This window comes from Acrocarpospora macrocephala, from assembly GCF_009687865.1.
Taxonomy (GTDB): Bacteria; Actinomycetota; Actinomycetes; order Streptosporangiales; family Streptosporangiaceae; genus Acrocarpospora; species Acrocarpospora macrocephala.
Genome location: NZ_BLAE01000005.1, coordinates 78,299 through 134,875, shown reverse-complemented (window position 1 = coordinate 134,875; position 56,577 = coordinate 78,299). Strand labels below are relative to the sequence as shown.

Annotated in this window: 54 protein-coding genes and 1 pseudogene (1 of these 55 running past the window's edge); 36 read left to right on the top strand and 19 right to left on the bottom strand. The window is 69.7% G+C overall.

Going from position 1 to position 56,577, the window contains the following annotated elements; all coding sequences use genetic code 11:
- Positions 1-144: the final stretch of a hypothetical protein gene (locus tag Amac_RS03600; RefSeq protein ID WP_155352849.1), read on the top strand. Its footprint begins 387 nt before the window's first position; 144 of the gene's 531 nt are visible here — the last part of the coding sequence; its start codon lies off the left edge, out of view; its stop codon occupies positions 142-144.
- 245 nt (positions 145-389) lie between these two features.
- Here Amac_RS03600 and Amac_RS03595 read toward each other — a convergent pair whose 3' ends face one another.
- The gene (locus Amac_RS03595; protein ID WP_155352848.1) at positions 390-1,502 is read right to left on the bottom strand and encodes an AAA family ATPase; all 1,113 of its coding nucleotides are present in this window, start codon (positions 1,500-1,502) and stop codon (positions 390-392) included.
- Between the two features lie 206 nt (positions 1,503-1,708).
- Between Amac_RS03595 and Amac_RS03590 the strand changes: the two genes are divergently transcribed.
- Entirely contained in the window at positions 1,709-2,908 is a 1,200-nt protein-coding gene (locus tag Amac_RS03590) for a TetR/AcrR family transcriptional regulator (protein WP_155352847.1), read from the top strand.
- 62 nt (positions 2,909-2,970) lie between these two features.
- Here the strand turns inward: Amac_RS03590 and Amac_RS03585 are convergent, their stop codons facing one another.
- Genes Amac_RS03585 through Amac_RS03560 form a run of 6 tightly spaced genes read right to left on the bottom strand, consistent with a single transcriptional unit; the run spans position 2,971 to position 9,723 of the window.
- Complete coding sequence (locus Amac_RS03585) at positions 2,971-3,483, bottom strand: ester cyclase (protein WP_155352846.1); 513 nt, start codon at positions 3,481-3,483, stop codon at positions 2,971-2,973.
- Positions 3,484-3,489: 6 nt separating this feature from the next.
- Complete coding sequence (locus Amac_RS03580) at positions 3,490-4,284, bottom strand: enoyl-CoA hydratase/isomerase family protein (RefSeq protein ID WP_155352845.1); 795 nt, start codon at positions 4,282-4,284, stop codon at positions 3,490-3,492.
- 8 nt (positions 4,285-4,292) lie between these two features.
- Positions 4,293-5,447 (bottom strand): acyl-CoA dehydrogenase family protein, encoded by a 1,155-nt coding sequence (locus Amac_RS03575; protein WP_155352844.1) that lies wholly within the window; start codon positions 5,445-5,447, stop codon positions 4,293-4,295.
- Positions 5,440-6,303 (bottom strand): SDR family oxidoreductase, encoded by an 864-nt coding sequence (locus tag Amac_RS03570; protein ID WP_155352843.1) that lies wholly within the window; start codon positions 6,301-6,303, stop codon positions 5,440-5,442. The genes Amac_RS03575 and Amac_RS03570 overlap by 8 nt, the downstream gene beginning before the upstream one ends.
- Positions 6,300-8,465 carry a 3-hydroxyacyl-CoA dehydrogenase NAD-binding domain-containing protein gene (locus tag Amac_RS03565; RefSeq protein ID WP_155352842.1) on the bottom strand — a complete coding sequence of 722 codons (2,166 nt, stop codon included), beginning with the start codon at positions 8,463-8,465 and terminating at the stop codon, positions 6,300-6,302. The genes Amac_RS03570 and Amac_RS03565 overlap by 4 nt, the downstream gene beginning before the upstream one ends.
- 31 nt (positions 8,466-8,496) lie before the next feature.
- Entirely contained in the window at positions 8,497-9,723 is a 1,227-nt protein-coding gene (locus tag Amac_RS03560; RefSeq protein ID WP_155352841.1) for an acetyl-CoA C-acetyltransferase, read from the bottom strand.
- 127 nt (positions 9,724-9,850) lie between these two features.
- On the opposite strand from Amac_RS03560, the gene Amac_RS03555 reads away from it, so the two are divergent.
- The 5 genes from Amac_RS03555 (at position 9,851) to Amac_RS03535 (ending at position 15,371) form a co-directional block, all read left to right on the top strand.
- On the top strand, positions 9,851-11,065 hold the full coding sequence (locus Amac_RS03555; protein ID WP_155352840.1) for a TetR/AcrR family transcriptional regulator: 1,215 nt from the start codon (positions 9,851-9,853) through the stop codon (positions 11,063-11,065).
- Positions 11,066-11,125: 60 nt separating this feature from the next.
- The gene (locus Amac_RS03550) at positions 11,126-11,923 is read left to right on the top strand and encodes an enoyl-CoA hydratase/isomerase family protein (protein ID WP_155352839.1); all 798 of its coding nucleotides are present in this window, start codon (positions 11,126-11,128) and stop codon (positions 11,921-11,923) included.
- Between the two features lie 131 nt (positions 11,924-12,054).
- Positions 12,055-13,668, top strand: a complete 1,614-nt coding sequence (locus tag Amac_RS03545) for a class I adenylate-forming enzyme family protein (RefSeq protein WP_155352838.1) — start codon at positions 12,055-12,057, stop codon at positions 13,666-13,668.
- A 32-nt stretch (positions 13,669-13,700) separates the two neighbouring features.
- A complete protein-coding gene (locus Amac_RS03540) occupies positions 13,701-14,462 on the top strand; it encodes an enoyl-CoA hydratase/isomerase family protein (protein ID WP_155352837.1) in 762 nt (253 codons plus the stop codon).
- Between the two features lie 207 nt (positions 14,463-14,669).
- On the top strand, positions 14,670-15,371 hold the full coding sequence (locus Amac_RS03535) for a PaaI family thioesterase (protein ID WP_170322290.1): 702 nt from the start codon (positions 14,670-14,672) through the stop codon (positions 15,369-15,371).
- A gap of 147 nt (positions 15,372-15,518) precedes the next feature.
- Here Amac_RS03535 and Amac_RS03530 read toward each other — a convergent pair whose 3' ends face one another.
- From Amac_RS03530 to Amac_RS03520, 3 genes are all read right to left on the bottom strand, one after another.
- Positions 15,519-17,342, bottom strand: a complete 1,824-nt coding sequence (locus Amac_RS03530) for an ABC transporter ATP-binding protein (RefSeq protein ID WP_155352835.1) — start codon at positions 17,340-17,342, stop codon at positions 15,519-15,521.
- 87 nt (positions 17,343-17,429) lie between these two features.
- A complete protein-coding gene (locus Amac_RS03525; RefSeq protein ID WP_218040863.1) occupies positions 17,430-19,109 on the bottom strand; it encodes an alkaline phosphatase D family protein in 1,680 nt (559 codons plus the stop codon).
- A gap of 51 nt (positions 19,110-19,160) precedes the next feature.
- The gene (locus tag Amac_RS03520) at positions 19,161-19,532 is read right to left on the bottom strand and encodes a DUF488 domain-containing protein (RefSeq protein ID WP_155352834.1); all 372 of its coding nucleotides are present in this window, start codon (positions 19,530-19,532) and stop codon (positions 19,161-19,163) included.
- 102 nt (positions 19,533-19,634) lie between these two features.
- Between Amac_RS03520 and Amac_RS03515 the strand changes: the two genes are divergently transcribed.
- From Amac_RS03515 to Amac_RS03485, 7 genes are all read left to right on the top strand, one after another.
- Positions 19,635-20,990, top strand: coding sequence for a PQQ-dependent sugar dehydrogenase (locus tag Amac_RS03515; RefSeq protein WP_218040862.1), 1,356 nt, complete (start codon positions 19,635-19,637; stop codon positions 20,988-20,990).
- A 70-nt stretch (positions 20,991-21,060) separates the two neighbouring features.
- Positions 21,061-21,699, top strand: coding sequence for a nicotinamide riboside transporter PnuC (gene pnuC / locus Amac_RS03510; protein ID WP_246268062.1), 639 nt, complete (start codon positions 21,061-21,063; stop codon positions 21,697-21,699).
- Positions 21,696-22,805 (top strand): AAA family ATPase, encoded by a 1,110-nt coding sequence (locus Amac_RS03505; RefSeq protein WP_155352832.1) that lies wholly within the window; start codon positions 21,696-21,698, stop codon positions 22,803-22,805. The genes pnuC and Amac_RS03505 overlap by 4 nt, the downstream gene beginning before the upstream one ends.
- A 31-nt stretch (positions 22,806-22,836) precedes the next feature.
- Positions 22,837-23,310, top strand: a complete 474-nt coding sequence (locus tag Amac_RS03500; protein ID WP_246268061.1) for a low molecular weight protein-tyrosine-phosphatase — start codon at positions 22,837-22,839, stop codon at positions 23,308-23,310.
- 541 nt (positions 23,311-23,851) lie between these two features.
- Positions 23,852-23,989: a hypothetical protein gene (locus Amac_RS03495; protein WP_155352830.1), complete on the top strand. Its 138-nt coding sequence runs from the start codon at positions 23,852-23,854 to the stop codon at positions 23,987-23,989.
- 155 nt (positions 23,990-24,144) lie between these two features.
- Complete coding sequence (locus Amac_RS03490; protein ID WP_155352829.1) at positions 24,145-24,561, top strand: hypothetical protein; 417 nt, start codon at positions 24,145-24,147, stop codon at positions 24,559-24,561.
- A gap of 287 nt (positions 24,562-24,848) precedes the next feature.
- Positions 24,849-26,057, top strand: a complete 1,209-nt coding sequence (locus tag Amac_RS03485) for an MFS transporter (protein ID WP_155352828.1) — start codon at positions 24,849-24,851, stop codon at positions 26,055-26,057.
- A gap of 106 nt (positions 26,058-26,163) precedes the next feature.
- Here the strand turns inward: Amac_RS03485 and Amac_RS03480 are convergent, their stop codons facing one another.
- On the bottom strand, positions 26,164-26,751 hold the full coding sequence (locus tag Amac_RS03480; protein ID WP_170322289.1) for a TetR/AcrR family transcriptional regulator: 588 nt from the start codon (positions 26,749-26,751) through the stop codon (positions 26,164-26,166).
- Between the two features lie 98 nt (positions 26,752-26,849).
- On the opposite strand from Amac_RS03480, the gene Amac_RS03475 reads away from it, so the two are divergent.
- Positions 26,850-27,947 (top strand): alpha/beta hydrolase, encoded by a 1,098-nt coding sequence (locus Amac_RS03475; RefSeq protein ID WP_155352826.1) that lies wholly within the window; start codon positions 26,850-26,852, stop codon positions 27,945-27,947.
- A gap of 1 nt (position 27,948) precedes the next feature.
- Here the strand turns inward: Amac_RS03475 and Amac_RS03470 are convergent, their stop codons facing one another.
- The 3 genes from Amac_RS03470 to Amac_RS03460 form a co-directional block, all read right to left on the bottom strand.
- Positions 27,949-28,788 (bottom strand): hypothetical protein, encoded by an 840-nt coding sequence (locus Amac_RS03470; RefSeq protein ID WP_155352825.1) that lies wholly within the window; start codon positions 28,786-28,788, stop codon positions 27,949-27,951.
- 71 nt (positions 28,789-28,859) lie between these two features.
- Positions 28,860-29,168: a hypothetical protein gene (locus Amac_RS57825; RefSeq protein ID WP_218040861.1), complete on the bottom strand. Its 309-nt coding sequence runs from the start codon at positions 29,166-29,168 to the stop codon at positions 28,860-28,862.
- Positions 29,169-29,250: 82 nt separating this feature from the next.
- Positions 29,251-30,210 carry a sporulation protein gene (locus tag Amac_RS03460; RefSeq protein WP_174900138.1) on the bottom strand — a complete coding sequence of 320 codons (960 nt, stop codon included), beginning with the start codon at positions 30,208-30,210 and terminating at the stop codon, positions 29,251-29,253.
- A 321-nt stretch (positions 30,211-30,531) separates the two neighbouring features.
- Between Amac_RS03460 and Amac_RS03455 the strand changes: the two genes are divergently transcribed.
- From Amac_RS03455 to Amac_RS03440, 4 genes are all read left to right on the top strand, one after another.
- Positions 30,532-31,881: a hemolysin family protein gene (locus tag Amac_RS03455; RefSeq protein WP_155352824.1), complete on the top strand. Its 1,350-nt coding sequence runs from the start codon at positions 30,532-30,534 to the stop codon at positions 31,879-31,881.
- A complete protein-coding gene (locus tag Amac_RS03450) occupies positions 31,878-32,894 on the top strand; it encodes a hemolysin family protein (RefSeq protein WP_155352823.1) in 1,017 nt (338 codons plus the stop codon). The genes Amac_RS03455 and Amac_RS03450 overlap by 4 nt, the downstream gene beginning before the upstream one ends.
- 295 nt (positions 32,895-33,189) lie before the next feature.
- The gene (locus Amac_RS03445; protein ID WP_155352822.1) at positions 33,190-33,522 is read left to right on the top strand and encodes an SH3 domain-containing protein; all 333 of its coding nucleotides are present in this window, start codon (positions 33,190-33,192) and stop codon (positions 33,520-33,522) included.
- Between the two features lie 266 nt (positions 33,523-33,788).
- Positions 33,789-34,565, top strand: coding sequence for an HNH endonuclease family protein (locus Amac_RS03440; RefSeq protein ID WP_246268059.1), 777 nt, complete (start codon positions 33,789-33,791; stop codon positions 34,563-34,565).
- A 42-nt stretch (positions 34,566-34,607) separates the two neighbouring features.
- Here the strand turns inward: Amac_RS03440 and Amac_RS03435 are convergent, their stop codons facing one another.
- Positions 34,608-35,273: an MFS transporter gene (locus tag Amac_RS03435; RefSeq protein ID WP_218040860.1), complete on the bottom strand. Its 666-nt coding sequence runs from the start codon at positions 35,271-35,273 to the stop codon at positions 34,608-34,610.
- A 30-nt stretch (positions 35,274-35,303) separates the two neighbouring features.
- Here Amac_RS03435 and Amac_RS03430 point away from each other — a divergent pair, with 30 nt between their 5' ends.
- Positions 35,304-35,882 carry a TetR/AcrR family transcriptional regulator gene (locus Amac_RS03430; RefSeq protein ID WP_170322288.1) on the top strand — a complete coding sequence of 193 codons (579 nt, stop codon included), beginning with the start codon at positions 35,304-35,306 and terminating at the stop codon, positions 35,880-35,882.
- Positions 35,883-35,998: 116 nt separating this feature from the next.
- On the opposite strand, the gene Amac_RS03425 is transcribed toward Amac_RS03430, so the two are convergent.
- The 3 genes from Amac_RS03425 to Amac_RS03415 all read right to left on the bottom strand — a co-directional run bounded on the left by Amac_RS03425 (position 35,999) and on the right by Amac_RS03415 (position 39,415).
- On the bottom strand, positions 35,999-36,910 hold the full coding sequence (locus Amac_RS03425) for an aminoglycoside phosphotransferase family protein (RefSeq protein ID WP_246268057.1): 912 nt from the start codon (positions 36,908-36,910) through the stop codon (positions 35,999-36,001).
- A 200-nt stretch (positions 36,911-37,110) separates the two neighbouring features.
- Entirely contained in the window at positions 37,111-38,256 is a 1,146-nt protein-coding gene (locus tag Amac_RS03420) for an MFS transporter (RefSeq protein ID WP_170322287.1), read from the bottom strand.
- 145 nt (positions 38,257-38,401) lie between these two features.
- The gene (locus Amac_RS03415; protein WP_155352817.1) at positions 38,402-39,415 is read right to left on the bottom strand and encodes a helix-turn-helix transcriptional regulator; all 1,014 of its coding nucleotides are present in this window, start codon (positions 39,413-39,415) and stop codon (positions 38,402-38,404) included.
- Between the two features lie 61 nt (positions 39,416-39,476).
- On the opposite strand from Amac_RS03415, the gene Amac_RS03410 reads away from it, so the two are divergent.
- From Amac_RS03410 to Amac_RS03400, 3 genes are all read left to right on the top strand, one after another.
- Entirely contained in the window at positions 39,477-40,064 is a 588-nt protein-coding gene (locus Amac_RS03410; protein ID WP_155352816.1) for a DinB family protein, read from the top strand.
- Positions 40,061-40,522 carry a VOC family protein gene (locus tag Amac_RS03405; RefSeq protein WP_155352815.1) on the top strand — a complete coding sequence of 154 codons (462 nt, stop codon included), beginning with the start codon at positions 40,061-40,063 and terminating at the stop codon, positions 40,520-40,522. Before Amac_RS03410 ends, Amac_RS03405 begins: the two co-directional genes overlap by 4 nt.
- A 238-nt stretch (positions 40,523-40,760) precedes the next feature.
- Positions 40,761-41,666 carry a hypothetical protein gene (locus Amac_RS03400; RefSeq protein WP_155352814.1) on the top strand — a complete coding sequence of 302 codons (906 nt, stop codon included), beginning with the start codon at positions 40,761-40,763 and terminating at the stop codon, positions 41,664-41,666.
- A 133-nt stretch (positions 41,667-41,799) separates the two neighbouring features.
- Here Amac_RS03400 and Amac_RS03395 read toward each other — a convergent pair whose 3' ends face one another.
- Entirely contained in the window at positions 41,800-42,927 is a 1,128-nt protein-coding gene (locus tag Amac_RS03395) for a serine hydrolase domain-containing protein (protein ID WP_155352813.1), read from the bottom strand.
- 150 nt (positions 42,928-43,077) lie between these two features.
- Here Amac_RS03395 and Amac_RS03390 point away from each other — a divergent pair, with 150 nt between their 5' ends.
- From Amac_RS03390 to Amac_RS53485, 13 genes and pseudogenes are all read left to right on the top strand, one after another.
- Positions 43,078-43,548, top strand: coding sequence for a DUF6917 domain-containing protein (locus tag Amac_RS03390; protein ID WP_155352812.1), 471 nt, complete (start codon positions 43,078-43,080; stop codon positions 43,546-43,548).
- Entirely contained in the window at positions 43,545-44,243 is a 699-nt protein-coding gene (locus tag Amac_RS03385) for a GntR family transcriptional regulator (RefSeq protein ID WP_155352811.1), read from the top strand. Before Amac_RS03390 ends, Amac_RS03385 begins: the two co-directional genes overlap by 4 nt.
- Positions 44,244-44,344: 101 nt before the next feature.
- A complete protein-coding gene (locus Amac_RS03380; protein ID WP_155352810.1) occupies positions 44,345-46,078 on the top strand; it encodes a thiamine pyrophosphate-binding protein in 1,734 nt (577 codons plus the stop codon).
- Between the two features lie 35 nt (positions 46,079-46,113).
- On the top strand, positions 46,114-46,959 hold the full coding sequence (locus Amac_RS03375) for a sulfurtransferase (protein WP_155352991.1): 846 nt from the start codon (positions 46,114-46,116) through the stop codon (positions 46,957-46,959).
- Positions 46,960-47,038: 79 nt separating this feature from the next.
- On the top strand, positions 47,039-48,496 hold the full coding sequence (locus Amac_RS03370; protein WP_155352809.1) for an ABC transporter substrate-binding protein: 1,458 nt from the start codon (positions 47,039-47,041) through the stop codon (positions 48,494-48,496).
- Positions 48,493-49,434: a carbohydrate ABC transporter permease gene (locus Amac_RS03365; protein WP_155352808.1), complete on the top strand. Its 942-nt coding sequence runs from the start codon at positions 48,493-48,495 to the stop codon at positions 49,432-49,434. Before Amac_RS03370 ends, Amac_RS03365 begins: the two co-directional genes overlap by 4 nt.
- Positions 49,434-50,351 carry a carbohydrate ABC transporter permease gene (locus tag Amac_RS03360; protein ID WP_155352807.1) on the top strand — a complete coding sequence of 306 codons (918 nt, stop codon included), beginning with the start codon at positions 49,434-49,436 and terminating at the stop codon, positions 50,349-50,351. The genes Amac_RS03365 and Amac_RS03360 overlap by 1 nt, the downstream gene beginning before the upstream one ends.
- Positions 50,352-50,385: 34 nt before the next feature.
- Complete coding sequence (locus tag Amac_RS03355; RefSeq protein WP_155352806.1) at positions 50,386-51,732, top strand: NtaA/DmoA family FMN-dependent monooxygenase; 1,347 nt, start codon at positions 50,386-50,388, stop codon at positions 51,730-51,732.
- A 25-nt stretch (positions 51,733-51,757) separates the two neighbouring features.
- Positions 51,758-53,038, top strand: a complete 1,281-nt coding sequence (locus tag Amac_RS03350; protein ID WP_155352805.1) for an MFS transporter — start codon at positions 51,758-51,760, stop codon at positions 53,036-53,038.
- Complete coding sequence (locus Amac_RS03345) at positions 53,028-55,328, top strand: molybdopterin-dependent oxidoreductase (protein WP_155352804.1); 2,301 nt, start codon at positions 53,028-53,030, stop codon at positions 55,326-55,328. The genes Amac_RS03350 and Amac_RS03345 overlap by 11 nt, the downstream gene beginning before the upstream one ends.
- A complete protein-coding gene (locus tag Amac_RS03340; RefSeq protein ID WP_155352803.1) occupies positions 55,325-55,870 on the top strand; it encodes an NADPH-dependent FMN reductase in 546 nt (181 codons plus the stop codon). Before Amac_RS03345 ends, Amac_RS03340 begins: the two co-directional genes overlap by 4 nt.
- Positions 55,867-56,379: a flavin reductase family protein gene (locus Amac_RS03335; RefSeq protein ID WP_155352802.1), complete on the top strand. Its 513-nt coding sequence runs from the start codon at positions 55,867-55,869 to the stop codon at positions 56,377-56,379. The genes Amac_RS03340 and Amac_RS03335 overlap by 4 nt, the downstream gene beginning before the upstream one ends.
- Positions 56,376-56,577: pseudogene (locus Amac_RS53485) on the top strand (MBL fold metallo-hydrolase); the annotation flags it as partial. The gene Amac_RS03335 and the pseudogene Amac_RS53485, both read left to right, overlap by 4 nt.

Genomic DNA, 56,577 nt, shown 5'->3' with positions numbered 1-56,577 from the left:
CCGCTCTTACACGACGCCATATCGACGTGGCAGCCAATGAGCGACGACCACCTCGCCCCGCTCACCCTGCTGACGGATCCCCGAACCGCCCGGCTGATCACCCCCGAACGGGGACGCGAGATCCTCAGCATGAGACGCGGCTGACCGCGCCCGGCCCTGGACTCTTGAGATGTGGATCTGGCGCAGTAGCCCAGGACCGACTTCGGCTCAGCCGATGAGCAGCGGAGCGACGGCATCGATGGCGGCGCACCCGTTTGGGCGAGGGCATCAGGGCGTCCATCGTGCGCGAAGCACGCCATCGGGATCGGGTAGCACTGCAGCCATCAGCGGATCACGCTCATCCTCGTGGCAGGAAAGGATCAACACCGCGCGGGCTCGCTCGACGTGAATTACCCGGTTGCGTGGTGAGCCGGGCGGGCGTGTCGACATCCCGGGAACGTCGGCGGGGAGCCCGTGGTAGTCCAGTCCGCCAGCCAGTTCCGCAGCCGTTCGGGGTCGGGTCGGTCGAAGATCGAGGAGCCGCTGGAGCGTTCGACGACGATGAGGTCGTTGAGTTCGAACTGGTTCATCAGCGTGACCGACTGGGTGGCGATGAGGACCTGGCTGTCGTGGCTGGCGGCGCGCAGCATGTCGGCCAGCTGGACGATGGCGTAGGGGTGCAAGCCGAGTTCTGGTTCGTCCAGCACGACCAGGTTGGGCAGGGCGGGCACGCTCAGCAGGGTGGTCAGGCAGATGAATCGCAAGGTGCCGTCCGAGAGCGCGTCGGCGGGGAAGACGACGTCGGAGCCTTCCTGCTGCCAGCGCAGCCGCAGCCGGCTGTTCTCTTCGACGAGCACGAAGTCTCGGAAGAAGGGGGCGACGTGCCGGATGGTGCGCACGATCCGGCGGTAGGAGGTGGTGTCGCTCTGCCGCAGGCGGAGTAGGACGGCGGCCAGGTTTCCGGCGTCGGGGCGGAGGGCGATGTTGTCGGAGGCGAATCCGGTCTGTTTGACGGGGGCGCTGGGGCCGGTGTCGTGGAAGTGGAAGACCCGGCAGCCGCGCAGCATGTCCACCACGTGCCCGGCGACGGAGGACGAGCCGCGCTGGCCGATCTCGTCCAGCAGGCGGGTTTCCCGGTGTCCTCTGCCAAGTGAGGCGTCGAACGGCGTGGCGTGGCCTTCGCCGTGGAACCGGATGCGTTCGTCCCCGAAGATTAGTTCATCCCCGGCGGCGGGTATGAGGGTTGCCTCGTACCCGTTCGGCTCGAAGTCCAGTCGCAAAACGATCCGCGCGTCACCCTTGGGGCCGTCGTGGAGCAGGGCGGATGCGCCGCCTGCCTGGCCGACGAAGAGGTTGAGCTCTCCGTCGACGATGCGGCCCAGCAGGGCGAGGGCGGAGATGAAGTTGCTCTTGCCCGCGCCGTTGGCGCCGACCAGAACGTTGAGGCCGCGCAGGCTCACCTGGGCCGCGCGGATCGAGGTGTATCCCTCGACCGTGATCGACCGGAGCCTGTGGCGCGTCATGACACCAGCTTAGATCGGCAAGAACTCACCGATCACCGCAATCGCTGCTGGTGTCGTCAGCGGTGGACGGCGTCTGGGGACGGCCTGGCCATGGCCCCGAGCAGGAGGTGAGGTGCTGGACACTGACAAATCCGGGGTAAGGGCCATCGGTAGGATCGGGAGAGTGGGCGGCGCGGTCGGCCACGACCGACCTTGAAGGGAAGCTCATGGCCCGAGCCGGTACGGGGACTACCGTCAGGCGCACGCGGTTGAGCACGGAGGAGCGTAGGCGCCAGCTGGCGGAGTCCGCCGCGCGGCACTTTCACCGCCTCGGGTTCCACAAAGTTTCGATGGCGGAGGTGGCGACGTCTGTCGGCCTCACCGCACCGGCCATCTACCGGCACTATCGGAGCAAGCAGGAGTTGCTCGCGGCCGCGATAGGCAGTGCCCTCGACGTCGTGGACGCCGCTTCCGCCGATGCCGGCTCAGCGCCGCTGCACGAGTTGCTGACGCCTCTGGCGGCCGTTGCCGTCAAGCGGCGTGACCTGTGGGCCCTTCTCCAGCGCGAGTTGCGCCACCTCGACCCGGCGCAGCGAGCGCCGATCGAGGAGCGCTTCTCGGCGTTCGTCGACCGCTTCAGCACCGCGGTGCGACGGCTGCGCCCGGATGTCGACATGGTGGACGTCCGCCTCCTTGTCACCGCGGCCTTTGCCGTCCTCGCGAGCCCCTCGTCCTACGGGCTCAAACTCCCAGCGGACGAGCAGCAGCGCCTGCTCGCCACCGCCGCGGAAGCCGTGTGCCGTGTGTCGTTGCCCTCGCCCGTCGCCAACAGTCACGCGCAGGGGAATGCCGTCTCCGAACAGGCGATCCCGGTGGGGTCCTCCGCGCCGTCCCGAAGTGAGGAACTGCTCAGGACGTCCGTGCGGTTGTTCCACGAGCGGGGTTACGCGGCGGTCAGTCTCGATGACATCGGCGCCGAAGTCGGGATCACCGGGCCGAGCATCTACTACCACTTCGCTACAAAGGCTGACCTTCTTGTCGCGGCGGTCACCAGGGCGACGGAGTGGTTGGCCTCGCATCGGGGTTCCGGCGTTGAGCCGCCGAGCCTTGACGACCTCATTCGCGTGTACGTCGACCTCGGAGTGCGGGAACGACTGCTCCTCGGCGTCTACGTGCTGGACGCGGTCGATCTGCCTGCCGAAGCGGGTCGACGGATCAGGGCAGGTCTGCAGGCCGATGTCCAGGCGTGGTGCCAGGCGCTCGGCCGCGAACGCCCGGAGTTGACGGAGGCAGAGCAGCTGGTCCTGGTGCAGGCCGGGCGCAGTATCGTCCATGATGTCGTACGGATCGGCCGCCTTCATGCCCGTCCGGGCCTGCCGGAGGAGCTGCGGGTTCTCGTCCACGCCGCCCTGGCCGCCGACGGGTGAACGTTCCGCCGGACGGTGCCCAGCAGATGGCCTCCGTCCGGCGAACCGCGTGATTCACGTCCTCAGCGCGACCCGGTGGAGTGCGCCGTCCGGTCCCCACCCAGCAGTGCGAGAAGGTACGCGCCGCCGATCTTCCCGTCGCGCGGGGGCAGGGCCCCGAGCTGGCGCATCATCTCCGTGATCTCGTACTGCGCCAGGTAACGGGACAGCAGCCCATCGGTGAACTCGAGAAAGATGTCGCAGCCGTAGGTCTCGAACCTGCGGGTGGGGTCGAGCTGGGGCGGCCCGCTGCCTTCCTGGCGGAACAGGACGACCGCCCGGCCATCCTCCGGCGCGGTGAACAGTTGCACCTCGTCGAACCGGACGTCCGGCATCGCTTTCCAGATTCGTTCGACGTACTCCCGGAGCGCTTCCCGGCCGTGAATGACGTCGGTCCAGAAGACGGTGTCCTCCCAGACGATGTCCAGGTGGAGCAGGGCCAGGACCTGCTCGGTGTCGTGTGAGTTCCAGGCCACCAGCCAGTCGGTGGCGAATCGGCGCAGGAACGCGGCATCGGTGGCCTCGCTGTGGTTCATGGTGCCTCAATTCCTCAATCGGGTGCTGGTGAAGTCGGGCCGCCGCTTCTGGAGGAAGGCGGCGATGCCCTCCGAACCGTCCGGTGTCTCGATCAGGGAAGCGATGGACTCCGCTTCGCGCTGGAGATGCTCCGTCAACGGGGCGGCTCCGGCCTCGCGTACCAGTTGAGCGGAGTGTGCCAGCGCGCGGCGGGGGCCCTCGGCGAGCGAACGCGCCAGCCGCAGCGCTTCCTCGTACACGGTGCCGGGCTCCACGACGCGGCTGACCAATCCCAGCCGCTCCGCTTCGGTGCCGTCGAGCCGCCGGTTGGTCAGGATCAGGTCGTTGGCGCGGGCCGGGCCGAGCACTTTCGTCAGGGTCCAGGACACCCCGCAGTCGGGAGACAGACCAGCGGCGGTGTACGCGACCACGAAGCGGGCGGTGCGCTCGGCCAGCACCAGGTCCGCGGCGAGGGCGAAGCCGATCCCGCCACCGGCGCAGGCGCCGTGAACGGCACTGATCACTGGGATGGGAAGCGAGCGAAGCCCGAGCACGGCCTCGTGCGCGGTGCCGGCGAGTTCCGCGAGGAACTGGCCGGGCGCCGCCGCGGTGGCGAACACCTGAAGGTCGCCGCCGACGCAGAACTGCTCGCCGCGTCCGAACAGGACCACCGCGCCCACGGTGGGCATCGAGCCGACCTCGGTCACCGCGTCCCGGAGTCCCCGCGCCATCGGCAGATCGATGGCGTTGCCGTTGCCGGGCCGGGACAGGCCGATCAGCGCGATGTCGTCGCTGACCTCGAGCGTCACTGGTGTGCTCATGCCGCCGCTCAAAGACCGAGGTCCCGGCCGATGATCTCTTTCATGATCTCGGTCGTGCCGCCGTAGATGGTCTGGACGCGGGCGTCGGCGAAGGCCCGGCTGACCGGGTACTCGCGCATGTAGCCGTATCCGCCGTGCAGTTGCAGGCAACGGTCGGCCACCCGGACCTGCAGTTCGGTGCACCACCACTTCGCCTTGGCCGCCTGGGCGGGAGTCAGCTGCCCGCCTGCGTGCAGGGCCACGCAGTGGTCCACGAAGACCCGCGCGATATCCACTTCGGTGTGCAGTTCGGCCAGCAGGAACCGGTTGTGCTGGAAGGTACCGATCGGCTGGCCGAAGGCGCGGCGTTCGGTGACGTATTCCATCGTGCGGGCCAGCACACCTTCCGCGGCGGAGACCCCGGTGACCGCCAGGGAGAGGCGTTCCTGCGGCAGGTTGCGCATGAGCTGGAAGAAGCCCTGCCCGTCCGCACCGAGCCGGTTGGCGACAGGGACGCGCACGTCGGTGAAGTGCAGTTCGCTGGTGTCCTGGCCGTGCAGGCCCAGCTTCTCCAGATTCCGTCCTCGTGCGAAGCCTTCCATGCCCCGCTCGACGACGAACAAGCTCAGGCCGCGATGCCTCTCCTCGGAGGTGCGGGCGGCCACCACGACGAGGTCGGCGTTCTGCCCGTTGGAGGTGAAGGTCTTCGAGCCGTTCAGGACGTAGTGGTCGCCGTCGCGGACCGCGCGGGTCGCGATGGCGGACAGGTCGCTGCCGGTACCCGGCTCGGTCATCGCGATCGCGCCGATCAGCTCGCCCGAAGTCATGCCGGGCAACCAGCGAGCCTTCTGCTCGTCGCTGGTCAAGTCGAGGATGTACGGCCCGACCACGTCGTTCTGCAGGGCGAGCCCGAGACCCGCGGACGCGTAGCCGGACCGGCCGAACTCCTCGTTCACGACCGCGTTGAACCGCCAGTCGTCGATCCCGGCTCCGCCGTAGGCCTCCGGTGTCGCGAACAGCAGCAGACCGGCTTCCCCGGCTTTACGGAACAATGACCGGTCGACGATTCCGCGCTGCTCCCACTCCTCGTCGTACGGGGCGACCTCGGTCTTGATGAAGGACCGCACGGCCTGCCGGAACAGCTCGTGCTCCTCCTCGTACGCCGTGCGGGTGGCCTCAGGCATGCTCGCCTCCGGGCAGGAACAGATCGATCTTGAGATCGGTTTCGGCGGCGTCGCCGTAGCGATAGACGCTGAAGTCGATGACCCCCTCGCCGCGCAGCACGTCGTCGTCGATGAGGCACTGGCCGGTACGGTCGGTGGCCTTGCGGGAGAGGATCGCGTGCGCGGCGTCGGCCATGATCTCGGGGCGGCGGGACACGGCCATCGCCGCGTCGCCGCCGACGATGTTCCGCACCGCCGCAGTGGCGATCGTCGTGCGCGGCCACAGGCAGTTCGCGGCCAGCGGCCGCGGGTGGTGCTGCCCGGCCAGCCCGAGCGTCAGCATGGTCATGGCGTACTTGCTGATCGTGTAGGGCGCGTGCCGGTACAGCCACACCGGATCCGGGTTCAGCGGCGGCGAAAGGGTGAGAACGTGCGGGTTGTCGGATTCGTAGAGGTGGGGCAGCGCCGCACTGATCAGGGCGAGGGTGCCGCGGGCGTTGATGTCGAGCATCAGGTCGTAGCGCTTGAGTGGCAGCTTGCCGATCGGGGCCAGGGCGATCGCCGAAGCGTTGTTCACCACGATGTCGATCCCGCCGAAGGCGGCCACGGCCCGATCCACCGCCGCGGTGACGTCCTCCTCGCGGCGGACGTCACCGACCACCGCGAGACCGTTGCCGCCGGCGGCCTCGATCTCGGCGACGGCGGTGTGCACCGTGCCGGGCAACCGGGGGTCGGGCTTATCGGTTTTGGCCAGCAGCACGACGTTCGCCCCGTCGCGGGCTGCCCGGGTCGCGATGGCGAGGCCGATGCCGCGGCTGCCGCCGGACATCAGGATCGTGCGACCGGCCAGCGGGCGCGTTTGGTCGTTGATGGTCATCGGTAGTCCTCCCCGTTCTCCGCTTTGCGGACGAGCGATTCCGGCGGCGCGAACCGGTCGCCGTAGCGTTGCGTCAGTTCCTGTGCCCTGGCCACGAACCCGGGCAGGCCGCCGTCGTACTGGTTGACGTACTGCAGGACCCCGCCGGTCCAGGCGGGGAAGCCGATGCCGAGGATCGAACCGACGTTGGCGTCGGCGACCGATCGGAGGACTCCTTCGTCCAGGCAGCGAATCGCGTCGAGCGCTTCGGCGAACAGCATGCGCTCCTGCATGTCGATCAGCGGCACCGCCGTGTCGGTGCCGCCGAAGGCGTCCTTCAGGCCTGGCCAGAGACCCGCCTTGCGTCCATCGACGTAGTCGTAGAACCCGGCCCCGGCCGCACGTCCCCGGCGTCCGAACTCGTCGATCATCCGGTCGGCCACCGCCGCGGCCGGATGCGTCGGCCGGCTGATCCCGGCCGCGACGGCGATGCTCTGCTCGCGGATCTCACGGAGCAGGGTCAGCGTCAACTCGTCCACGAGGGCGAGGGCGCCGACGGGATATCCCGCCTGGATCGCCGCTTGCTCGATCGATGCGGCCGGCACTCCCTCGCCGAGCAGCGCCACGGCTTCGTTGACGAACTCCAGGATGACGCGGCTGGTGAAAAAGCCCCGGCTGTCGTTGACCACGATGGGGGTCTTGCCGATCTGCCGCGCGATGTCGATCGCCTTCGCCACGGTGGCGTCGCTGGTCTTCTCGCCGACCACGATCTCCAGCAGCGCCATCTTGTCCACAGGGGAGAAGAAGTGCAGCCCGATGAAGTCCTCGGGCCTGGACATCCCCTCCGCGAGGCCGGTGATGGGCAAGGTCGAGGTATTGGAGGCGAGCACGGCATCCGGGGTGAGGTGAACGGCCGTTTCGGCGGTGACCCTTTTCTTCAGTTCGGGGTCTTCGAAGACGGCCTCGATGAGCAGGTCCGCGCCTGCGGCGTCGGCCGGGTCGATGGTCGGGTGGATCCGGGCCAGGACCTCCTCACGTCGTGCGGGCGTGATGGTTCCCCGCTGAACCGCCTTGTCCAGGATCTTCGCGCTGTAGCTCTTGCCACGCTCAGCCGCCTCCAGAGACACGTCCTTGAGCACGACCTCGAGACCGGCCTTGGCGCTGACGTAGGCGATCCCGGCGCCCATCATGCCGGCGCCGAGAACTACCAGCTTCCGGGCCTGATGCGGCGGGTGGCCCGCGGGGCGGCCGGCGCCCCGGTTGATCGCCTGCACGTCGAAGAACATCGACTTGATGATGTTCGCCGAGATCTGGCCGCAGATCAGTTCCGCGCAGTACCGCGATTCGATGGTCAGGGCGTTGTCGAAGTCCACCTGGGCGCCTTCGACCGAGGCTGAGAGCAGGTTGTGAGCGGCGGGAGCCGGCGATCCGTGGGTCTGCTTGCGCAGCACCGCGGGCAGAGACGGCAGGACGGCGGCCAGTGCCGAGTCGGCCGGAGTGCCGCCGGGGATCCGATGACCAGGTCGGTCCCAAGGCTGCGCCGGCTCTGGATTGGCCACGATCCACTCCCGGGCGGCCGTCGCGAGCTGTCCCGGATCGGCGACCAGTTCGTCGACCAGCCCCTTCTCCAAAGCGGCCCTCGGACGGAACTTCGTCCCGGTGAGCAGGATCTCCTGCAGGGCGGTCCGCAGACCGAACATACGGACCGTGCGGGTGGTCCCGCCGCCACCGGGCAACAGGCCCAGCGTCACCTCGGGAAGACCGACACTGACATGGGGCTGATCAAGCGCTATCCGGTGGTGGCAGGCCAGGGCGATCTCGTAGCCGCCGCCCAGCGCGGCACCGTTGAGGGCCGCGACGACCGGCCTGCCGAGGGTCTCCAGGCGCCGTAGGGCGGCCTTGACTCCGTCGAGCATGGCGGTGACGTCCACGAGCTGGTCCGCCGTGGCGCGCATCATCATCCCGAGGTCGCCACCGGCGAAGAACGTCTTCTTCGCCGAGGCGACGATCACGCCGGTGATGGAGTCACGCTCCGCGTGCAGGTGATCGACGAGGATCGGTAGTTCGCTGCGGAACCGGTCGTTCATGGTGTTGGCCGACTGGTCCGGGTCGTCCATCGTCACGGTGACAATGCCGTCGGCGTCCCGTTCCCAGTGGAACATCGGGTGGTCGTAGTTCGTCATCGGTGGCTCCAAGAAATCGGTGGATGCGGCGTCACAGACGTTCGATGAGGGTGGCGACGCCCATACCGCCGCCGATGCACAAGGTGACGAGCGCGCGGCGGGCCTGCCGGCGCTCGAGTTCGTCGAGCATGGTGCCGACGAGCATGGCCCCGGTCGCGCCCAACGGATGGCCCATCGCGATGGCGCCGCCGTTGACGTTGATCTTCTCCAGCGGAATGCCGAGATCCTTGGCGTATTTCAGGGGGACCGCCGCGAATGCCTCGTTGATCTCGAACAGATCGATGTCATTCACCGTGAGGCCGGTGTGGCCGAGCAGCTTGCGGGTGGCCGGGATGGGACCGGTCAGCATGATCGTCGAGTCGGCCCCGGAGGTGGCGGTGGCGACGACTCGGCCGCGGGGGGTCAGGCCGTGCTGCTGGCCGATGCGCTCGTCGCCGATCAGCACGAGAGCCGCGCCGTCGACGATGCCCGACGAGTTGCCGGCGTGATGCACGTGCTCGATCCGCTCGACCCAGTGGTAGCGCTGGAGCGCCACCGCGTCGAAACCGGCCTCGCCGATCTTGGCGAACGACGGCTTGAGCGTGGCCAGCGACTCGAGCGTCGTGTCCGGCCGCATGTGCTCGTCATGGTCCAGGACGGTGACGCCGTTGCGGTCGCGCACCGGGACGACGGACTTCGTGAAATGCCCACCGGACCACGCGGCCGCGGCGAGCCGCTGCGAGCGCTCCGCGTAGGAGTCGACGGTTTCACGGGTGAAGCCCTCGATCGTGGCGATCAGGTCAGCGCTCACTCCCTGCGGAATGAAGGACGTCGCGAAGTTCGTCTCCGGGTCGTTCATCCAGGCGCCGCCATCGGACCCGAGCGGTATCCGCGACATCGACTCCACGCCACCCGCTATCACGAGCCGATCCCATCCCGACCGAACCTTCTGCGCGGCCGTGTTCACCGCTTCCAGACCGGACCCGCAGAACCGGTTGAGCTGCAGCCCCGACACGGTGTCGGGCAGGCCGGCTGCGAGGGCGGCCGTACGGGGGAGGACCGAACCCTGGTCGCCGACCGGCGAAACGATGCCCAGGACGAGGTCGTCGATCGCGGCGGGGTCGAGATCGGGGTGCCGGGCGCGTAGCTCGTCGATCAGGCCGACGACGAGGGTGACGGGCTTGATGGTGTGCAAGGACCCGGAGCTCTTCCCCCGGCCACGCGGAGTGCGGATGGCGTCGTAGATGAACGCTTCCGGTACCGACGGTGAGTGAGACATCGCGGTGCTTCCTTCCCCGGACTGACGGGTGCGGCTATTGACGCAGACGGTAGCTTAGTGAATATTCACTAGGCAAGAATGGCGCTCGATCGCGCCGGCGCGCGGCACGGCGAGGAGAGGCTGGGTTGTGGCAACGACGACACGGAACGGTCATCGCGCCGGCGCTGCTCGCCTCGGCGCCGGGCAGCGCAGACGGCAGCTGGCGGAGACGGCGGCGCGGCGCTTCTATCGGTACGGCTACCACGCGGTCGCGCTGGCCGACGTGGCGGCGGAGGTCGGCGTCACCGCGCCGGCCGTCTACCGGCACTTCCGGAACAAGAACGCGCTGCTCGCCGGTGCCATCGATGGCGCGCTCGACGTGGTGGACGCCGCGTTCGCCGCGGCCGCGGAGTCGCTGGACGACCTCCTGTTCAGGCTGGCGGGCGCCGCCCTCGACAGGCGCGACCTCTGGGTCCTGCTGCAACGGGAGATGCGGCACCTCGGCGGTGCGGAACGCGCGAGGGTCGAGGCCCGGTTCGGCGAGTTCGTCTCCCGGTTGTCGGCACGCCTGCGGCAGGCCCGCCCCGATGCCGACCGTGGCCGGCTGAAGCTGCTCGTCACCGCGGTGCTGGCGACCATGGCAAGTGCTTCGGTCAGCGGTGTGCGCCTCCCGCGCGCCGAGTACCTTCGCGTCCTCGCCGCCGCGGCAGCCGCGGCGGCCCGCACGGAGTTGCCGCCAGCGGGCCCGCGCACCGGGCCCCCGGCTGCGCCGCACCGGCCTCAAGTCACGCTGTCCCGTACCGAGGAGCTGCTGGAAACGGCGATCGCGCTGTTCCATGAGCGTGGCTACGCGGGGGTCAGCCTGGATGACATCGGGGCGGCGATCGGGTTGTCCGGCCCGAGCATCTACCACCACTTCGCGACGAAGTCCGAGCTGCTCGTGACGGCCTTCACCCAGGCGGCGCACCGGCTCGCGCCCCAGCGGGGAGACACGTCCCTCGACGAACTGGTGCGTGGCTACATCCGCGTCGGCGTCCAGCAGCGACATCTCTTCGGCGTCTACGTGACCGAAGCGATCAACCTGCCGCAGGAGGACGGTCGCCGGATCGGCGCCGAGCTGGCCGCGAACGTCGAGGAATGGTCAGCCGCGCTACGGCTACGGCGGCCCGATTTGAGCGTGACCGAGAGCCACGCGCTCGTGTACGCGGCCCGCGGCATCGTCAACGACGTCGTCCGCGTCGGCCACCTGCACGCCCGGCCACACGTCGAGGCCGAGCTCGAGACTTTCCTTCACGCCGTCCTCAATGCGGACGTCACCCGTGATGCGACAGCCACGGAGCAACCGTCGGAGATCGCCGGCTGAGACCAGGCTTCACCCGGTGAATTCTCATCGCGTCCAAGAGCCAGAAAGGATCACCACTCGATGGCCGAGTACAAGTACCTGATCACCTCCGTCGAAGACGGCGTCGGCGTCATTCAGCTCAACCATCCGGAAAAGCGCAATGCCCTCGGCTGGGACCTGCACCACGAGATCATCGCCGCCCTGCAGGACTGGGCCGAGAACGACCGTGTGGCCGCCGTCCTGTTCGTAGGCAACGAGGATTACTTCTGCTCGGGCTGGGCACTCGACGTGCTCGACCGGATATCCGGCGAGGAGCTCACCCGCTTCGTCGACCTGGCGTGCAAGCTCATGGTGACGATCTACGACTATCGCAAGCCCACGGTCGCGGCGGTCGCCGGCATGGCACCTGGCTACGGCATGGACCTGGCGAACATGTGCGACATCACGGTCGCCTCCGAAAACGCGGCCTTCGGGTCCACGCAGGTCAAATACGCCATGAACGGCTTCTACCACGGCATGCTGCGCAAAGTAGGCGCGCAACGGGCACGCCGGATGCTGTTCACCGGCGACCCGATCGACGCGCGGGAAGCCCACCGGGCCGGCCTTGTCGATGAGGTCGTACCGGTCGGCACCGTACGGGAGAGCGGCCTTCGCCTCGCCCGGCACATCGCCGAGGCCGGCACCGAACTGACGACCGTGCTCAAGGAGGTCGCGTTGCGGTCCGGCAACATGGACCACATCGGCGCCACGGCCTACGAACTGCGCGTGACCGCCGACCTGGTCCAGCGCGGGCTGTTCACCAGGCGGCTCGGCGAAGGACTCGAAGCGCTGCGATCCGGACGGAGCAAGGCGACCGAGCGCCTCCGGCCCCGATCGTGACGTGCCCATTGCCCGTCATCGGTCTCGAACAACAGCCATCTCTTCGTTTAGTGAGTATTAACTAGATAAATTCGCCGCAGGTCCTCGCGGCTACACGCGGGGACCAGGCGCACCCGGAAGGGAGCACATCGATGACGACGGTGTCGAACTTGGCTACGGAATACCGGCATGCGGGCTACCGGGCGATCGGTCTGTGGACCGAAGACCGGATCGGTGCTCTGCTGCCCTCCCGGGCCAGGCGGTATCCGGACAAGGAGCTGTTCTGCTTTGAGGGGCGTCGCATCACGTACCGGGAGTTCGACGGCTGGACCAGGACGGTGGCCGCCGACCTGGTCCGTCGCGGTGTCCGCCGGCACGACCGCGTCCTCGTGCAGCTACCCAACTGCCTTGAGGCACTGGTCCTCCAGGTCGCGGCGTTCCGCATCGGCGCGGTCGACGTGCCCGTCGTGCCGATCTACCGTGAGCACGAGATGCGCCGCATCCTGGCCGACTGCCGGCCGGCGGTGATCGCCGCGGCGGCCGAGCTCGGCAGCCGGCGGCCAGTCGAAGAGTTCGACAACCTGCTCGCCGAACTGGGGTTGGCACCCGCGGTGCGCTATGTCGTCGGCGGGCACCGGGACGACTGGGAGCAGGTTCCGGCCGAAGAGGCCGAGGACGACGTCGAGCTGCCTGAGCCGCTGGCGGCGGAGGAACCGGCGCTGCTGCTCTACACCTCGGGGACGACCTCCGCGCCCAAGGGCGCGCTCCTGTCCAGCCAGGCGCTGTTGGCGCACATGCGTAACTTCCAGGAGGCCCTCGGCGCCGGCGAGCAGACGGTGACCCTGGCCGCGACCCCGCTGTCTCACCTCGGTGGCTTCGTGGCCGGAGTGGTGTTTCCGGCCTTCCTCGGCGGAAGGTCGGTGATCACGCGCGGCTGGCAACCCGACGAAGCACTGTCGCTCATCGAGCAGGAGCGGGTGTCCCTGATGATGGGCGCCACCGTGTTCGTCTCCGATCTGGTGGACCGCTACGAGCGAGGTCTGTCGCGCAGCCATCGTCTGCCGACCTACGCCTGCGCCGGTGCCGCGATCCCTGCCCCCCTCGTCGACCGTGCCGCTGAGGTGGGCGTCACCGTAGTGCGCGCTTATGGCATGACGGAAACGGCCGGAGTCTGCGCCATCGCCTCGTCCGGTGACCCGCTGGCCCGGCGCCGGGAATGGGACGGCCGACTCCTGCGGGGCATGGAAATCCAGGCCGTGGACGAATTCCGGCAGCCGCTGCCGCTGGGAACCGACGGCGAGCTGCGGATCAGAGGGCCGCAGCTGCTGTCCGGATACACCGATCCCCAGCTGACCAAGGCGCAGATCGACGAGGACGGCTGGTTCTATCCGGGCGACGTGGGCCGGGTCGACACCCAGGGTTGGGTGCGGATGACCGGCCGCAGCAAGGACATCATCAACCGCGGCGGGGAGAAGTTCTCGGCGATGGACATCGAGCTCGCCATCGCGTCGCATCCCGATGTCGAGGCGGTGGCGGTCACCGCTGTCCCGGACGAGCGGCTGGGGGAGGCCGTCGGGGCCTGGCTCGTCCTCAGGCCCGGGGCCGAGTGGCGCGGGCCGGAACCGCTGATCACGCACCTCGAGGCGGAGAAGCTGGCCAAGCAGAAGATTCCCACGCGCTGGCATGTGGTCGCCGAGATTCCGCGGAGCGCGGCCGGAAAGATCCAGAAGCACCGGCTGGCCAACCTCGACGACATCGTGTCGTAGAGCCGATTTCAACGAGAAGAGCGAACTTCAGCATGACGGAATTTCAGAACATCAAATCCACCGTCAAGGGTGGCGTCGGGACGATCATCTTCGACCGGCTCGACCGCCGCAACGCCCTGAGCGTGGAGCTGATGACGGACCTGAGCGACCAGCTGGACGCGTGGGCCTACGACGACGAGGTCGCCGCGGTGGTGCTGACCGGCGGTGAAGACATCTTCTGTGCGGGTCTGGATCTGGACCTGCAATCGGGATTCACCGAGGAAACCCGCGCGATCTACTCCGAAGCGTGCCTTCGGGCGTACGGCACACTGTTGGACTACCGGAAGCCGACCATCGCCGCCGTCGGCGGTCCCGCGCTCGGCGGCGGATGCGATATCGCGGTCTTCGCCGACATCCGGATCGGCAGCGAGAACGCGATCTTCGGATACCCGCAGGTCAAGTTCGGGCTCACCCCCTATTTCTCGCCCCTTTGGCGGATCGTCGGCCTCAGCCAGGCGAAGGTGCTGACGTTCTCCGGCGAACGGATAGACGCGAAGGAGGCCCTGAGGATCGGCCTCATCGATCGGCTGGCACCCGAAGGTGAGGTAGTCGGTCACGCGAGCGCCCTCGCCGCCTCCATCGCGCAGACCACCGTCAAATCGGCGGTGAACAACAAGGAGATGGCACGGACGTCCCCAGCTCTCGACCCCAACAGCGCGCTCACCTACGAAACCCTGGCCTATCGGGAAGTGATCTGGCACCCCGACGTCGTGGCCCGCATCAACGACGCCTACCGCAAGATCAAGAAGAAGTAGCGATCCCGCCGGTGATACTCGTCGAGGAGCACGATGCAGCTGTCGCAAACAGGTAGGGGTGGCGCTATGACGCCCGGCATCGGCGGAGAGCTGTTGGGAGACGCGCCGCCCACCTGTGACTTGGGTGTGGTGGAGAGACGCTTCGGCGTCGTCGGTTGCCGGGTTGATGGCAGGTTTCTGCGATCGGTGATGAGGACCGGTCCCTGGATGGACGGCTCCCATGGGCGCCAGCAGGCGGGCGCGCTGGCCGTGCTCCTCGACCACGCCTTGGGCGAAACCATTTACACCGCGAGACCGGCGGGCCACTGGTCGCTGACCACCGAGCTGGCGTGCGACATCATCGTTCCACCACCGTGGAACACGGCGACATTGCACGCCACCTCCTGGGTCCCGAGGGCGGAGGCGACAGGAGGATTCGCCCAATGCGAAGTGGCCGACGACTTCGGCACCCTCATCGCGGTGGGCGCCGCCTGGACCCAGTACGTGCCGGCCGGTGATTCCCGCGTCGCCGCAGAGCTTGTCGTGCCGACCGACGGCCCTCCGCCCGGAGCCGTGAACTTCGCCGAGCACCTGGGCGTGCGGATCAGCACGGACGACCAGCGCACCCGCGTCGAACTCCGGGATCCCGCGCGTTGGTACAACGGGTACGGCGTGCTCCACGGCGGCGTCTGGGCGAGCATGGCCGAGGTCGCGGCTGCGGAGGCGTTCGCGCGAGGCGGGGATCTTCGGACGGCTCATGTTCATGTTTCGTACCTGCGGCCCCCCGTACCCGGCGCAGCCATATCCATGATCGGTCAGCCGATACATATCGGCCGGTCGTTCGGCGTGATCCAGGTGACGGGATCAGACGACTCCGGACGTTCCTGTGTCAGCGCGACCGTGACAGGACGGCGCCGCACGGCGCAATGAGCGAACCGACGCGCTCGTGGTGAACGCCGGTCACGTAGGAGATCGCACGTTCGGCCGGATGTCCGAGGAGGAATGGACCGAAGTCGTGGATGTTCACCTGGGCGGTGCCTACACGGCCATCGCCGCCGCATGTCGCCGCTGGTGTCGTCAGCGGTGGACGGCGTCTGGGGTGTCCTGTTCGACGAGGAAGCCGCCGGATTGGTGGTGCCAGAGGCGGGCGTACGGGCCCTGGGACTGGAGGAGTTCGTTGTGGGTGCCCTGTTCGACGATGTGGCCGTGGTCGAGGACGACCAGGCGGTCCATGCGGACGACGGTGCTCAGGCGGTGGGCGACCACGAGGGCGGTGCGGTCGCGCATGAGGTGCCAGAGGGCTTCCTGGACGAGGATTTCGCTTTCGGAGTCCAGGGCGCTGGTGGCCTCGTCGAGCAGGAGGATGGGGGCGTCGCGGAGGATGGCGCGGGCCAGGGCGACGCGCTGGCGCTGGCCGCCGGAGAGTTTGACGCCGCGTTCGCCGACCAGGGTGTCGAAGCCGATGGGCAGGGCTTCGGCGAACTCGGTGACGTGGGCGGCGTGGGCGGCCCGGTGGATGTCGGCGTCGGAGGCGCCGGGCCGGGCGAAGGCGATGTTGTCGCGCAGCGACCGGTGGAACATGGCGGGTTCCTGGGGGACGTACGCGATCAGGCTGCGCAGGTCGGTCTGGCGGAGCCGGGTGATGTCCTGGCCGCCGATCAGGATCCGGCCGCCGTCGATGTCCATGAGGCGGAGCAGCAGCCGGGTGAGGGTGGTCTTGCCCCCGCCGGACCGGCCGACCAGGCCGATCTTGGTGCCGGCGGGGATGTCCAGGTCCAGGTGGTCGAACAGGAGCGGGTTGCCGGCGTGCGCGAACGTCACCCGCTCGAAGCGGACGCCGGCGTCGGCGGGGCGCAGCGGCTGCGGGTTGTCGGGGTCGGTCACGTCCGGCGGGGTGAGGAGGAGCTCGGTGAACTGGGCGGCCTCGGTCAGCACGCTCTCCATGCGACGGTAGATCTGGTTGAACTCGAACATGAAGCCGGTCGTGTTCGTGTAGTAGGTGAACGTCACCACGATCGCCTCCACGCCCAGGCCACCCCGCAGAGCCACGGCCAGGAGCAGGCCGATGGTGCTGGTGAGGATCGACATCGGGGCGACGACGGTGTCCACCCGGAGGTTGCCGTAGTCCCAGGAGCGCAGCGACAGGCGGCGCTGCTCGGCGAGCCTGGCCCGGTGCTCGACGGCCTCGCGGTCCTCGGCGGCGAACGCGCGGACCGTCTCCATGTTGGCCAGTACGTCGGCGACGTGCCCGGACACGCGTACCTTGGCGGCCTCACGCTCGTCCACCAGCGCCTGGCGGCGGCGGATGAGCGGGGCGACGAGGAACCCGGTGACGATGATGAGGCCCACGAGCACGAAGACCAGCAGCGGGTGGTACTGCCAGAGCACCACCGAGGCGAACGCCAGCGGCACCACCTTGGCCATGATCGAGAACGTGAGCGTGTCGGCGAACTCCTCGAACCCGCTGGAGAAGCTCAGCACCCGCTTGGTCAGCGAACCGGCGAAGTTGTCGTGGAAGAACGCGGCGTCCTTGGCCAGCAACTCGTCCATGCCCACCACGCCGAGCCGCTCGATGCCCCGGGCGTCGGTGCGGTTCAGGAAGTGCAGGCCCACCCGCCAGAGTGCCTCGCCGATGAGCAGCAGCGCGCCGAAGACCAGCACGTACGGCATGAGCACCCCGACGGTGCCGTCCCCGCCACCGGCCAGATGCCCCACGAGCGCGCCCACCGCCAGCGGCGCCAGGTAGAACAGGCAGATGTTCCCCAGCGCCGGAAAGATCAGCGCGGGTGCCGCGACCCGCCACTGCTGGCGCAGTTCCCGGTTGTAGTACCGCAGCGCCAGCAGGACGGCCGACCTCCGGGCCGACGGTTTGTCTCCCGGGGAGTCAAGTGATCCGACCATAGCCATTCGCCCCCTGAATACCGGCCCGCCGTGGCCATGGTGCACCAGGGCGTACGGAAGGAGCGAACGATTTTCCGCCGGGAAAGCTCAGCCGGGAATCAGGGTGGACCTCCCGTTCTCCACCGTGTACGAGACGCTGGTGCTGACCGGCGCCTGGCGAACCTCGATGGTGTCCACGACGCGTACGTCGGTGCGCCAGGCGTGGCGCCGCACATCGCACCGCAGATAGCCCCGCTTGAGGCCGTCGAAGTACCGGACATGCGGGTTGAAGACCGGATTGGCGGCCTTGATGGGGGCGTCGAAGGCCACCGGAAAGTCCGAGCTGATCGACGTGGCGACCAGCTCCACGGCTACCGAGGGCGATTCGGGCCGGTCGAAGTCCACCTTCAGCTCGCTCAGCCAGGTCGAATGGATGTCACCGGCGAGGACCACCGGGTTGGAGATCCTGGCGTCCGCCAGCAGCTGCAGCAGGCGGGTGCGCTGGGGGGCGTAGCCGTCCCACTGGTCCAGGTTCGCCAGCACCGGCGGCTGCTGGCCGGTGGGGTTGGGGAACAGCGTGCGGGCCATCATGACCTGCTGGGCGACCACATTCCAGCGCGCGTGCGAGCGGAGCAGCCCGTCGGCGAGCCAGCGTTCCTGCGCCTCGCCGGTCAGCGTGCCGGCGGTGTTCCCCGTGCCGGCCGTCGGCGGGCCGAAGTCGGTGGGGAAGCCGCCGGGCTGGTCCGTACGGTACTGCCGCGTGTCGAGCACGTTGAAGCGGACCAGCCGGCCGAAGTCGAAGCGCCGGAAGATACGCAGGTCGGCGCTGCCCGGGCGTAAATCGGCCCGGATGGGCATGTGCTCGTAGTACGCCTGGTAGGCGCTGGCGCGCTGCGCGGCGAACTGCTCGGGTGTCTGCTTGGCCGGGCCGGTGTCGTCGATCTCATCGGTCAAGGTCGCGTAGTTGTTCTCGGTCTCGTGGTCGTCCCACGTGACCACCCACGGGAAGGAGGCGTGGGCGGCGCGCAACGCCGGATCCGACTTGTACTGCGCGTGCCGCTGCCGGTAGTCGTTGAGCGTGCTCAGCTGGTCGAGCCCCGGTGTCTCCGGCGTCGTGTGGGCGCGGTCGGGGAAGCGGCTGCGCGGGTCGTACTCGTAGATGTAGTCGCCGAGGTGGAAGACCACGTCGAGGTCCTCCTCGGCCAGGCCCCAGTACGCGGGCCAGTACCCGTTCTGGAAGTCCTGGCAGTTGACGATGCCCAGCCGCAGCCGGGACAGATCGGTCCACCGGTCCGCCGCCGTCTTGGTACGGCCAACGGGGCTGATGTCGCCCAGGGCCTTGAATCGGTAGAAGTACTCGCGACCCGGCTCCAGCCCTGTCACGTCGACATGGACCGAATGGGCGAGTTCAGGGCCGGCCAGGGCGACGCCGGAGCGGACCGGGCGGCGGAACCGCTCGTCGCGGGCCACCTGCCAGCTCACGGGCACCGGTCGGGACGAGAACGCGGCGCCGGCGAGGTCGCGGACCAGGCGCGTCCACAGCACGACCTGATTCGGTAGCGGATCACCGCTGGCGACGCCGAGCAGGAACGGGTCAGCCGTCTGCCCGGCGTGGGCCGCGGCGGGACTGCTGCTGAGGGAGGGCAGGAGGGTCGCGCCGGCGACGGCGGCCGCGCCGCCGAGCAGGTGGCGGCGGCTGAGCTCAAGAGCGGGCATGCCGATCACTATCGCCGCGCTGTTCGTCGCCGCGACGAACAGCGCGGGAACATCGAGCGAGCCACGCGCCACGCCCCGGAAACGGCGCTGGCCGTCTACAACGTTGGGGCGGCGGTAAGTGGCTTAATTGCCACCTGGGGTCTCATGGTCGTCCGCGGCCAGGTATTCGGCCAGTACGACGGCCTGATTGATCTGCGGGTTCTTGGCGCTGTACAGCAGGGTCACCGTCGGGTGCGCTTGGCCGAGCTGCCGGAGCGTGGCGACTGCCGGGTTGCTGTCGAGCTCGGCGGCATAGCGATCGGAGAACTCGGTAAAACGATCGGCTCGGTGGTCGAACCAGGTTCGCAGTTCTGTGCTCGGCGCCACCTCCTTCAGCCACAGGTCGATATGGGCTTCCTCCTTGGACACTCCCCGCGGCCACAGGCGGTCGACCAGAACTCGGAAACCGTCACGGGGATCCACCTCGTCGTAGATCCGCTTGATGAGGAAGGGCACGTCTCCATCGTCTCACCTGCGGAGCCGCCGCCCGTAGCGGCTTGCGTAAAGGGGGAGTCACATACCCTGCCTCCCCGAGATTGTCACCCGTAGCGTTGACACATGCCACCCACGCGAAGCCTCCGCACGATCAGTACGGCCGCCGCCCTGTCAATCGCGCTCATCGGGCTCAGCGCCTGCACGAGCGAGGGGGACGCCAGCGCGACGGGATTGCCGCCTGCTAAACCCTCCACCTCGCCCGAGCTCTCCTCGACCGGACAAAGGGGAGTCGGGCCGCTCGCCCCGGTTCCGCTCGAGGTCGCCGGCGGAGTCGACGCGGGCGCGGCGGGCGGCCGCTCGCTGAACCTGCCGGCTGGCTGGACCGCGGAGGTGTGGGCGAATGTCCCGGGGGCGCGCCTGGCGGCGTGGGCGCCGGACAAGCGCCTGGTCGTCTCGACCGGGGACCGCAGGGTCGTGTCGATCCTCACGCCCGGCGCCGCGGGGCAGGCCCCGGCCGTGGCGACGTTGCTGGACGGCCTGGACAACCCGCAGGGGCTCGCGTTCACCCAGCAGGACGGGCGGACGATCCTCGTCGTCGGTGAGAAGACCCGGCTGGTCGCCTTCGACTACGCCGACGGCGCCGTGTCGAACCGCCGCGTGATCATCGACGGGCTGCCCGGCGGCGGCCACGGCAGCAAGGCGGTGGCTGTTCAGGACGGGATCGTTTACTACAACGTGGGCTCGGGCACGAACCGCGACCCGGTCGACCGTACCTCCGTCCCGGAACGCGGCACCGTCGCGCGGGTCGGTCTGGACGGGACCGGCAACCGCACGATCGCCACCGGAGTCCGCAACGGCTTCGGCCTGTCCTTCGCCCCGGACGGCACACTCTTCGTGGCGGTCAACCAGGCCGACAACCAGCCCTACCCGTTCCGGGACGATACCGGGCAGTATGGGCAGACGGTTCGGGCGTACATCAACGAGAACCCGGTCGAGCAGGTCTCGCGCGTCACGCCGGGCACCGACCTGGGCTGGCCGTACTGCGTGCCCGACACCCGTGGGAGCCGCGACCTGCTGAACCTGCCGTACGTGAACGACCCGATCAACAACCCGGACGGCCGGGCGCTGGACTGCGGCAGCATCGGCAGGACGATGGTCGGCCTGCCCGCGCACAGCGCCCCGCTCGGGCTCGCGTTCACCCACGACTCCACGCTGCCGGAGCCGCTGCGGAACGGGGCGCTGATCACGGCGCACGGCTCCTGGAACCGGCAGCCGCCCCGTCCGCCGTATGTCGCCTACAGCGCCTGGGACAGCGCGACGAACACTCTCGGCGTGCCGGTGGAGCTGGTCACCGGGTTCCAGGACGCCAACGGCTCCCGGTGGGGCCGCTCGGTGACCGCCGTGCCGGGACCGGACGGATCGATCTACCTCACCGACGACAAGGCCGGCCTGGTCTACCGGCTGACGCCCGGCGGCTGACCTCGGCCGGTGAGTATTCCACTGATCGCCACCGACTGTTATCGTCAATCCGACGATTATGGAGGTCGTGGTGACCGATGTGCTGGGGCCCCTGCTGGAGCCCGCGATCACCCTCGGCGGGGTGCCGATGAGCTGGGCGGAGGTGCTCGGGTTCGCGACGGGGGTGCTCACCGTCTGGCTGGTGGTCCGCCAGCATGTCTGGAACTGGCCGATCGGGGTGGCGAACGTCGTCCTGCTCGGGCTCGTGTTCCTGACCTCCGGCCTGTACGCGGACGCCGCGCTGCAGATCGTCTACGTCGCCCTCGGCCTCTACGGGTGGTGGCAGTGGCTGTACGGCGGGACCGGGCGGACCTCGCTCACCGTGACCAGGACCGGTCGCGCCGAGTGGACCTGGCTCATCCTCGCCGGCGTCGCCGTCACCGCGCTGCTCACGGCCGTGCTGTCCACGTGGACCGACTCGGTCGTGCCGTTGTGGGACGCTTTGACGACCGCGCTGTCCCTGATGGCGACGTACGGCCAGTGCAGGAAGCTGCTGGAGTCATGGTGGCTGTGGATCGCCGCTGATCTCCTCTACATCCCGCTTTATGCGTACAAGGAGCTCTATCTCACCAGCGCCCTTTACGTGATCTTCCTGGCGTTGTGCGTCGCCGGGCTGCTCGCCTGGCACCGCGATCTGGCATCCCGGCAGATCCCGGTGCCCGCCTCATGACCGGATTCGCGCACGGTCTCGTCATCGGCAAGTTCTATCCACCCCACGCCGGTCACCACCACCTCATCGACACCGCCGCCGACCGCTGCGCGCTCGTCACGGTGGTCGTGGCCGCCTCCAGCGTGGAGAGCATCCCGCTGGCCTGGCGTACGGCATGGCTGCGGGAGGCGCATCCGCAGCCGCACGTGGTGATCGCGCCGGTGGTCGACGACATCGAGGTCGACTACGACGACCCGGAGATCTGGGCCGCGCACGTCGAGGTGTTCCGGCACGCGCTGGCGCTGGCCCACGGCGCGGCGGGCCCCGGGATCGACGCCGTGTTCTCGTCCGAGGCGTACGGCCCCGAACTGGCCCGCAGGTTCGCGGCCGAGCACGTGGCGGTCGACCCCGGGCGGGAGCGCCACCCGGTGAGCGGGACCCTGGCGCGGGCGGATCCCGTGGCCGCCTGGCCCTGGCTGGCCCCGCCCGTGCGGGCGTATCTCGCCTGGCGCGTCGTGGTCGTGGGCGCCGAGTCGACCGGCACGACCACGCTCGCCCGCGCGCTGGCCGCGCACTACGCGGATCGCGGCGGCGTCTGGGCCGCCACCCGGTGGGTGCCCGAGTACGGCAGGACGTACTGCGAGGAGAAGCTGGCCCTGGCCCGCCGGTCGGCCAAGGCGGCGGGGGAGCCCGAGCCGTGGCTGGACGACCTGCGGTGGGCGCCGGAGGAGTTCAGCCTGATCGCGGAGAGGCAGCTCGCGTGGGAGGACGCGGCCGCGCGGGTGGGGTCCCCGCTGCTGTTCTGCGACACCGACGCGCTCAGCACGGCCCTGTGGCACGAGCGCTATCTCGGCACGGTGAGCCAGGACGTCGTGGGTGTCGACGAGCGGGCCCGCCACGATCTGTGGATCCATACGAGCGTGGACGGCATGCCGTTCGAGCAGGACGGCTGGCGCGACGGCGAGCACATCCGCCACGGCATGGACCGGCGGTTCCGCGCGGAACTCGCCGACCGCGGCCTGCCGCACCTCGTCGTCAGGGGCCCGCACGAGGAGCGCCTGGCCGCCGCGGTCCAGGCGGTGGACACCCTCGTCGCCACCGGCCGCCCGTTCGCGCCACCGCTCTGACACCTCCACACTGGATCACATGGTCTTTCGCGTGACATTCGTGTGTACGGGCAACATCTGCCGTTCCCCGATGGCCGAGCACATCGTCCGGCGGTGGCTCGCGGAGGAAGGGCTGGAGGTGGAGGTGGACAGTTCGGGCACGCACGGGTGGCATGCGGGCAATCCGGCCGACCGCCGTACGGTGGCGGCGCTCCGCCGGGCCGGGTACACCTCGGCGCACGCGGCGCGCCAGTTCCGCCCGCTGTGGTTCGACCGGTACGACTTGATCATCGCGCTTGACCGGGGACACCACCGGGACCTGCGCTCGATGGCCCGTACGGAACCGCAACGCGAGAAGGTGCGCCTCCTCCGCGAGTTCGACCCCAGCGCGGACTCCCTGGACGTGCCGGACCCCTACTACGGCGACCGCGCCGATTTCGAACGCGTACGCGCGCAGATCGAAGCGGCCATCCCCGGTCTCATAGCCGCGATTCGCACTCAGCAGCCTTCCGCCGCGCCAAAATGAGACTTCGCGCCCGTCCGTCCTTACCAATATGTGGGGTTTGCTGACGCGGCTGCGAACCCTTGGGGGCCCAGGCATTCAGCCGATGGCGGGGTATCCCCAGGTCGCTTCCATGAGTACGGCGCGCTTGGTTTCCCCTTCGCGATTCATGAAATCGCAGGTGCAAGGTATTCCGGATTAGCGTGTGGCAAGCGCGCGTATACGAGGAAATATAGCTTGGGCCGTCTGCCGCTAAATCCGTACCGGCTTGTCTGGACGCCATTCGACGCCCGTGTGAATGATGGATTCGCAAACGTCAGGCGAATCCAGGAGGAGACGCTCATGGAGCGTAAGCGACTGTCACTGCTGGCCGCAGCACTCTTCGGAGCCGCGACTCTGGTGATGGGCCAGGTATCTGAAGCGTCAGCCAGCCAGATTCCAGCGAACACGACATCCATCGGCGCCTCAACTGTCACATCGATGAACGCGGAATCCCCGCTGAAGCCACCGCCTGGTCACGGCCACGACAACGGCCACGGTCACGGGCACGGCCACGGTCACGGCCATGGTCATGGTCACGGGCACGGCCACGGTCACGGCCATGGTCACGGGCACGGTCACGGGCACGGCCATGGTCACGGGCATGGGCATGGGCATGGCCACGGTCACGGCCATGGGCATGGCCACGGGCACTAGGGCTTAGGCCTCACTCCCCGTCCCGCTGCGCGGGCCGGGGAGTGGTCTCGGCGCCGATGGCTCGGCTGCTGGCCAACGGTCAGGATGGCCTGAGCCCCGTTGCATGATCCGCATCAGCCGCCGCCGAAGGGCTGCCAGCGCTACGATCTCGGATGCTCATGCATGGAGGAACTGTTCGATGTCACAGCGCTCGGCCATCGCCCGTCGGCAGCAGGACCTGGGCTCGTCGACATCGACCTGCGCGGGCATCTGCGCATCCTCCCAGAGGACAGATGGCCACCGGCGCAGCCGCCCGCCGCACAAGCATTCCTGCTGACCGGTCCCCAGGAGGAACCGCTGGGCACGTGCCGACGCACCACCGGAGTCTTCCGGGAGCGCCCGTACCCGCCGAGGCAGCCGGTGACCCTCCTCGGCTGCCGTCCTGAGGCACCTCTGCAGGCCCTGCTGGAGCGGACATCTCCCCAGCGGCGCCACCTGCAGGCAACGATCTACGCCGTCGACGACGCCGGTCTGGCCGTGGCGACGCAGGACCTGCTCGACCTCCTCACCGACGACGGAGTCGATGTCGACCTGCGCTGAACGCAGGCCGACAACCGTACCGACGCTCCACTGACGCCCTTTTCGCTTCCCCGCTGAAGGAGCCAGGTCACCCGGTCCGGAATCACGCAAGCCCGCTATGACGAATGGTCTATGGATCGCTGTTCCGCTACGTTCATCCCGTAGTCCGGCGCGATACGAGGGAGTACGCATGCTTCGCATCATGGTCACGGCTGGCGCTTCGATGCAGGAGTCCGCCGCGCTCTGAGCCTGTCCTCCTTGCCTCGAAGCGGATACGGCCACCGACCGTTTCCTCTCGAGGAGCCTTCTTGCGTGCCCTCAAGCCCGTGCCCCTTGGCACGGATTTCGTCAAACTCTGGACGGCCTCAGCCGTCTCCAACCTCGGTGACGGCGTCACGATGGTGGCCGGGCCACTGCTCGTCGCCTCACTCACCGACGATCCTTCACTGATCGCCGGCGCGGCCTTCGTCCAGACCCTGCCCTGGGTGCTGTTCGCCGTGCTCAGCGGGGCCTTCGTCGACCGGTACGACCGGCGACGGCTGATCATCGCCGTCAACCTGTTCCGGGGCCTCGTCCTCGGACTGCTGGCGGTGCTGGTCTCGACCGGCCATGCCTCGGTTCCGCTGGTGTACGCCGCGTTCTTCCTGTCGGCGACAGGCGAGACCCTGGCGGACACCGCCGCCGGAGCCCTCATCCCCGACGTGGTGCCCGAGGAGCGGCTGGCGACGGCCAATTCACGCCTGTACGCGACGTTCACGATCGGCAACCAGTTCGTGGCCAAGCCACTCGGTGCCTGGCTCTTCGTCGTCGCCGTCGCCCTGCCCTCAGGTTTCGACGCACTCACCTTCCTGGTGGCGGCGGCGCTGATCGCCGCGATCAGGCCCGGCGCGGCCCGGCAGGCCCAGGGCGCGGTCCATCCGTCCATCGGTCACGACATCCGGGAGGGCGTGACGTGGCTGTGGCGGCATGACCTGCTTCGAACACTCGCGGTCTCGATGGGGATCGCGAACATCGGGTTCAGCGCGGCGTTCGCCGTGTTCGTGCTCTACTCCCAGCAGCGCCTGGGCCTGTCGGAGATCGGCTACGGCCTCCTGCTGACGGCCTTCGCCGTCGGCGGGCTCCTGGGCAACGTGCTCATCAGGCCACTCTGGACCCGTTTCGGAGCAGTACGGCTACTCCGGGCTGGGCTGCTCATCGAGGTCCTGACCCACCTGACGCTCGCGACGACCCACCAGCCCCTGGTGGCCGCCACGATCATCACGGTCTTCGGAGCACACACCACGGTGTGGGGCGTGATCGCGACGACTCGCCGGCAGGAGGCGGTACCCGATCGGCTGCGGGGCCGGGTCGGCGGCGTCTACGCCCTGTTCGACGCGACAGGAACAGCGGTCGGCCTGCTGGTCGGCGGCGCACTGGCCCAGACGCTGGGGCTCACAGCACCGTTCTGGCTCGCCACAGCCCTGACGGCGCTCGTCGCAGTCATGGCCTGGCACCCGCTCCGGCAAGCCGCAGGCTGATGATCTCGGTCCGGCCCTACCGAGACGGCAGGACCGGACCGACCCGCCGTCAGCGGGTGGTCTTGGTCGTGCCCGATGGCGACCACCCGCTGCCCCGCGAGCTGAATCACACGGTGCTCTGCCGATCCTGGGCGGTCGCGACGAGTTCGTGGACTGCGGAGACGACGAGCCTGCGGAAGTCCGCAGGGGTCTTGCCGGGATAGGTCGACTCGGGGGAGCCGGGGCTGCCGAGTGCGGAGAGCTTGAGGACCAGGGCGAGGATCTCCTCGGGGGAGCGGTCGGCGCGGACGGTCCCGCGTTCCTGGGCCGCCCGGATCGCGGCGATCTTCTGGTACACCGACTCGGAGCCCGCGGGGGAGACGGTCTCGGTGGAGAGCCCTTCGAGCTGGGCCCAGCTGATCAGGCGCAGGTTCTCCGGATGCCGCTGATGGTGGTCGAACAGCCGCCCCGCGTAGCCGGGCAGGTCGTCGGCGTCGAAGGGGACCCCGCTCGCCGTCTGCCGGGTGACCTCTTCCCGGGTCGCCGCGTACAGGGCGTTCTTGTCGCCGTAGTAGGCGTATAGCAGCTGTTTGTTGCATTCCGCGGCTTCCGCGATCCGGTTGACCCTGGCGCCGGCGACCCCATAGCGGGCGAACTCGTGGCGGGCGGCGTCAAGAATGCGCTGCCGGGTGGCGTCTGCGTTGCGTATGCTCACCCGCTCACCATATCCAACCGGTTGGTTGCAAGAGGGCAAGGGATTGCGTACCGTATGTATCCAACCGTTTGGTTAGATCTGATGAGAGTAGCCGAGCTGTGTCCGAACCTGATCTCCGTCCCAGCCCTGCCAGGAAGAGTCGCCGCCGATGGCTGATCGGGCTGGCCGTCGCCTTGGCCGTCCTGATCCCCGCCGGCACCCACCTGGCCCTCACCTACGGCAACCGCCCCCTCGCCGCGACCGCGGCCCAGCGCACCACGATGAGCGATGAGGCGGCAAGGTTCCTGGCGGGCATGCGACCCTTGTTCCTGCCCGACGCGCTCACCTCGGTGCTGGTCACGAGAGAGCGGCTCATCCAGGAACGGGAGAACTTCACCGCCACGGAGAAGATCGTCGAGGATGAGCTGATCGCCCGGTACGGCCTCACCCTCCACCGGGAGACAATCGGGGGAGTACCCGTGACGGTCGTCACTCCTCCCGCGATCGCCCCGAACCGGCGGGACCAGATCGCGATCAACATCCACGGCGGCGGATTCTTCCTGGGCACCGCCCGGGACCGCGTCGGCCTGCTGATGGCCCGCGAACTCGGCGTGCGCGTCTACTCCATCGACTACACCCTCGCGCCGGAGGCCATATATCCGCAGGCGGTGAACGAGATCCTCGCCGTCTACCGGGAACTCGTCCGCCGTTACGACCCCGCGAACATCGTCGGCGTCGCCAGCTCGGCCGGGGGCAACCTGCTCACCGCGACCGTCCTCGCGGCCAAGGCCGAAGGGCTGCCGATGATCGCCGCGCTCGGGCTGTTCACCCCGGTGACCGACCTCACCGGCGTCGGCGACAGCATCGTCGCCAACGACCGCAGGGACGGGCTCGTCGCCAACCTCCGCGTCGAGGTCCCCGCCCGCTTCTACGCCGGGGACGAACCTCTCGACTCACCTGGCCTCTCCCCGGTCTACGCCGACTACAGCGCCGACTTCCCGCCCACCGTGCTCACCACCGGCACCCGTGACCTCAACCTCAGCGATATCGTCCGCCTCACCTGGCGGCTCGACGACGCCGGGGTCCAAACCAGGCTGCTGGTCTCCGAGGGCATGTGGCACGGCTTCCACTGGGAACCTGTACTCCCCGAGGCGATTCAGGCCCGCACCGCCGCCGTCAAGTTCCTGCACGACAAGCTCGACAGATCCTCCCGTTGAGCTACCAGGTCTGGGCCCAGGCAGGGGACGGCGCTGGGTCGGGGATGAGGTCGCGCAGGTCCTGGGACCAGGTTTGCGTCCACGCGCCGGACTGTCGCTCGATGATCTTGACTTCGCCGTCGCGGGTGGCCATGAGCAGTCGGCCCTCGCTGTCCCAGTCGGCCCAGGCCGCCTCGGGCAGCGGCGTGAGGGTGCCGTCGTCCTCCTCGCGCAGGTAACTGACCTGTACGCCCTCGATCCCGTGCTGCTGGAAGTCGGTCCCGGTGTGGGCCAGCACTAGCGCGCGGTCGCCGCCCGGCTGGATGCGGCCGATGAGTACGGCTTCGCGCAACTCGGGGGGCATCCGATCCGCCGCCCCCTCCAGGGGGGACCAGCCGCGTTTGTACTCGTTCTGCAGGTCCCGGTAGGTCCAGTCGGTGGTGAGGCCCTGCACGACCGCGTCGTACGGGTGGCTGCCGTGGAAGGGCTGCTTCTCCATCGAAGCGGAGATCGTCAGGCTGTTGTCGGCGGCGAACTCGCAGCCGCCGGTCCAGGTGCCGTAAGTGCGCCAGGCCGCGAGCGCGGTAAGCCACGGCGCCTTGGATACGGCGAAATAGGCGTCCCAAGGGGGCTGCCCGTCCCCGAATGCGAAATACCCGAGAAGCTTCCCGTCGGGCGATATGTCGCACCGGCGCGGATAGAGCGTCCCGCGAAACCAGGCGCCGGGTCTCACCTCGGGAAGCCGCAGGTCCCACTCCAGCAGGTGCCACCAGCTGGACGGACCACGGCGCATGATCAGCGCGACGGGCGCGGCCGTGGCGACGAGCACGTAAAGACGGCAGGGCGGGGCAGAGGTGGTCATCAGGCGGCTCCCCGGAGATTCGGCATCCTGACGGTAGCCCCTGAACGACCCGGACTGCGAGCTGTTTCCGGTCAGGCTGCGGCGGCCCGCAGGAGTAGTTCCGCGAGTTCGGCGGGTGCCGTGACCATCGCCTCGTGGCCGGTGGCGAGCTCGTACACCGGCCAGCCGCGGGCGGCGGCTCGCTCGGCGTGCGGGGTGAACACGCGCATCCAATCGGTGCACTCGATGAACGCGCCCAGCACCTGGTCGCCCTTGCCGGTCAGCCGCAGCGGCTCGGTGTAGGTGAGCCACGGGTGCGGGGTGGGCCGGGGGGAGTGCCGGGCTCTGGCCCGCGCCGTACGCTGGCACACCGAAAACCGGGTGGCCCTCAGCGGCCACAAGACCGTAGTCCTACGCTGACCGCCGCCCCTGCGAACCTTGGTTCTGGGCCGCCCATTGGAGGGGCGGCCCAGACGCCGTTTATCAGTCCTCGTCGCTTTCTTCCTCTTCGTCTTCGAAGATCTCTTCGATGATTTCACCGGCCACGAGCCCGCCGACTACGCCCGCGGCACCGGCGGCCGCGACCGCACCCCAGCCTGGTCCGCTGCGGTGCTCATGGTGGTGCTCATGGTGGTGGTCGCCGTAGCCGTCGTGGTGGGGAATGTGGTGGCCGCCGGCTCCGTACTGGGCGAGTCCGATCAGCCAGCGGTCGATCTCGCCGGCCCAGTCGGTGCGCAGGGCTTCGTCGTGGCTGAGGTGGAAGCGGCCGACGGCGTCGCCGGAGTGGCCCGAGCGCGTGTCGGCCTCCAGGATGACCTCCAGCCCGGTCGCGCTGGCCACGAACGTCAGCTCGATCTCGTTGACGTGGCTCGCGTGCTGGGCGGGCGGGTAGAACTCGATCTCCTGGTAGAACGGGAGTTCCTGGCGGGTGCCGAAGACCTGGCCGGCTTCGAGGTCGGCTGACTTGAACTGGAAGCCGAGCTGGATCAGGGCGTGCAGGACCGCGCTCTGGGAGGGCAGCGGCTCGACCGCGATGCTGTCCAGGTCACCCTTGTCGACGGCCTTGGCGATGGCCAGCTCGGTGCGCACCCCGAGCTGCATGCCGTGCAGCTGCTGGCCGCCGATCTCGCTGATCGGCGTTTCGAACGGGATCGGGGTCTGGAAGTCGATGGCCCGCTCCTCGCCCTTGCGCAGGATGAAGGGACCGGAGGCCTGGAAGCGGAAGAACTCCCCGAGCCCGCTGCCTTCGCCGTCGCCGTGCTCGATCTCCACCCGCGCCACCAGGCCCAGGGTGATGTGCTCGATCTCGGCGTCGAAGTCGCCGCCCTTGAGCCGCACCTGCCCGGCCAGCGATCCGCCGGGCTGGATCCGGGACACGGCCAGGACCGTGTCCACCGAGGGTGCGCCGACGCCGAAGGCTCCGAGCATCCGTTTGAAGACCACCGTTGCTTCTCCTGTCACGTTGGACGATGGTGCATGCCGGAGGGCCAAACGATCATCTCGGGCGGGAGGTTCCGGCGATCGGGCTCGGATGGGTGACAGTTTCCTCGCCAATCGTTGTCACCAGACGGAACGCACAGCGCCGCCTCTTCGTTCTTCTGCCCGACGGCCTGTTCGACGTGTTCAAGTGGGAGCAACGATCCTCGTGGGAAAGTGCGGTACCGGACACGTCGTCAGCGACATCGAGAAGAACCAGGTGGTGGAATCCGTGTCACCGGATGCCAGGGTCCGTAACCGCAGGCGGATACGAGCCGGGGTGTCGAGGTGAGCGTCGCGCTCGGCCTGCTGGCGGTTCTCGTGCTGACGCTGGCCACCGGTTACTTCGTCGCGCAGGAGTTCGCCTTCGTCACCGCCGACCGGCTGGCCCTGTCGCAGCAGGCCGCCGGCGGCGACAAGAAGGCCGCCAAGGCGATCAAGGTGATGGAGCGGCTGTCGTTCATGCTCTCCGGCGCGCAGCTGGGCATCACCGTCACCGCGCTGGTGGTCGGCTTCATCGCCAAACCCGCGCTGGCCGAGTTGATCGCGCCGGCCCTGGAAGCGGTCGGCCTGCCCGCCCCGATGGTGGGCGGCGTCGCCCTGGCGCTCGGCTTCATCCTGGCCACGATCATCCAGATGGTGCTGGGTGAGCTCGCGCCCAAGAACTGGGCGCTGGCCAGACCCGAACCGCTGGCTCGCACGCTGGCCGGCTCCACCCTCATCTATTTGATGATCGCCGGGCCGATCATCAAGCTGTTCGACACCGCCGCCAACAAGCTGCTGCGCGCGGTCGGCATCGAACCGGTCGAGGAACTGCACCACGGCGCCACCTTGGAGGAGCTGGGCCACATCATCGGCGAATCGCAGGCCCACGGTCATCTGCCCGGCAGCCAGGGCGACCTGCTCGAGCGGGCGCTGGCCTTCTCCGAGCACACCGCCGGCCAGGTGATGCGGCCCCGCGTGGACGTCGTCAGCGTCAACGCCACGGCCACCGTGGCCCAGCTGGACGGCATCCTCGCCGCCCACGGTCACACCCACTACCCCGTCCTGGGCGAGCGGGTGGACGACGTCGTCGGCATCGTCGGCCTGCGCGAACTCGTCAAGGTCGCCCCGGCCGACGCCGCGTCCACACGGGTGGCCGATATCGCCCGCCCGGTGCTGGTGGTGCCGTTCTCGGCGTCGCTGCCCGACCTGGTCACCCAGATGCACCAGCGCGGCGAGGAAGTCGCCTGCGTTCTGGACGAGCACGGCGGCCTGGCCGGTCTGGTCACCTGGGAGGACGTGGCCGAGGAACTCGTCGGCGAGATCGCCGACGAGAACGACCTCGACGACCCCCTCGCCGTACGGCGGGGACAACGCTGGGAGCTGGACGCCGGGCTGCGGGTTGACGAGATCGCCCTGGAGACCGACCTGGAACTGCCCGATGAGGACGACTACGACACCCTTGCCGGGTTGATCCTGGCGCGCCTGGGCCGCTTCGCCGTGGTGGGCGACGTCCTGGCCGTGGAGCTGGCCCCGACCCTGGAGGCGGAGGCGCCCACCCACGTCGAGATCGAGGTGCTGAGCCTGGACCGGCACGTACCCGAACGAGTCAGGCTCACCCCCGTCCGTCATGACCGCCAGGAGCGCACCTCGTGAACCTGTCCACCGGGCTCCTGCTCACCCTGCTCCTGCTGATCGGCAACGGCTTCTTCGTCGCCGCCGAGTTCGCGCTGGTGGCCGCCAAACGACACCGGCTGGAAAAGGCCGCGGCCCAGGGCAGCCGCGCGGCCGCCGCCGCGCTCGCGGGCATCAAGGAGCTGTCGCTCATGCTCGCCGGGGCGCAGCTGGGCATCACCTTGTGCTCGCTCGGCCTGGGCGTGGTCTCAGAACCGGTCATCGCCGGCACCCTCACGCCCCTTTTCCACACCATCGGCCTGCCTGAGGCCGCCGCGCACGCCGTCGCCTTCGTCATCGCCCTGGCCCTCGTGACGTTCCTGCACATGGTCATCGGCGAGATGGCGCCCAAGTCCTGGGCCATCGCCCACCCAGAACGCTCCGCCACCCTGCTCGCGCCGCCATTCCGCGCCTTCACCGTGGTCGTCCGGCCGCTGCTGCGCGTCCTGAACAGCGTCAGCAACGGCCTGCTGCGCCTGGTTCGCGTCCACCCCCGGGCGGACGGCGAGGCCAACCCCCGCACGCCGCAGCAACTGCAGCACCTGGTGGAGGAATCACGCAGGCTCGGCCTCATCGAAAGCGACGACCACGCCGTGCTCACCCGGGCCCTGCACGCCCCCACCGCCAAGATCGCTCCGCTCGTCGTCGCGGTGGCCGACATCGTCGGAGTGCAAGGGGGCGCGTCCGCGCAGGATGTGATCGACACCTCGGCCGCCACCCGCCGTACCCGCCTGATCGTCTGGGACGACCAGACGCCGATCGGCGTCGTCCACGTCCGCGACGCCTATCTCGCCCGCAGAGCGGCCCGGCCCGTCCCAGCCCGTCGGCTGTCGCACCAGACACCCACTCTCACACCCGGCACCTCGATCACCGACGCGGTCACGACCCTGCGCGCCGCCCACAGCCAGCTCGCCCTCGTCCGCACCGCCGACGGCGCCCTGGAGGGCCTGATCACCCTCGACGACTTGCTGACAACCCTCCTCATCCCCGCCTGACCCCGCCGGGGGAGGTCGCCGCGTTCGCGGCACGACTGGCCGTTCTGGCGAGCCTGCTCGTCGCGGCCAGGTTCAGGCTGCCGGCTGGAGCTGCCGTGGGCTCCGGCGGACGCTTAAGGCGTTGCCTCCTCTTGGATCACTCCAGGTGAGTGGCAGCGCCTTCCATTGCTTCCATGTTTATACATAGAGTAACTGGCTATGTACCTTACGTAATCATCGCAGGTCAAGTACCAGGACTTGACCATCCGACGGGTTCGGGCCCACGGACGCGATGCAAGCGAAGGGAGACATTCCCATGGGAAAACGAATCGCCGCCTCAATGATCGTCTGTGCCGCGGGCTGGCTCACGGTCGCCAGCGTGCCGGCCTCGGCCAGCACCCACCCCCACCCCAAGGTGCCCCGGGCCGCCCTTGCGTGCGTGTACCAAGTTGGGCATGTGCGTCCGAGTAGCTACCTCAATGTCCGCCTCAACCCGTCGCTGCGCTCTCACCGCATCGGCAAGCTCAAAGTGGCCGACGGGTTCTTCGCCGGAGCCTGCCAGCCCGTCAGGAACTGGGTGGCGGTCAAGTCCTCCTGCGGCAAGCCCGGCTGGGCCTCCGCCAAGTACCTGGTCAAGTTGAATAAGTAGCAGATGTGAGATGACGTCCCCGGCCGTCGTCCATCGCGTCGGCCGGGGACGAGGAATCCACCAAATCGCGCCAAACCGCGCTACCGACCGCCACGCCGCGTACCGCCACGCCGCGTACCAGCGCGCCGACCTGACGCGGCCCCAAGCCGCGATCCCCGGCGGTCGCCGATCGCGCGGAAGGCGGCGAAGGGCCTTGTCGGCTATCGCTCCTGATCGTGAGCGGGCGGGACGGACCTCCCAGACGATGCAGACCAGAGGGAGACCTCGTGACAATCACCAAGCGGATCGCCTTCCTGCTGTTCGCATGCGCCGCCACAAGCTGGCTCGTGGTCGCCACCCGACAGTCCGCCACGCGAACCCCCGACGCCCGACGCCCAGCACCCGCGATCACACCGAGCGTTTCCCCGGTCGGCGTGAGCGCGAACCCTCTGCACAACCCGGACGGGACCAGGCCAGGACTGGTTCCCATCACCTCACGCGCGGACCGGGCGAAGTCCGTCGAATTAATCAAGAAGCTGGGGGTCATGGAGCCCTACTCCCTATGGGGCTACACACGCTCCTGGTTCGGCGAGAATTGGGCGGACACCGCGATAGACGTCCCCTATGCGAAGAACGGATGTCGTACCCGCGATGACTTGCTCGCCCGGGACGGAGAAGACCTGAAATTCCGTCCCGGATCGCGCTGTGAAGTCGTCGCGATGAAACTCTCGGACCCCTACACCGGCAAGACGATCGAGTGGCGCAAGCAGGACGCGGGCCAGGTGCAGGTCGATCACGTGGTGCCCCTGTCGTACGAATGGCGGATGGGCGCCTGGGAGTGGCCGGAAGACAAGCGGGTACGGATCGCCAACGACCCCCTCAACCTGATGCCCGTCTACGGCCCCATCAACGAGGCCAAGGGCGGCGCCGGCCCGGCATCCTGGCTCCCGCCGGTACAGAAGATCCGCTGCGCCTACGTCACCCGTTTCGCCCAGGTCGCCGCGAAGTACGACCTTCGTGTTACCGAGCAAGACAAGACCGCCATGCTCGCTCAATGCCTCTAAGCGGTCGCCGCCGCGCAGGACCTGCTGCGCGGCGGCGTCACATCAGCGTGTGCCGGCTCGCCCGGGTGTCAGGATGGCGGCCACGAGGGCCGCGACACCCGCGGCGACCGCGGCGAGGATGAAGCCGTCAGTGAACCCGGAGAGCGCGTCCCCGGTGATGCCGGCCGCCGCGACGCTGGAGATGACCGCGGCTCCGATGGAGGCGCCGAACTCGTGGAAGGTGCTGACGATGCCGGAGGCGATACCGGATTCGTGCGGGGCCACCTGGCCGAGAGCGGTCGCCGAGGCGACGACGAACATCGCGCCGGCCCCGGCGGCCGCCACCGCGGTGCCCGCCACGACGGTCACGGGGTGCATCGACAGGGCGGGCACGGCCATGCCGATCGCGGTGGTGAGCAGTCCGGCCACGGCGAGCCGGCGCGCTCCGGCCCTGGCTATGGCCCGGCCGGTGAGGTTGGCCCCGAGCATCGTCCCCACCGCGACCGGGAGGAACAGCAGGCCGGTCTGGAGGGCGCCGAAGCCCCGCGCGTGCTGGAAGTAGAAGGTGCCGAGGAAGAACACCGCGATCATCAGCGCCGTCGCCATCAGGATGAGGAACGTGCCGGTGGCCACCGGGCGCCGTACCAGCAGGGTGAGGTCCATCAGAGGCGACCTGGCGGTCTTCTGCCTGATCACGAACGCCAGGTAGCCCAGCACGGCCGCCGGCACGAGCCACCCGGTCGTGGCGGTGAGCCACCCGTGGTCTCCAGCGCGCGTGATCGCGTAGATCAAGACGCCGAACGCAGCATCGCCCGCATCGTCTCCGCGGCACGCGAGACCCTGAGCGGTGATCCGAACGCGAGCGTCGACGACATCGCCAAGGCCGCCGGAGTGGGCCGGATGACGCTCTACGGCCACTTCCGCACCCGGGCGGAACTAGTCGAGGCCGCCCTGGCCGACGCGATGCGCGCCGGTGACGAGGTGCTGTCAGCCGTCGATCTCACCGGGGACGCGCAGGACGCGCTGGCCCGGTTGCTCGACTCCAGCTGGTCCCTCGTGGCCGAATCCATGGCGTTGCTGACGGCGGCCCAGGGAACTCTTCCCCCCGGACGCGTCCTCCAGCTGCACGCCGCCCCCGCGCAGCGTGTCGAAGAGCTCATCCGCCGTGGCCAGAACGAAGCCGCGTTCCGCACCGACCTGCCGATCACCTGGCTGGTCAGTGCCGTGCACTACATCCTGAAAGGCGCCGCGGAGGAGAACCGCGCCGGGCGGTTGAAGACAGAGGATGTTCGCCCGCGTCGTCATCGCGACAGTGCAGTCGCTCCTGTCGCCTCCTGACCGGACCGCCACGGATCGAGGTGGCACGAACCTTTAGGCCCTCAGGCACCAGGTACGGGCGCTCCAGAGCAGCCACCGAGAACCACCAACCCGACGTTGGCCTGGTGCCCCCGGGGTCAGTTGGCGCGATCGTGGTCGGCCAGGACTTCATCGATGACGCGGCGGTTGCCCGCGGCTCGCTTCTCGTCCTTGTCGATGTCCTCGGCCAGGGTGATCAGGGCCTTCCACAGGGCCCAGCCGCGAGCCCGCGCCCACATGGCGGGATCCTGACCGACAGCGCCGCGGAAGGTCTCCCGGCTCTCGCCTGAGAACATCGTCCACGCGATCACCAGATCGCAGGCGGGATCGCCGACACCTGATGTCCCGAAGTCGATGACGGCAGCCAGCTTTCCGTTCCTGACCAGCAGATTGCCGCTCGCGAAGTCGCCGTGGAACCACACCGGCGGCCCGGACCAGGCCGCCTCGAGGGCGGCGTCCCACACGGCCAAGGCCCGGGTGGTGTCGATGCGGCCGTCCAGCAGGGCGAGGGAGCGGCGTGTGTCATCGTCGTAGTGGGCCGGTGACACACCCCGATAGAAGCTGTGCGCGCCCGCCGGCGGCCCGCCAGTAGCGTCAATGCGCTGCAGGGCGAGAAGGAAGTCGGCAACCGAGGCCGCGAATTCCGACAGGTCGTCGATGCGGTCAACGCTCGCGGTCTCGCCGTCCAGCCAACCGCGGATCGACCAGCTGAACAGGTACCCCTCGCCCGGTGCCCCTTTCGCCAGAGGCGCGGGAATGGCAACCGGCAACGACGGTGCGAGAACCGGCAGCCATCGATGTTCCTTGTCGACCGCTGGGGCATAGCCGGCGGCAGTGGGAAGACGCGCCGACATCTCGGCACCGAGCCGGTAGGTGCGGTTGTCCCACCCGTCGACCTCGACCGGTGTCACGGGAAGGGCGCTCCACTGCGGGAACTGGGTTGCGACCAGCCGCTTCACCAGCCCCGCATCGATGCCGGCGCGCCCATCGATGTGCAGGTTCTCAACCACCCCGAGAGTGTGTCGGCCACTCCCGCTGCCCCGCAAAGGGTTTTCGGCGTCCATCGAAGGTGGACGCTGTCATGTGTGAGGGGATGAGGAGCTCACGCCACCGGCCGAACTGGACCCGGCCTTCCGCACGGCGGTGGGGACGGGAGTGGAGGCGGTACGGGCCCTGGCGTGACAGCGGAGACTCCAGCTCGCCGTAACTGTCAGGCCGTAGTAGCAGCCGTGGCGCGGCGCAGTGCGAACGGCACGAGCAGGAACGCCACGCCCGCGGCCAGGAAGGCGCCCGCCCCGGCGGTGCCCACGGCACCGGCGGCCAGTGCGGCCAGCGGTGGGACGGCGGGCTGCGCCAGGCCCCACGACGATCCCTGGAAGGCGAACCAGCGAGGTCGTTCCCGCTCCGGCGCGGCATCGGCGATCATCGACTGCCAGCGGCCGAGCAGCACGCCGTTGACCGCGGTGCCGGCCAGGTAGGCGGCGATGGTGAGTTGCGCGCTGGTGGTCGAAGCCATGACCAGCGCCAGCACTCCAAGCAGCACCGTGCCGACGCCGAGGATCACCCGGTGCATGCGTCCGGCCAGCAGCCGCCGGGCCGCCCACAGGGCCAGCGGGGCCAGCACGGCCGCGCCCGCCAGCGTCAGACCGGGGACCCACGCGGCCACGCCACGCTCCAGCAGCGCCAGCGGCAGGTACATCATCACCGCCAGGTAACCGACCGCGAACGCGGTGCTGGCCACTGTCAGCCGCAGCAGGGCCGCCGGTGGCCGCCAGCGCCCACCCGGCCGGGCGCGGCGCGCGGCTCGCCGGCCCTCGCCGGCTTCGCGCGGCAGGAACGCCATCGCCACGGCGGCCGCCGCCAGGCAGGTGAGCGCGTCGGCGGCCACCAGCCAGCGCACCCCCAGTGGCAGCAACACTGCGGCCAGCAGTCCCGCGACCGCTCCGGCCGCCGATAACACCACGCCCATCACCGCGTACGTCGCATGGCGCTGCTCGCCCGAACTCGCCCGCGCCAGCAGCTCCTGGGCCGCCGGCTCATACAGCTCGAAGGCCAGTCCGACCAGCGCGATCGCGATCAGCACCTGCGCCGGCCCGTGCGCCGGCGCAAGCCCGAACAGCGCCACGCCGGTTGCGGCCAGCCCGCCGGCCAGCACGCCGCGGGGTGAGCAGCGATCCAGCAGGAACGCCCCCGCCCAGCGCGACGCCAGCGCCGTCAGCCCGAACAGGGCCAGCGCCGCCGCGGCCAGATCCGGCCCGGCCAGCACCGCCAGGAACGACAGCGCATAGGCGCCGAGCTGGTTGAGGATCCGCACCCACACCAGCGTCCTGGCCGCCGCGGGCAGTGATCTGAACAATTGGTTCCCCTCGACGCCCGGCAAAGCGTCATGCTCGCACACGCCACCGACAGAACCGGCAGGCCTGCGCCTGGCCGGTGACGCCACGTGAGGGCGCATCGCCCGCACGGTCCACCCGCAGGCGTGTGCCATGCACGAGATCCGGTCAGGGTTCCACTGCTGGGCTGTCTTGCACCGATGAGATCGTCGCGCCGGCCGACAGCAGTCTCTCCGCCAGCGCGCGGCAGCGACTCCCGAGCTCCGGAGGGTCGAGCACCTCGAAGTCGTGCCCCAGCAGGAGCACGTGCATGAGCACGAAGTCGAGGCTGGCGGCGCCGCTGAGCACCTCGCAGCGCTCGCTTCCGCGCGGTCGTACGACGGCCGCCGACGCCGGAATCTGCGCGCGCACCGTGCCGGCCGGCGCGTGCACGAGGAAGCGCGCCTGGTGCGGGTAGACCCGGCTCGCCACCCCCTCCTGCACGTACGTCGCCGCGTCGGGCGCCGCGCGCGGGCGGAAACGGCGGGTCCGTGCGGACACATCGGTCATCCGGTCGACGCGGAAGCTGCGCCAGTCGTCGCGATCGAGGTCGTAGGCGAACAGGTACCAGCGCCGGTCGGAGGCGACCAGGCGGTAGGGCTCGACTGACCGCCGCCGCACCTCGTTCCCGGAGCTCCCGGACGGGTAGTCGAAGCCGGCCTCGACCTCGTCGCGGCAGGCTCTGGCCAGCGTCATGAGCACCTTGGGGTCGACCGGCGTGCGGCCTCCGCCGAAGGACTCCACCGAGCCGGAGAGCGCCCGCACCTCGTGCCGCAGCCGGGTGGGCAGCACCCGGTCGAGTTTGGTCAGCGCCCGGAGCGCGGCGTCGCCGGTGCCGGCGACCGCGCCACCCGCGCCAGCCAGCAGCGAGACCGCGGTGGCGATCGCCTCCTCGTCGTCGAGCAGCAGCGGCGGCAGGTCCTGCCCCGGGCCGAGCTGGTAGCCGCCGCCGACACCCTGGCTGGCATGCACCGGATAGCCGAGCGTGCGCAGCCGCTCGACATCGCGCCGTACGGTGCGCGGCGTGACCCCGAGCCGGTCGGCGAGCTCGGGGCCGGTCCAGACCCGGCGCTGCTGCAGCAGCCCGAGCAGGGTGAGCACCCGCTCCGTCGTACCCCGCTCGTCACCGCCTGCCACGACCACGTCTCCACTCTGCCAGAGATAGCGGACCGATCCTGTCCGCTAGGGGTGCCAGAGTGGCTCCATGGACGCAGACGAACTCGACTGGAACCGGACGCTGCGCAAGCAGTGGGAATTCCACTGGAACCATCAGCTCCGAGCCCGGCTCGACGGCCTCACCGACGAGGAGTACTTCTGGTCGCCGGTGCCGGACGCCTGGAGCGTGCGGCCGCGCGGCAGCTCGACGGCGCCTGTGCAGGTCGGCGCGGGGGACTTCACGATGGACTACGCCTTCCCCGAGCCGGTTCCCGCGGCCTTCACCACGATCGCCTGGCGACTGGGTCACGTCATCGTCGGCGTGCTCGCGGCGCGCAACGCGGCGCACTTCGGCGCGCCGGCGGCGTCGTACGAGACCTGGGAGTACGCCGGAGGCGCGGCCACCGCGCTCGACCAGCTGGAGGCCCAGCTCGACCTCTGGCTGGCCGGGGTGCGCGGCCTCGGCGAGGCCGGGCTCCGGGTCCCGATCGGCGCGAAGGAGCCCTACCCCGAGGCGCCCATGGCCGATCTGGTGCTGCACATCCACCGCGAGCTGATCCACCACCTGTCCGAGGTCTGCCTGCTGCGCGACCTCTACCTGCACACGAAACCCGCGACGAACGGAGCAACCCGATGAGCCGCCACATCCAGGTCACCTTCGACGCCCACGACCCGCGGGCGCTGTCGTTCTTCTGGCGCGACGTCCTGGGCTACGTCCACCCCGGCCCGCCCGGAGTCGACCTGCCCGAGGGCGCCGACCCGCTGGCCGCGTGGGACGACTTCCTCGCGCGGGTCGGCGTGCCGGAGGATCAGCGCAACACGAGATCGGCCATCGAGGACCCGGACGGGCACGGCCCGCGGCTGTTCTTCCAGCAGGTGCCGGAGGACAAGGTCGCCAAGAACCGCGTCCACCTCGACGTCCGCGCGGCTCCCGGACTGCGGGGGGAGGAGCGGATGGCGGCGCTGGAGGCCGAGTGCGACCGGCTCGTCGCGCTGGGAGCGACGCGGCTACGCCGCGACGAGCCCGAGCCCCCGATGAGCGCCGGCTTCATCGTGATGGCCGACCCCGAGGGCAACGAGTTCTGCCTGGACTGACGCGGCTCGCCGATCTTCGACACGCCGCCCGGGGCCGCCCTCGGACGTCTTCAGCTGGACGGAGGAGCTCAGCCGCCCGGCTGGATCAAGCCCGACTCGTACGCGGCGATGACCGCCTGTTCCGGCACATTGAACCGCGAGGGGCGGCTATCCGTGTTGTGCTACGGACACGTCCGATCCGATCTCAGCGAAGGCTGTGGTAAAGGTGATTGCAGGCTTATTCAGGAGGCTGTCCGTCGTGGCCGCCTCGGTGATTGTTCTCTGCGGCGGCTCGCTGGCGGGCCTCCCTTCCACCGCGTACGGGCTCAGCGCCGGGACGCTCGACAGCCTGTCGATCTCCCCGGGCACGGTCGTCGCGGGCACCCCGGCGCAGGGCACGGTGACGCTGGCGGCCGCCGTCGACCAGGACACGGTGGTGACCCTGTCCAGCACCAATACCGGTGTCGTCAGGGTCCCGGGCTCGGTGACCATCCCGGCCGGGGCCCTCAGCGCGGACTTCACCGTGACGACCGTCCCCTTCACCGGCCCGGGCGATTTCGCGTGCGTCAACGGCACGGCGGGCGGGATCACCCAGGTGGACTGTCTCAACGTCAACCCGGTCCCTTCCGGCCCGGTCCTGTCCTCGGTGACGTTCAGCCCGGCGACCGTCGCCGGAGGCAGCCCGGCCACCGGCACGGTCCGGTTCGCCTCCGTGACCGATGGCGCGGTGGTCACACTGTCCAGCAGCAACCCGGCCGTGGTCAGTGTCCCCGCCGAGACGGTCGTGAGCGGCGGCCAGTCGTCCGGCGCCTTCCCCGTGACCACCACCTCCGTCAGCGCCGGCACCACGGTGACCGTCACCGCCACCGCCTTCGGCGTCACTCGCACCGGCACGCTGACCGTCGTCCCCGCTACCACGCCCCCGGTCTCTGACGTGGTCCGGATCAAGCGCGCTGAGTGGAAGGGCCGCCTCCTGCGCATCGAGGCCACCAGCACCAACCCCAACGCCATTCTCAGCGTCTACCTGACCTCGTCCGACTCCTTCATGTTCACGCTCACCAACCTCGGCGGTGGCCGCTACGCGGACCAGCGGGGCTGGGTCTTCAACCCCCAGCGCATCACCGTCAAGAGCAACTTCGGCGGGTCGGCCACCGCCTCCACGTGACGCCAGGCAACCGAGGCCTCGCCGGGGATGTCCCGGCGAGGCCTCGGAGGCTGCCCCGCATCAATCTCGACGGCAACACCATCGAAGGCACCCGGATCGTCGTGGTCCCAGGCACCCGACATGGTCAACATCCCTACGGTCCGGTGACCGCCGGGATGAGGGAGTTCTGGATGAACTCCCTCGAGTTGATCTCGATGTTGTCGTGACCGTCCGCCGTGTATTCGGTCGTGGTGAACACGATGTCGAGGGAGGGGATGACGTACAAGAACTGGCCGCCGTGGCCCCAGCCGAAGTACATTTTGTGCCCCGACACGGTCTGGTTCCACCAGCCCTGGGAGTAGCTGAATGTGTCATCGACCTGCCACAGGGTGGTCGTCGCGTCCGTGATCGCCCAGGTCGGCACGAGCTGGGTGCCCTTCCAGACACCGTTCTGCAGATAGAGCAGGCCGAACTTCGCCAACTCACGGGGCGTCATGTACAGGTTGTAGCCACCCGCGAATATCGCCTGCGGATCCCGTCCCCAGTGCTCCGGGGTGATCTCCAGCGGGGTGAACAGGTTCGTGTCGGCGAACGCACACGTGCTCATGCCCGTCGCTGCCTGCAGCACACCCGACAGGACATGAGTGTTGCCGGTGCTGTACGTGAATCGCGTCCCCGGCGTGCTCTGGAACCCCTGCGAGAGGGCCGCCCCGACCCAATCCGACCGCATCCGGATCTTGTATTCCGTGCTGTCCTCCTCCCACCGGAGGCCGGAGGCCATCGAGATCAGGTTCCGGAGACTGATCTGCGCACCGTTCGGGTACCGCGGGAGGTACTTCGAGACCTTGTCGTCGAGGCTCGTGATGTACCCCTTCTGGACGGCGATCGCAAGGAGCGCCTGGATCATGCCCTTCGACGCGGAGTGCACATTGTTGCTCCTGAAGCGCGTGCTTCCGTTGTAGTACGACTCCGTGACGATCTTGCCGTGCCGGATGACGATCGCACTGAGGATGGACTTGTTCGCCCGCAGGCTGTTCAGCCCGCTGGTCAGCGCCCTGGAGTTCATCCCCTGTGCCTCAGGGATCGAGAACTGCCAGTCAGCCGTGTCGTCCCGGCTGTCGGTGTAGCTCGGGTTGCTCTCGTACCAGCCGCTTCCCGTTCGTCGCCAGATGGTGTCGCAGTCCACGGTGGTGTTCACCGGCTGCAGACCTGACGACGAGACGGCCAGCGCTGTCACGGCGACGACCAGCATCCGCGTCGAGCGTCTCGTACGCGATCTCACGTGGAATCCACCCGCCCCGCCCCGGCCGCCTGCCGATTGCTTTCGGTCCAAGTATGAACATGTTTCGGCTTGTTTCGGCTGTGGTTTGGGCCTTGACAGGGGCTGATGCGCGACTTAGCGTCTTGCAACATGAGAGATCAGATCCGAGATATGAGATCTCAGGATCCATACACCCAGGGGCGAGTGACGCCGGACGCGTTCGCCCGGAAGGCGCCCGTTCTTGGGGCCCTCGTGGCGGTGATGGACCTGGCCCTTGAGGGGCGTGAGCTGGTGCTGGAGAGCTATCTGACCCGCGTTTTCCGGGCCGGTGACGTCTGCGAGCTGATCCTCAGCAACGATTCGGACCGGGGGCCAGGCGACCGGGTTCCCGATGCCACCTACCTCGGGTTCGTGCGCATCGACACCGCGGGTCTGCTCGTGGTGGGTGATCGGGTGCTGGTCCGGGGCGCGCCAGTCGCCACCCTGATCGGCTTCGACGGAACCCACCTGCCGAACCACTACAACGTGGTGCTCTACAGCGAACGGCCCCGCACCGGCGTGGCCGCCGGCTTTCAGGTTCATGACGGTGTGGAGTTTCTGCCCGCCGTCCGGCCGGATCAGAGTGAGGATGGGACTTCGTGAGCGCACTGCAACCTCTCGGCAGCACCCAGAAGCGGATCATCGAGCGGGCCTATGAGGCCATCAAGCACGCCATCCAGACCATGGCACTCGCCCCAGGCGAGGCACTGGTGGAGAGCCGTCTCGCCGCGGACCTGCAGATCAGCAAGACGCCGATCCGGGAGGCCCTGGTCCGGCTGGCCCAGACCGGCCTGGTGGTCAGCACGCCCTACAAGGGCTACTTCGTCGCCTCGCTGACCCTGGCCGACACGGAGTCCATCATGAACATCCGAGCCGTGCTTGAGGGTCTGGCGGCCCGGCAGGCATGCGAGCGGGCGTCGTCCGAGGACCTCGCGAGCATCGAGGAACTCCTCGTCCAGGCGCGGGATCGCGCGCGGGACGGCGACTGGGCGCACGTGGCCGAGGCCGGGCACGCGATCCACACCGCCATCCACCGGCTCAGCGGCGACGAGCGGCTGGAGAACATGATCCAGGTGCTCAACGACCAGTTCGACCGGGTACGTCTGCTCTCGGCTCAGGTGCCGGGCCGGCTCCCTCACTCCATCGACGAGCACGCGGCCATCGTCGCCGCGGTGCGTGACCGGGACGCCGTCCTGGCGGAGCAGTTGATGCGCAACCACCTGCTCAACGTGCTCGACGACGTCCGGCAGTCCGCGAAGTTCCTTGCCGAGGCGGCTCCCGAGCCCCTGAACCACTGAATCACTACTGAACCAAAGTTCCACCGGCCACCGTGACCCCGCTGGGGTCCACGGTCCGGTCGACGCTGCCCGCGAACCGGGCGCGAGTTGGAGATGACGGTATGACCCTGTTTGCAGGCAGCGGTGCCGAGATCCTGTGCGAGGCGCTGCATCGATGCGGAGCCAGCACGCTCTTCGGCGTACCCGGCGACACCGGCGTGACCTTCTATGACGCCCTGGCCCGCCGGGCGGATCTGACCCATGTGCTGATGAACGACGAGCGGGGCGCGGTGTTCGCCGCCGACGCCTACGCCCGGCGGCTCAACCGTCCGGGCGTGGTGGAGGTGTCCAGCGGCGGCGGGGCCACGTTCGCCGTCGGCGGACTTGGCGAGTCGTACGCCGCCTCGGTGCCGTTGGTCGTGATCAGCTCGGACATCCACCGGGGAAGCCGGGGCACCGGGGCACTGACCGAGACCGATCAGGTCGCGCTCTTCTCCGGCGTGACCAAGGCCCAGCGCCTGGTGGAGCGGGCGGCGGACATCCCGGCCGCGCTCACCGACGCGTTCGAGGAGGCGGTGCGCGGCCGGCCGGGCCCGGTCGCGGTCATCGTCCCGGAGGATGTGCTGGACGAGACCGCGCGGGTCGCCGTGCCGGAGCGCGCCGTCACGGCGCCGCACCCCGGACCGGACGCGGCGACACTCGTACCCATCGCGAGGGTCATCGACGGAGCCGAGCGACCGGTGATCGTCGCGGGCGGCGGGGTGCACCTGGCCGCGGCCCATGCCGCGCTGAGCGCGCTGGCCGGGCGGGCCGGCATCGCGGTGGCGACCAGCATCCACGGCAAGGGCGCGATCGACGAGACCGACCCGATGAGCCTCGGCGTGGTCGGCGCCAACGGCGGCCGGGACTACGCCACCGGCTTCGTGGCCGACGCCGACGTGGTGCTGCTGGTCGGCACCCGGGCCAACGCCACGAACACCGACAGCTTCCGAGCGCCGCCCAGGACCGGCGCCGTGGTGATCTACGTCGACGTGGAGTCGCCGGGCCGGGCGGGCCGCAACTATCCCGGCGCCACCGGGTTGACCGGCGACGCCCGGGAGGTTCTCACCGCACTCGACCGGCTGGTCCAGGCCAACCCGGCCCGGCACGCGCGGATCGCCGGCTGGGTGGCCCAGGAGCGGGCGGAGTGGGACCGGGCGGCCGACAAGCGCCCCGATCCGTCGCCCGCGCTGGACCCGCTGCGAGTCATCCAGCGGGTGCACGCGATGGTCCCGGACGGCGCCACGGTGGTGGCGGATTGCGGCACGCCGACACCGTATCTGGCCGCGGCGTGGACCCAGTCGAGCGCCGGGCGGCGGCTGCTGCTGCCGCGGGGCCACGGTCCGATGGGATACGCGCATCCCGGCGGGGTGGGCGCGGCGTACGCCGAGGCGGAGCGGCCGGAGGCCGGAAACACCGCCGTGCCGGTGATCGTCTTCACGACCGACGGCAGCATGCTGATGGCCGCCGGGGCGCTGGAGTCGGCCGCGCGCAGCGGATTACCCATCATCTACGTGCAGTTCTCCAACGGATCGCTCGGCTGGATCAAGGCGCTCCAGGCGTTTTACCACGAAGAGCGGTTCTTCCAGACCCAGCTCTCCGCGTACGACGCGGTGGCGGTGGCGGGCGGGTTCGGCGTGCCGGCCCGGCGGGCGCGCGATCTCGACGAGTTCGCCGAACTGTTCGCCGAGGCGATGGCGTCCGGCGGGCCGTGCTTCATCGACGTGCCCGTGCCCGACGAGCACGACTGCCTGCCGCCCGTCTCCTCCTGGCACCGGGCGGTGACCGGGACGGAGACGGCCCGGCCGGTGTATTGAACGCGCGGCCGGTAACGAAAGGCGGGACCGTGAAGATGACCGAAGCGCCGTTGATCTCGGCGGCCGAGCTGAGGCAGGCGCTGGGCGGGCCGGCTGCGCCGGTGGTGCTCGACATCCGGTGGCGGCTCGGCGGACCGAGCGGGGCCGAGGAGTACGCCGCCGGGCACATCCCCGGCGCGGTCTACCTCGACCTGGACCGGGAACTGGCCGGGCCGGTGCTCCCGGGCACGGGCCGGCACCCGCTGCCCGACCTTGCCACGCTGGAACAGACGCTACGCCGGGCCGGTGTGCACAACGGCACCCCCCTGGTCGTCTACGACGACGCCGCAGGGCTCAGCGCCGCTCGTGCGTGGTGGCTGCTGCGCTGGTCGGGGCTGCCCGACGTGCGCCTGCTCGACGGCGGGCTGGCGGCCTGGACCGCGGCCGGTGGCGAGCTGACCGCGCGCACACCCGATCCCCCCGCCGGGAGTGTGACACTCACCCCCGGGGCGCTGCCGACCCTCACCGCGGGCCAGGCCGCCGCACTGGCCAGAACGGGCATCCTGCTCGACGCGCGGGCCGCGGAACGGTATCGCGGGGAAGTGGAACCGGTCGACCCGGTGGCCGGGCACATCCCCGGCGCGATCAGCGCCCCGACCACCGCCAACCTCGCACCGGACGGGCGGATGCTGCCGGCCCGGCAGCTGTCGGACCGGTTCGCCGCCCTCGGCGTCGATCGATCCCGCCCGGTCGGCGTCTACTGCGGCAGCGGGGTCACCGCGGCGCACCAGGTGCTTGCCCTGGTCGTCGCCGGGATCGACGCCGCCCTCTACCCGGGCTCCTGGTCGGAGTGGGTGACCGACCCACACCGGCCAGTGATCACCGGACCTGATCCGGGCTGACCTGTCAGCCGTGCTCCTTCTCCTCCCTCGTACACCCCCCTCCCTCACCCGAGGTCTGCTTGCAATGTAGGAGACGCCCATGTCAGCAATCGGCGATGAGATACGCAAGATCAACCTATGGGAGCGGCAGCTCCGCTCCGGCTCGATGAGCCGCCGGACCTTCCTCACCCTCGCCGCCAGCACCTCCACCACCGCGTTGCTCGCCTCCTGCGCCGGCGGGGCCGCCACCCCCGCCACGCGCGGCACGAAAGTGATCCCGTTCTACACCAACGAGAACGACCCGAAGACGCTGGCGTTCTACAAGGCCGTCATCACCGAGTTCACCGCGGCGCACCCCGGCGTGACCGTCACGCTGAACTCCTGGGACGGCACCGTGCCGACCACGCTGACCAGCCTGCGCTCCAAGACCGACCTCGGCGTGTTCAACATCGCCACGGTGTCCGCGATCCCGGAATGGGCCAAGGCGGGCTATCTGCTGCCGCTGACCGACCTGGTCCAGCAGATAGGTCAGGACGACTTCATGCCCGGCACCAGGATCGGCTGGAAGGGCGATGACTACGCGGTGCCGTACCAGGCCAACTCCTCGCTGCTCTACTACCGCAAGGACCTGCTGGACAAGTACGGCTTCACGGCGCCGAAGTCGTACGACGAACTGCTGCACATCGTCTCGGAGCTCAACGGGAAGGACGGCCTGATCGGCCTCGCCACGGTCGCCGGCGAGGGCAACCTGATCCCGAAGCAGTTCCTCACCCCGTACGTCTACCAGTCCGGGTGGGACTGGTTCGGGCCGGACGGCTCGGTCACCTTCGGCGAACCCGAGGTGCTCGACGGCGTCAAGCGCTACATCGAGCTGCTGCGGCACACCCAGGCCAGTCTCTACAACGGCGGTTACGCCGACCTCACCTCGGCGTACGTCTCGGGCCGCGCCGTCTTCGCCACCTTCCCTGGCCGGCTCGGCGTGAACGCGGCCGCCCAGGCGCCCGCGGTCGCCGCGGGCACCGGGGTGATCGGCGTGCCGGCCGGGCCGTTCGAGACCGGCAAGCTGCACCACGGCACGATCACCGTCTACGGGATCTACGCCGGCACCGCCGCGCCCGCCGAGGCGAAGGCCTTCCTGAAGGCCCTGACCACCGGGAAGAACGCGCTGACCATGGCGCTGACCGTGCCCGGCCACACGCTGCCGGCGCTGAAATCGGTCGCGGCCGAGGTGACCAAGGCGGCGGAGTCGGCGACGGACGGGTACCTGGCCCAGCATCGGGATCTGGTGCGCGTCTTTCTGGAGCGAGTGGACACCGCCATGGACCCGGCGCTGAGCATGGGCGCGGTGCACGACCACACGTTCAAGGGCCGGATCGCGAACGTGGCGCCATGGGCTGGCCAGATCTGGTCGGGCTCCACCATCGACCGGACGCTCGTGCAGAACGTGCTCATCAAGGGCAACGACGTCACCCAGGAGTGGCGCGCCGCGACCGAGGCCATGACCACGATCGTGGCGGCTTGGCGCAAGGACAATCCGACCTGGGAGCCGGGGGGATGACCGCCGCGCCCGCCACCCTGGTCCGGCGGCTGGTCACGGTCGCCGGCTGGAATGACCGGCCCGGAGCACCCGCCGCGAGCGGCGGGCCGGGCCCTAAGCGGCGCCGCCCACGTGGAGCGTTCCGGCTCGGCCAGTACGCCGCCCTGGCGGTCATCCTGGCCATGGTCGACCTCCCGCTGCTCTGGATGGTGCTGACGTCCGTCCGGCCGGACCAGGACATCGTCCAGTACCCGCCGCAGCTCGTGCCGCGGTCCCTGACCCTGGACAACTTCCGCACCCTGTTCGCCGACGGCGCGTTCACCCGCTACCTGGTCAACAGCGGCCTGCTGGCCGTCGGCTCGACCGTGGTGACGCTCGTCCTCGGGGTGTTCGCCGCGTACGCGGTGGCCCGGTTCGGGCGGCGGTTCCGCATCGCCCGCTGGTTCGGGGAACTGTCCCTGCTGGCGTACCTGATCCCCGGCATCCTGCTGCTGGTGCCGATCGCCCAGCTCGTCAACGGCGCCGGCCTGGCCAACCAGCCTCCGGTCCTGATCGTGCTGTACGCGGCGCACATGCTGCCGTTCGCGATCTGGGTGCTGCGGTCGTACTTCCGGGGCGAGACGGTCGACCTGGAGGAGGCGGCCATGGTGGACGGCTGCTCCAGGTTCGGCGCGCTGCGCCGGGTGGTGCTCCCGCAGGCGCTGCCCGGACTCGTCTCCACCGGGGTGTTCGTCTTCAACATGGCCTGGAGCGAGTACATGTTCGCGGCCACCTTCCTGACCGAGCAGTCGAAGCTGACCCTCAGCGTCGGGGTGAGCAACCTGCTCGACGAGACCGGGGTCAACTCCTGGGGTCTGATCATGGCGGCCGGCGTGGTCACCGTGCTGCCGCCGCTGATCCTGTACGTGCTGGCCCAGCGCCGGCTGGTGGAGGGCTTGGGCGAGGGGGCGGTGCGCTGATGACGGTCGCGTCGAAGCGGGCACCGCGATCGGCCGCCGGGCTGTCCGACCGCGCGCTGGCCGGGCTGCTGCTGCTCGCGCCCGCCCTCGTCCTGCTGGTCCTGGTGGCGTACCCGAGCGCGCTGGCCGTGCTCAGCAGCCTGTTCCACGTGGACTTCGTGACCGGCGCCCGGCGCTCGCCGGGTGGCGCCAACTACCTGACCGTGTTCACCGATCCGGCGATCCGGGCGGCCACCTGGCGCACCATCGCGTGGAGCGTGGGAAACCTGGCCATCCAGGTGGTCGCCGGGGTGGCCTGCGCCTTGGTGCTCAACGCGGGACTGCGCGGCCAGACGCTGGCCCGCGGGCTGGTGCTCTTCCCGTACATGGTGCCGGCCGTGGTCGCCACGCTGATCTTCCGTTACCTCTTCAACGATGTCACCGGCCTGGTGAACTACCTGTCGCAACAGGTGGGCCTGATCGACCAGCCGGTCAACTTCCTCGGCGACCCGGACACCGTCCTGCCCACGCTGATCCTCGTCAACTGCTGGAAGTACACCCCGTTCATCACCCTGATCGTGCTGGCCCGGCTGCAGACCGTACCGCGCAGCCTGTACGACGCCGCCCGGCTCGACGGCGCCGGCCGCCTCGCCCTGTTCCGGTCGATCACCCTGCCCTGGATCGCCCCCTCCCTGCTGGCCGCCGCGCTCCTGCGCACCATCTGGACGGCCTACGACTTCGACCTGCCCTACCTGCTCGCCTACGGCGGCCCGGTGGACGCCTCCACCACGCTGGCGATCCAGATCCGCAAGGTGGCCTTCGACCAGCAGGACATCGGGCTGGCGTCGGCACTGTCGGTCTGCTTCGCGATCCTGCTGGTCGCCGCGGCGGTTCCCTACGTCCGCTCCTTCCGCCGCAGCGAGCAGTGGATGCGTTGAGCAGCACGTTTCCCCCTGAAAGGAAGGCCGAGCGATGAGCGCCCGGAAAATGCACCTCGCCGCCTATGTTTTCGTCCCCTCCAGCCACTTCGTCGGAATGTGGCAGCACCCCTTCACCCAGACCAACTTCACCGACCGGGCACTGTACGAGAACCTGGCCCGCACCCTGGAACAGGGACGCTTCGACCTGGCGTTCATGCCCGACCAGCTCGGCATCCCCGGCACCTACGAGGACTCCTTCCGCTCGGTGCTCACCCGGGGCGCCCGCGGGGTGATTCATTTCGACCCCACCCTGGTCCTGCAGGCCATGGCCGGGGTCACCAACCGGCTCGGCCTGGCCGGCACGCTCTCGACGACGTTCTACCCGCCGTACCACCTGGCCCGGCTGCTGGGCAGCCTGGACCTGCTCAGCGGCGGGCGGGCGGCGTGGAACATCGTCACCACGGCCGACCCCGCCGCGGCGGCCAACTTCGGGCACACCGAGATGCCCGGCCACGACGAACGGTACGAGATCGCCGACGAGGTGCTGGAGGCCACCTCCGCGCTCTGGTCGTCCTGGGACCCGGACGCCATGGTCATGGACCGGGAGCGCGGGGTGTTCATCGAGCCGGACAAGGTGCACCGGGTCGACTACCAAGGGCAGTACGTCCAGGTGCGCGGGCCGCTGACCCTTCCGCCCAGCCCGCAGGGCCGCCCGGTGTTCATGCAGGCCGGCGCCTCCGACCGGGGGCGGGACTTCGCGGCCCGCTGGGCCGAGGTGGTGTTCCTGATCCAGAACAACCCCGACGACATGCGCGCCGTCCGGGCCGACATCCGCGCCCGCGCCGAGAAGCTGGGCCGCGACCCCGACGGCCTGAAGTTCCTGCCGGCCGTGCAGGTCATCCTCGGCGAGACGGCCGGGGTCGCCCGGGAGCGGCAGCGGGCGATGGAGGCCATGGTCGACCCGGCGCTCGCCATCGGGCTCTTCTCCGAACTGGTCAAGGCCGACCTGTCGAGCCTGCCGCCGGAGATGAACTACCGGGACGCGCTCCAGGAGACCGCGTACCAGGGCACGGCGGCGCGGGGCAGCGCCCAGATGGTGCTCAAGGCGATCGACCGCGACGACCTGTCCCTGGCCGAGGCGGCGACGCTGTACTCGACCAGCCATTTCTCCCCGCAACTCGTCGGCTCGCCGGTCGACGTCGCCGACCGGTTGCAGGAGATGTTCGAGTCCGAGGCCTGCGACGGGTTCGTCATCACCCCGATCCACCTGCCCGGCAGTTTCGAGGAGTTCGTCCGCGGCGTGATCCCCGAACTGCAGCGCCGATCGCTGTTCCGCACCGAGTACGAGGGCAGCACGCTACGTGACGTGCTCAACCTCGGGCCGCTGCGCCGAGCGTGAGCGCCGGGGAATTGGAGCGGGCGCGATGACCCGGACCGCCGAACACGCGAGGCGCGGGGAATGGTTCTCCCCGGACGGCCGCCGAATCCTGGCCGCCCGGCTGCTGCGCACGTTCGGCTTCGGCTACCTGGCGGTGGTGCTGGCCGCCTATCTCGCCGCCCTGGGCAAGAGCCCGATCGAGGTCGGGGCGGTGCTGACCACGACGATCGCGGGCACCGCGACGGCGACGGTGCTCTCCTCGCTGTGGGCCGACCGGCTGGGGCGGCGGCGCACCCTGGTGGCCCTGTCGGTGCTGATGACCGCCGGCGGCCTGATCTTCGCCGCCGGCGACGCGCTGTGGCTGCTGCTGCTCGGGGCCTTCACCGGGGCGATGAGCGTCAGCGGCTCCGACATCGGCCCGGCGAACACGATCGATCAGGCGATACTGCCGCAGACGACGACCGACGCGCGGCGCACCCGGCTGTTCTCCTACTACACCATGGCCGGGAACCTGGCCGCCGCGGTCGGCGCGCTCTTCGCCGGCACGGTCGCGTTCTTCGCCCGGCTCGGCCTGGACGGCGCGGACGCCTACCGGCCGCTGTTCGTCGTGTACGCGCTGATCGGGGTCGGCAACGCCCTGCTGCTCGGCCGGCTCACGGCCGCGGTGGAGGTGCCGGCGGCGGACGCCGAGGAACCCGCCCGGCCGCCCGGGTTCCTCGGCGTGCACCGCTCCCGCTCCATCGTGGTCCGGCTCTCCCTGCTGTACGGGCTGGACTCCTTCGCCGGAGGGTTCACGGTGCAGTCGCTGGTCGCCTACTGGTTCACCCTGCGCTGGCACCTGTCGCCGGAGGCGCTGGGCGCGCTGTTCTTCGCCGACGGGCTGCTCTCCGGGGCGTCCCTGCTGGTCGCCGGGCGGCTGGCCGAACGCTTCGGTCTCCTGCGCACCATGGTCTTCACCCAGTTGCCGTCCAACCTGCTGCTCATCCTGCTGCCCCTGGCGCCCTCCACCGGCCTGGCCATGGCGGTCTTCCTGGCCCGCTCCTCGATCTCCCAGATGGACATCCCGACCCGGCAGTCGTACAACATGGCGATCGTCGAGCCGGACGAGCGCACCGCCACCGCGGGGATCACCAATGTCGCGCGGACCGCCGCCGGGGCCGCCGCCCCGCTGCTCTCCGGATACGCCTACAGCATCGCCGCGCTGGGCGCCCCGTTCTTCTTCGCCGGCGCGCTCAAGGTCGTCTACAACGTGCTGATCTACCGCGCCTTCCGGCACATCCACCCGCCCGAGGAACGCCTGCGACGGGAGGCCGGCGATGCCGGATGAATTGAGCTGGCGGCCGCACAGCTCGCACTGGGGCGCGTTCGCGGCCGCGCGGGACGGCTCGCTGGTCCGGGTGCGGCCGCACCCCGGCGACCCGCAGCCCTCGCCACTGCTCGGCAACGTCGCCGGGGCGAGCCAGCGCACCGCCCGGGTAGGGCGTCCGCTGGTCCGCCGGGGCTGGCTGGAGCGCGGCCCGGGACCGGACCCGGCCCGGGGCGGCGCCGAGTTCGTCGCGGTGAGCTGGGCCGAGGCGCTGGACCTGGTCGCCGGCGAACTGTCGCGGGTACGGGCCGCGCACGGCCCTGGGGCGATCTTCGGCGGATCGTACGGCTGGGGCAGCGCGGGCCGGTTCCACCACGCGCAGAGCCAGGTGCACCGGTTCCTGAACGGGCTGGGCGGCTACGTCCGCTCGGTGGAGACCTACAGCCTGGGCGCGTCCCGCATCCTGCTGCGGCACGTGCTCGGCTCGGACGAACTGCTGGAGCAGCCCACCACCTGGCCGGTGCTGGCCGAGCACACCGAACTGTTCGTGTGCTTCGGCGGCATGCCGGCGAAGAACACGTCGGTCAACGCCGGCGGCGCCAGCCGGCATCAGGTGCCGGACCGGCTGCGCGCGGCCCACCGGCGCGGGGCCCGCTTCATCCTGTTCAGCCCGATCAGCGATGACCTCGCCGACGATCTCGATCCGGTCTGGCAGCCGGTCCGGCCCGGCACCGACACCGCGGTCCTGCTCGCCCTGGCGTACGTGCTGGTCCGCGACGGCAGCTACGACCGGGACTTCGTGGCCCGATACTGCGCCGGCTTCGACGAGTTCCACCGCTACCTCACCGGCCGCACCGACGGGCAGCCCAAAACCCCGTCCTGGGCGGAAGAGATATCCGGGGTTCCCGCCTCGTTCCTGACCGGCCTCGCCCACGAGATGGCGAGCCACCGCACGCTCGTATCGGTGAGCTGGTCCCTGCAACGCGCCCGGCACGGCGAACAGCCGGTGTGGGCGGGCGTGGCGCTGGCCGCGCTGCTCGGCCAGATCGGGCTGCCCGGCGGCGGGTTCGGCCACGGATACGGCGCGGTGGCGGGGGCCGGCGCGGGCCGGCTCGAATTCCCGCTGCCCACGCTGCCGCAGGGGAGCAACCCGGTGCCGGAGTTCATCCCGGTGGCCAGGATCGCCGACATGCTGCTGCACCCCGGCACGTCGTACGACTTCGACGGGCACCGGCTGACCTACCCGGACATCCGCCTGGTGTACTGGTGCGGCGGCAACCCGTTCCACCACCACCAGGACCTGACCCGGTTGCGCCGCGCGTTCGCCCGGCCGGACACCGTGATCGTGCACGAGCCGTTCCGCACCGCGACCGCACGGCACGCCGACATCGTGCTGCCGTCCACCACCACGCTCGAACGCAACGACCTCGGCGCCGCCGGCAACGACGACCTGCTCATCGCCATGCGACAGGTGCTCGCCCCGTTCGGGCAGTCCCGCAACGACTATGACATCTTCACCGACCTGGCCGAGCGGCTCGGCTTCGGCCCGGAATTCAGCCAGGGACGCGATGAGACCGGCTGGTTACGCGCGCTGTACGAGCAGTGGCGCGGCCGCCATGCCGGCTGGGCGCCGGCGTTCGAGGACTTCTGGGCGGCGGGCGAGCTGCCGCTGCGCGCGGACACGCCGCGGCGCACGTTCCTCGCCGGCTATCGGGCCGACCCGGATCGCGCGCCGTTGCGCACGCCGAGCGGACGGATCGAGCTGTACTCGGCGACGATCGCCGGGTACGGCTACGACGACTGCCCGGGCCACCCGAGCTGGCTGGAGCCGGAGGAGTGGCACGGGTCCGCCAAGGCGGCCCGGCTGCCGCTGGTGCTGGTGGCGAACAACCCGGCGAGCCGGCTGCACAGCCAGCTCGATCACGGCGAGTACAGCCGGTCCACGAAGGTGCGGGGCCGGGAGCCGGCGCGAATGCACCCGGACGACGCCGCCGGCCGGGGGCTCCGCGACGGCGACGTGATCCGGATCTTCAACGACCGGGGGAGCTGCCTGGCCGGGCTGGTGGTCACCGACCGGGTGATGCCGGGGGTGGTGCAGCTCTCCACCGGCGCCTGGTTCGACCCCGTGCCCACCGCGGACGGCACGCTGATGTGCGTCCACGGCAACCCGAACGTCCTGACCAGGGACATCGGCACGTCCCGGCTCACCCAGGGCTGCGCGGGCCAGCTCACGCTGGTCGACGTGGCCCGCTTCGACGGCCCGCTCCCGCCGGTCCGTGCCTTCGACGAGTGGCCCGAGGGGGCGCCGTGAACACCGTCGTCCTGGTCGGGAACCCGAAGCCCGCCTCCCGTACCCTCGCCGCCGCCCGCCTGGTGGCCCAGCTGCTGACCGGCTCGCCGCCCGACGCGGTGGTGGACGTGGTCGGCCTGGGAGCCGAGCTGCTGCGCCCCGGCGGCCCCGCGGTGGCGGCGGCGATCCGGACGGTACGGGCGGCCACCCTCGCCGTGGTGGCCAGCCCCACCTACAAGGCGAGCTACACCGGCCTGCTGAAGCTCTTCCTGGACCAGCTGCCGCCGGACGGACTGCGCGGGGTGGCCGCGGTGCCGATGATGCTCGGCGCCGGGCCGGACCACGCGCTCGCGCCGGAACTCCTGCTCAAGCCCGTTCTGGTGGAACTCGGCGCGACCTGCCCCACGCGCGGGCTGTACGTGCTCGACCACCGGTACGACGACCCCCTCGCCATCGAGCCCTGGCTCGGGCCGGCCCGGGACCAACTGCTCCGCCTGCTCGAACCCGGGCGCGGCCCAGCTCCTGGCACCGCGCTGCCAACAGACACGGAGGTGAAATCGTGACAGCGGTACCCCACATCGAGGTGACCACCCACACGTTCCGCAACGTGCTAGGGCTCTTCTGCTCCGGACTCACGATAGTGACGGCCGAAACCGCGGACGGCCCGGTGGGCTTCACCTGCCAGTCGTTCTTCAGCGTCTCCCTCGACCCGCCCCTGGTGGCGTTCTCCGCCGCGAAGACGTCCACCAGCTACGCGCGGATCAGGCACGCCGACAGCTTCTGCATCAACATCCTGCGCGACGGCCAGGAGGCGCTGTGCCAGACGTTCGCGCGCAGCGGGACCGACAAGTGGGCCCAGGTGAGCTGGCGGCCCGGCCCCGCGGGCACCCCGGTGATCGACGGCGTGCTGGCCTGGATCGAGTGCCGGACCCAGGCGGAGTACGAGGCGGGCGACCACTACCTCACCCTCGGACGGGTGGTGGCGCTGGCCGGACAGCCCGACAAGTGCCCGCTGCTGTACTACCGAGGCTCCTACGCGCAGATCGAGCGCGCCGATGGGGAGTGCGCGTGACCCGGCCCGCGGTCGCCGTCCTCGACACGCCTTCCCTGGGCGATCGGAGCTACCTGGTGCACGACGGGCGGACCGGATTCGTGGTCGACCCGCAGCGTGACATCGACCGGATGCTCGCCGTGGCGGACCAGGCGAAGGTCGAGATCACCCACGTCTTCGAAACCCACCTGCACAACGACTACGTGACCGGCGGGTACG

Bases quoted from the DNA above. Each gene is read 5' to 3' on its own strand.
- Amac_RS03595 (WP_155352848.1), bottom strand. From the start codon at position 1,502: ATGACGCGCCACAGGCTCCGGTCGATCACGGTCGAGGGATACACCTCG.
- Amac_RS03590 (WP_155352847.1), top strand. From the start codon at position 1,709: ATGGCCCGAGCCGGTACGGGGACTACCGTCAGGCGCACGCGGTTGAGC.
- Amac_RS03585 (WP_155352846.1), bottom strand. From the start codon at position 3,483: ATGAACCACAGCGAGGCCACCGATGCCGCGTTCCTGCGCCGATTCGCC.
- Amac_RS03580 (WP_155352845.1), bottom strand. From the start codon at position 4,284: ATGAGCACACCAGTGACGCTCGAGGTCAGCGACGACATCGCGCTGATC.
- Amac_RS03575 (WP_155352844.1), bottom strand. From the start codon at position 5,447: ATGCCTGAGGCCACCCGCACGGCGTACGAGGAGGAGCACGAGCTGTTC.
- Amac_RS03570 (WP_155352843.1), bottom strand. From the start codon at position 6,303: ATGACCATCAACGACCAAACGCGCCCGCTGGCCGGTCGCACGATCCTG.
- Amac_RS03565 (WP_155352842.1), bottom strand. From the start codon at position 8,465: ATGACGAACTACGACCACCCGATGTTCCACTGGGAACGGGACGCCGAC.
- Amac_RS03560 (WP_155352841.1), bottom strand. From the start codon at position 9,723: ATGTCTCACTCACCGTCGGTACCGGAAGCGTTCATCTACGACGCCATC.
- Amac_RS03550 (WP_155352839.1), top strand. From the start codon at position 11,126: ATGGCCGAGTACAAGTACCTGATCACCTCCGTCGAAGACGGCGTCGGC.
- Amac_RS03545 (WP_155352838.1), top strand. From the start codon at position 12,055: ATGACGACGGTGTCGAACTTGGCTACGGAATACCGGCATGCGGGCTAC.
- Amac_RS03540 (WP_155352837.1), top strand. From the start codon at position 13,701: ATGACGGAATTTCAGAACATCAAATCCACCGTCAAGGGTGGCGTCGGG.
- Amac_RS03535 (WP_170322290.1), top strand. From the start codon at position 14,670: ATGGACGGCTCCCATGGGCGCCAGCAGGCGGGCGCGCTGGCCGTGCTC.
- Amac_RS03530 (WP_155352835.1), bottom strand. From the start codon at position 17,342: ATGGTCGGATCACTTGACTCCCCGGGAGACAAACCGTCGGCCCGGAGG.
- Amac_RS03515 (WP_218040862.1), top strand. From the start codon at position 19,635: ATGCCACCCACGCGAAGCCTCCGCACGATCAGTACGGCCGCCGCCCTG.
- Amac_RS03505 (WP_155352832.1), top strand. From the start codon at position 21,696: ATGACCGGATTCGCGCACGGTCTCGTCATCGGCAAGTTCTATCCACCC.
- Amac_RS03495 (WP_155352830.1), top strand. From the start codon at position 23,852: ATGGTCATGGTCACGGGCACGGCCACGGTCACGGCCATGGTCACGGGC.
- Amac_RS03490 (WP_155352829.1), top strand. From the start codon at position 24,145: ATGGAGGAACTGTTCGATGTCACAGCGCTCGGCCATCGCCCGTCGGCA.
- Amac_RS03470 (WP_155352825.1), bottom strand. From the start codon at position 28,788: ATGACCACCTCTGCCCCGCCCTGCCGTCTTTACGTGCTCGTCGCCACG.
- Amac_RS03445 (WP_155352822.1), top strand. From the start codon at position 33,190: ATGGGAAAACGAATCGCCGCCTCAATGATCGTCTGTGCCGCGGGCTGG.
- Amac_RS03410 (WP_155352816.1), top strand. From the start codon at position 39,477: ATGGACGCAGACGAACTCGACTGGAACCGGACGCTGCGCAAGCAGTGG.
- Amac_RS03405 (WP_155352815.1), top strand. From the start codon at position 40,061: ATGAGCCGCCACATCCAGGTCACCTTCGACGCCCACGACCCGCGGGCG.
- Amac_RS03390 (WP_155352812.1), top strand. From the start codon at position 43,078: ATGAGATCTCAGGATCCATACACCCAGGGGCGAGTGACGCCGGACGCG.
- Amac_RS03380 (WP_155352810.1), top strand. From the start codon at position 44,345: ATGACCCTGTTTGCAGGCAGCGGTGCCGAGATCCTGTGCGAGGCGCTG.
- Amac_RS03375 (WP_155352991.1), top strand. From the start codon at position 46,114: ATGACCGAAGCGCCGTTGATCTCGGCGGCCGAGCTGAGGCAGGCGCTG.
- Amac_RS03370 (WP_155352809.1), top strand. From the start codon at position 47,039: ATGTCAGCAATCGGCGATGAGATACGCAAGATCAACCTATGGGAGCGG.
- Amac_RS03365 (WP_155352808.1), top strand. From the start codon at position 48,493: ATGACCGCCGCGCCCGCCACCCTGGTCCGGCGGCTGGTCACGGTCGCC.
- Amac_RS03360 (WP_155352807.1), top strand. From the start codon at position 49,434: ATGACGGTCGCGTCGAAGCGGGCACCGCGATCGGCCGCCGGGCTGTCC.
- Amac_RS03355 (WP_155352806.1), top strand. From the start codon at position 50,386: ATGAGCGCCCGGAAAATGCACCTCGCCGCCTATGTTTTCGTCCCCTCC.
- Amac_RS03350 (WP_155352805.1), top strand. From the start codon at position 51,758: ATGACCCGGACCGCCGAACACGCGAGGCGCGGGGAATGGTTCTCCCCG.
- Amac_RS03345 (WP_155352804.1), top strand. From the start codon at position 53,028: ATGCCGGATGAATTGAGCTGGCGGCCGCACAGCTCGCACTGGGGCGCG.